Origin of the sequence: Dokdonella immobilis (assembly GCF_900115085.1) — a bacterium.
In the GTDB taxonomy this organism is placed as follows: Bacteria; Pseudomonadota; Gammaproteobacteria; order Xanthomonadales; family Rhodanobacteraceae; genus Dokdonella; species Dokdonella immobilis.
The window spans coordinates 1-56636 of the sequence record NZ_FOVF01000024.1; the positions used below are offsets into that span (position 1 = coordinate 1).

At 65.5% G+C, this 56636-nt stretch carries 52 protein-coding genes (1 of these 52 running past the window's edge); 22 read left to right on the forward strand and 30 right to left on the reverse strand.

Annotated elements, in window-relative coordinates:
* From BM125_RS14375 to BM125_RS19900, 4 genes are all read left to right on the forward strand, one after another.
* Positions 1–876: RHS repeat domain-containing protein (locus BM125_RS14375; RefSeq protein WP_139225017.1), on the forward strand; the 876-nt coding region annotated here is incomplete at its 5' end.
* A 140-nt stretch (positions 877–1016) separates the two neighbouring features.
* A complete protein-coding gene (locus tag BM125_RS19895) occupies positions 1017–1592 on the forward strand; it encodes a hypothetical protein (protein ID WP_139225018.1) in 576 nt (191 codons plus the stop codon).
* A gap of 857 nt (positions 1593–2449) precedes the next feature.
* Positions 2450–3181 (forward strand): RHS repeat-associated core domain-containing protein, encoded by a 732-nt coding sequence (locus BM125_RS21000; protein WP_092409197.1) that lies wholly within the window; start codon positions 2450–2452, stop codon positions 3179–3181.
* Between the two features lie 2 nt (positions 3182–3183).
* Complete coding sequence (locus tag BM125_RS19900; RefSeq protein ID WP_139225019.1) at positions 3184–3909, forward strand: hypothetical protein; 726 nt, start codon at positions 3184–3186, stop codon at positions 3907–3909.
* A gap of 114 nt (positions 3910–4023) precedes the next feature.
* Here BM125_RS19900 and BM125_RS20700 read toward each other — a convergent pair whose 3' ends face one another.
* The 5 genes from BM125_RS20700 to BM125_RS14405 form a co-directional block, all read right to left on the reverse strand.
* Positions 4024–4437 carry a hypothetical protein gene (locus tag BM125_RS20700; protein ID WP_245778935.1) on the reverse strand — a complete coding sequence of 138 codons (414 nt, stop codon included), beginning with the start codon at positions 4435–4437 and terminating at the stop codon, positions 4024–4026.
* A 67-nt stretch (positions 4438–4504) separates the two neighbouring features.
* Complete coding sequence (locus BM125_RS14390) at positions 4505–4819, reverse strand: hypothetical protein (protein ID WP_092409199.1); 315 nt, start codon at positions 4817–4819, stop codon at positions 4505–4507.
* A gap of 81 nt (positions 4820–4900) precedes the next feature.
* The gene (locus tag BM125_RS14395) at positions 4901–6343 is read right to left on the reverse strand and encodes a hypothetical protein (protein ID WP_139225020.1); all 1443 of its coding nucleotides are present in this window, start codon (positions 6341–6343) and stop codon (positions 4901–4903) included.
* Between the two features lie 980 nt (positions 6344–7323).
* Entirely contained in the window at positions 7324–10062 is a 2739-nt protein-coding gene (locus tag BM125_RS14400; protein WP_092409203.1) for a cation-transporting P-type ATPase, read from the reverse strand.
* 10 nt (positions 10063–10072) lie between these two features.
* Positions 10073–11014: a universal stress protein gene (locus BM125_RS14405; RefSeq protein WP_092409205.1), complete on the reverse strand. Its 942-nt coding sequence runs from the start codon at positions 11012–11014 to the stop codon at positions 10073–10075.
* 319 nt (positions 11015–11333) lie between these two features.
* Between BM125_RS14405 and BM125_RS14410 the strand changes: the two genes are divergently transcribed.
* The 5 genes from BM125_RS14410 (at position 11334) to BM125_RS14435 (ending at position 18058) form a co-directional block, all read left to right on the forward strand.
* Positions 11334–12176 (forward strand): universal stress protein, encoded by an 843-nt coding sequence (locus BM125_RS14410; RefSeq protein WP_175498103.1) that lies wholly within the window; start codon positions 11334–11336, stop codon positions 12174–12176.
* A 71-nt stretch (positions 12177–12247) separates the two neighbouring features.
* Positions 12248–13324 carry an NAD(P)-dependent alcohol dehydrogenase gene (locus BM125_RS14415; protein ID WP_092409209.1) on the forward strand — a complete coding sequence of 359 codons (1077 nt, stop codon included), beginning with the start codon at positions 12248–12250 and terminating at the stop codon, positions 13322–13324.
* A 110-nt stretch (positions 13325–13434) separates the two neighbouring features.
* Complete coding sequence (locus BM125_RS14420) at positions 13435–15699, forward strand: hypothetical protein (RefSeq protein ID WP_139225021.1); 2265 nt, start codon at positions 13435–13437, stop codon at positions 15697–15699.
* 831 nt (positions 15700–16530) lie between these two features.
* A complete protein-coding gene (locus BM125_RS14430) occupies positions 16531–17061 on the forward strand; it encodes a TlpA family protein disulfide reductase (RefSeq protein WP_092409215.1) in 531 nt (176 codons plus the stop codon).
* A gap of 532 nt (positions 17062–17593) precedes the next feature.
* The gene (locus BM125_RS14435; RefSeq protein ID WP_092409216.1) at positions 17594–18058 is read left to right on the forward strand and encodes a PepSY domain-containing protein; all 465 of its coding nucleotides are present in this window, start codon (positions 17594–17596) and stop codon (positions 18056–18058) included.
* A gap of 144 nt (positions 18059–18202) precedes the next feature.
* Here BM125_RS14435 and BM125_RS14440 read toward each other — a convergent pair whose 3' ends face one another.
* From BM125_RS14440 to BM125_RS14455, 3 genes are all read right to left on the reverse strand, one after another.
* Positions 18203–18799, reverse strand: a complete 597-nt coding sequence (locus BM125_RS14440) for a DUF421 domain-containing protein (protein WP_092409218.1) — start codon at positions 18797–18799, stop codon at positions 18203–18205.
* 371 nt (positions 18800–19170) lie between these two features.
* Entirely contained in the window at positions 19171–19986 is an 816-nt protein-coding gene (locus BM125_RS14445; RefSeq protein ID WP_139225022.1) for a CHAD domain-containing protein, read from the reverse strand.
* 106 nt (positions 19987–20092) lie between these two features.
* A complete protein-coding gene (locus BM125_RS14455) occupies positions 20093–20743 on the reverse strand; it encodes a BON domain-containing protein (protein ID WP_092409224.1) in 651 nt (216 codons plus the stop codon).
* A 445-nt stretch (positions 20744–21188) separates the two neighbouring features.
* Here BM125_RS14455 and BM125_RS14460 point away from each other — a divergent pair, with 445 nt between their 5' ends.
* Positions 21189–21761: a hypothetical protein gene (locus tag BM125_RS14460; protein WP_139225023.1), complete on the forward strand. Its 573-nt coding sequence runs from the start codon at positions 21189–21191 to the stop codon at positions 21759–21761.
* Positions 21762–21824: 63 nt separating this feature from the next.
* On the opposite strand, the gene ftsH is transcribed toward BM125_RS14460, so the two are convergent.
* Genes ftsH through BM125_RS14480 form a run of 4 tightly spaced genes read right to left on the reverse strand, consistent with a single transcriptional unit; the run spans position 21825 to position 24867 of the window.
* Complete coding sequence (gene ftsH, locus BM125_RS14465) at positions 21825–23678, reverse strand: ATP-dependent zinc metalloprotease FtsH (RefSeq protein WP_092409317.1); 1854 nt, start codon at positions 23676–23678, stop codon at positions 21825–21827.
* Positions 23679–23721: 43 nt separating this feature from the next.
* Entirely contained in the window at positions 23722–23955 is a 234-nt protein-coding gene (locus BM125_RS14470; RefSeq protein WP_092409228.1) for a hypothetical protein, read from the reverse strand.
* Entirely contained in the window at positions 23942–24463 is a 522-nt protein-coding gene (locus tag BM125_RS14475) for a flavodoxin family protein (protein WP_092409230.1), read from the reverse strand. The genes BM125_RS14470 and BM125_RS14475 overlap by 14 nt, the downstream gene beginning before the upstream one ends.
* 41 nt (positions 24464–24504) lie before the next feature.
* The gene (locus tag BM125_RS14480; protein ID WP_175498105.1) at positions 24505–24867 is read right to left on the reverse strand and encodes an HPF/RaiA family ribosome-associated protein; all 363 of its coding nucleotides are present in this window, start codon (positions 24865–24867) and stop codon (positions 24505–24507) included.
* A gap of 386 nt (positions 24868–25253) precedes the next feature.
* On the opposite strand from BM125_RS14480, the gene BM125_RS14485 reads away from it, so the two are divergent.
* Positions 25254–25697: an Hsp20/alpha crystallin family protein gene (locus BM125_RS14485; protein ID WP_092409234.1), complete on the forward strand. Its 444-nt coding sequence runs from the start codon at positions 25254–25256 to the stop codon at positions 25695–25697.
* A gap of 259 nt (positions 25698–25956) precedes the next feature.
* On the opposite strand, the gene BM125_RS14490 is transcribed toward BM125_RS14485, so the two are convergent.
* Entirely contained in the window at positions 25957–26406 is a 450-nt protein-coding gene (locus BM125_RS14490) for a host attachment protein (RefSeq protein WP_175498106.1), read from the reverse strand.
* Positions 26407–26532: 126 nt separating this feature from the next.
* Here BM125_RS14490 and BM125_RS14495 point away from each other — a divergent pair, with 126 nt between their 5' ends.
* Entirely contained in the window at positions 26533–26823 is a 291-nt protein-coding gene (locus BM125_RS14495) for a hypothetical protein (RefSeq protein ID WP_092409238.1), read from the forward strand.
* Positions 26824–27041: 218 nt separating this feature from the next.
* Here BM125_RS14495 and BM125_RS14500 read toward each other — a convergent pair whose 3' ends face one another.
* From BM125_RS14500 to BM125_RS14510, 3 genes are read right to left on the reverse strand one after another with little or no spacing between them, the layout of a single operon-like run.
* Positions 27042–28232 carry an ABC transporter permease gene (locus BM125_RS14500; protein ID WP_245778936.1) on the reverse strand — a complete coding sequence of 397 codons (1191 nt, stop codon included), beginning with the start codon at positions 28230–28232 and terminating at the stop codon, positions 27042–27044.
* A gap of 17 nt (positions 28233–28249) precedes the next feature.
* Positions 28250–28978 (reverse strand): ABC transporter ATP-binding protein, encoded by a 729-nt coding sequence (locus BM125_RS14505; protein WP_092409242.1) that lies wholly within the window; start codon positions 28976–28978, stop codon positions 28250–28252.
* The gene (locus tag BM125_RS14510) at positions 28975–30300 is read right to left on the reverse strand and encodes an efflux RND transporter periplasmic adaptor subunit (protein WP_092409244.1); all 1326 of its coding nucleotides are present in this window, start codon (positions 30298–30300) and stop codon (positions 28975–28977) included. The genes BM125_RS14505 and BM125_RS14510 overlap by 4 nt, the downstream gene beginning before the upstream one ends.
* 417 nt (positions 30301–30717) lie before the next feature.
* On the opposite strand from BM125_RS14510, the gene BM125_RS14520 reads away from it, so the two are divergent.
* A complete protein-coding gene (locus BM125_RS14520; RefSeq protein WP_092409248.1) occupies positions 30718–31035 on the forward strand; it encodes an ElaB/YgaM/YqjD family protein in 318 nt (105 codons plus the stop codon).
* A gap of 135 nt (positions 31036–31170) precedes the next feature.
* On the opposite strand, the gene BM125_RS14525 is transcribed toward BM125_RS14520, so the two are convergent.
* Entirely contained in the window at positions 31171–31719 is a 549-nt protein-coding gene (locus tag BM125_RS14525) for a GNAT family N-acetyltransferase (RefSeq protein ID WP_245778937.1), read from the reverse strand.
* A 336-nt stretch (positions 31720–32055) separates the two neighbouring features.
* On the opposite strand from BM125_RS14525, the gene BM125_RS14530 reads away from it, so the two are divergent.
* Entirely contained in the window at positions 32056–32895 is an 840-nt protein-coding gene (locus BM125_RS14530) for a universal stress protein (RefSeq protein ID WP_175498107.1), read from the forward strand.
* Positions 32896–32945: 50 nt separating this feature from the next.
* Here BM125_RS14530 and BM125_RS14535 read toward each other — a convergent pair whose 3' ends face one another.
* Positions 32946–33512 carry a GNAT family N-acetyltransferase gene (locus BM125_RS14535; RefSeq protein ID WP_092409252.1) on the reverse strand — a complete coding sequence of 189 codons (567 nt, stop codon included), beginning with the start codon at positions 33510–33512 and terminating at the stop codon, positions 32946–32948.
* A gap of 347 nt (positions 33513–33859) precedes the next feature.
* Between BM125_RS14535 and BM125_RS14540 the strand changes: the two genes are divergently transcribed.
* On the forward strand, positions 33860–34579 hold the full coding sequence (locus tag BM125_RS14540) for a helix-turn-helix domain-containing protein (RefSeq protein ID WP_092409254.1): 720 nt from the start codon (positions 33860–33862) through the stop codon (positions 34577–34579).
* Here the strand turns inward: BM125_RS14540 and BM125_RS14545 are convergent.
* The 5 genes from BM125_RS14545 to BM125_RS14565 all read right to left on the reverse strand — a co-directional run bounded on the left by BM125_RS14545 (position 34554) and on the right by BM125_RS14565 (position 40820).
* Entirely contained in the window at positions 34554–36530 is a 1977-nt protein-coding gene (locus BM125_RS14545; RefSeq protein ID WP_092409256.1) for an ATP-binding protein, read from the reverse strand. The genes BM125_RS14540 and BM125_RS14545 overlap by 26 nt on opposite strands.
* On the reverse strand, positions 36527–37276 hold the full coding sequence (locus tag BM125_RS14550; protein ID WP_092409258.1) for a winged helix-turn-helix domain-containing protein: 750 nt from the start codon (positions 37274–37276) through the stop codon (positions 36527–36529). Before BM125_RS14550 ends, BM125_RS14545 begins: the two co-directional genes overlap by 4 nt.
* A 202-nt stretch (positions 37277–37478) precedes the next feature.
* A complete protein-coding gene (locus BM125_RS14555; protein WP_092409260.1) occupies positions 37479–38462 on the reverse strand; it encodes a zinc-dependent alcohol dehydrogenase family protein in 984 nt (327 codons plus the stop codon).
* A gap of 108 nt (positions 38463–38570) precedes the next feature.
* Positions 38571–39344, reverse strand: coding sequence for an SDR family NAD(P)-dependent oxidoreductase (locus BM125_RS14560; protein WP_092409262.1), 774 nt, complete (start codon positions 39342–39344; stop codon positions 38571–38573).
* Between the two features lie 144 nt (positions 39345–39488).
* Positions 39489–40820, reverse strand: a complete 1332-nt coding sequence (locus BM125_RS14565) for an erythromycin esterase family protein (RefSeq protein ID WP_092409264.1) — start codon at positions 40818–40820, stop codon at positions 39489–39491.
* A gap of 138 nt (positions 40821–40958) precedes the next feature.
* On the opposite strand from BM125_RS14565, the gene BM125_RS14570 reads away from it, so the two are divergent.
* The gene (locus tag BM125_RS14570; protein WP_092409266.1) at positions 40959–42287 is read left to right on the forward strand and encodes an alpha/beta fold hydrolase; all 1329 of its coding nucleotides are present in this window, start codon (positions 40959–40961) and stop codon (positions 42285–42287) included.
* A gap of 83 nt (positions 42288–42370) precedes the next feature.
* Here the strand turns inward: BM125_RS14570 and BM125_RS14575 are convergent, their stop codons facing one another.
* Positions 42371–44203, reverse strand: a complete 1833-nt coding sequence (locus BM125_RS14575) for an adenosylcobalamin-dependent ribonucleoside-diphosphate reductase (RefSeq protein WP_217647883.1) — start codon at positions 44201–44203, stop codon at positions 42371–42373.
* Between the two features lie 198 nt (positions 44204–44401).
* On the opposite strand from BM125_RS14575, the gene BM125_RS14580 reads away from it, so the two are divergent.
* Positions 44402–44749: a hypothetical protein gene (locus BM125_RS14580; RefSeq protein WP_139225024.1), complete on the forward strand. Its 348-nt coding sequence runs from the start codon at positions 44402–44404 to the stop codon at positions 44747–44749.
* 29 nt (positions 44750–44778) lie between these two features.
* On the opposite strand, the gene glgA is transcribed toward BM125_RS14580, so the two are convergent.
* Both glgA and glgB read right to left on the reverse strand, forming a co-directional pair.
* Complete coding sequence (gene glgA / locus BM125_RS14585) at positions 44779–46338, reverse strand: glycogen synthase GlgA (protein WP_092409270.1); 1560 nt, start codon at positions 46336–46338, stop codon at positions 44779–44781.
* Complete coding sequence (gene glgB, locus BM125_RS14590; protein WP_217647884.1) at positions 46335–48251, reverse strand: 1,4-alpha-glucan branching protein GlgB; 1917 nt, start codon at positions 48249–48251, stop codon at positions 46335–46337. The genes glgA and glgB overlap by 4 nt, the downstream gene beginning before the upstream one ends.
* A gap of 12 nt (positions 48252–48263) precedes the next feature.
* Here glgB and BM125_RS20275 point away from each other — a divergent pair, with 12 nt between their 5' ends.
* Genes BM125_RS20275 through malQ form a run of 4 tightly spaced genes read left to right on the forward strand, consistent with a single transcriptional unit; the run spans position 48264 to position 52838 of the window.
* On the forward strand, positions 48264–48428 hold the full coding sequence (locus BM125_RS20275; protein ID WP_175498102.1) for a hypothetical protein: 165 nt from the start codon (positions 48264–48266) through the stop codon (positions 48426–48428).
* Positions 48429–48440: 12 nt separating this feature from the next.
* Complete coding sequence (glgC, locus tag BM125_RS14595; protein WP_092409274.1) at positions 48441–49709, forward strand: glucose-1-phosphate adenylyltransferase; 1269 nt, start codon at positions 48441–48443, stop codon at positions 49707–49709.
* A complete protein-coding gene (locus BM125_RS14600; protein ID WP_092409276.1) occupies positions 49699–51369 on the forward strand; it encodes a glycoside hydrolase family 57 protein in 1671 nt (556 codons plus the stop codon). The genes glgC and BM125_RS14600 overlap by 11 nt, the downstream gene beginning before the upstream one ends.
* Positions 51366–52838, forward strand: coding sequence for a 4-alpha-glucanotransferase (gene malQ / locus BM125_RS14605; RefSeq protein WP_092409278.1), 1473 nt, complete (start codon positions 51366–51368; stop codon positions 52836–52838). Before BM125_RS14600 ends, malQ begins: the two co-directional genes overlap by 4 nt.
* Here malQ and glgP read toward each other — a convergent pair.
* From glgP to BM125_RS14625, 4 genes are all read right to left on the reverse strand, one after another.
* On the reverse strand, positions 52806–54596 hold the full coding sequence (gene glgP, locus BM125_RS14610) for an alpha-glucan family phosphorylase (protein WP_217647885.1): 1791 nt from the start codon (positions 54594–54596) through the stop codon (positions 52806–52808). The two genes, malQ and glgP, sit on opposite strands and share 33 nt — an antisense overlap.
* Before the next feature lie 139 nt (positions 54597–54735).
* Positions 54736–55185 (reverse strand): CBS domain-containing protein, encoded by a 450-nt coding sequence (locus BM125_RS14615; RefSeq protein WP_092409282.1) that lies wholly within the window; start codon positions 55183–55185, stop codon positions 54736–54738.
* Between the two features lie 306 nt (positions 55186–55491).
* Positions 55492–55767, reverse strand: coding sequence for a DUF2934 domain-containing protein (locus tag BM125_RS14620; RefSeq protein ID WP_092409284.1), 276 nt, complete (start codon positions 55765–55767; stop codon positions 55492–55494).
* 188 nt (positions 55768–55955) lie between these two features.
* Positions 55956–56480 (reverse strand): CDP-archaeol synthase, encoded by a 525-nt coding sequence (locus tag BM125_RS14625; RefSeq protein WP_092409285.1) that lies wholly within the window; start codon positions 56478–56480, stop codon positions 55956–55958.
* A 1-nt stretch (position 56481) separates the two neighbouring features.
* Here BM125_RS14625 and BM125_RS14630 point away from each other — a divergent pair, with 1 nt between their 5' ends.
* Positions 56482–56636, forward strand: the start of a protein-coding gene (locus BM125_RS14630; protein WP_217647886.1) for a fructose 1,6-bisphosphatase. 466 nt of this gene lie beyond the right edge of the window; 155 of the gene's 621 nt are visible here — the first part of the coding sequence; its start codon is at positions 56482–56484; its stop codon lies off the right edge, out of view.

Here is a 56636-nt window from a genome sequence, read left to right on the forward strand (position 1 = left end):
AATACCGACCCGCCCGATGCCGGCAGCGGCCCGTTCAGTCAATACCTCTACGACGACGCCGGCCACCTGCTCGGCGAATACACCGACAGCGGCGAACTGATCTCCGAGCACGTCTGGCTCGACGACACCCCGGTCGCCCTGATCAAGCCCAGCGAATGGGCCGCCAGCCACGGCGGCCAGAGCACCGGCAACGTCGCCGTCTTCGCCGTCGAGCCCGACCACCTCGACACCCCGCGGCTCATCGCCAACGCCAGCCACCAGACCGTCTGGCGCTGGGATTCGAGCCCGTTCGGCGACACGCCAGCCAACGAAGCACCGAGCAGCCTGGCCAGCTTCAGCTACAGCCTGCGGTTTCCGGGGCAGCAGTACGACCCGGAGACGCAGAGTCACTACAACTACTTCAGGGACTATGAGCCGGGGACGGGGCGGTATCTGGAGTCGGATCCGATTGGGCAATGGAGTGACTTCCAAACCTATCAATTCGTTCGCGCAGCGCCACTTCGCTACTCGGACTGGACCGGGTTAGCGCTTGAAGTTCAGTCACTAGGCTCAGGCATTTCTCGCAATCTATCGATTCCCTCGCCCTGCAAAAAGGGCATGTCATCTAATGCCAAAGGAAGAGCGGGAGAAGCGGCTATGGAGCTATTAGTTGGAGCGCTGGGATACATCTTTCAGCCATCGAGTACAGTAAGTCCGCCGGGCAAACCCACGGTCAGGCCAGACGGATTTGCGTTTGACCCAAACACGGGGAAAACGTATCTCCTCGACTCAAAATGCGGGCCGTGTGCAAAGATGCCAAAAAATCAAAGAACTACATATCCGTCTATCGCCAAGCAAGGCCCGTCATCAGGTTATGATGACGTAATTCTTTTTTGATGGAAATAAGTATGAAGGGAGTCACGAAAGACGCTACTAAAGAGTTTATGCAACGACTGGTCTTCAGGGGTCTAAGTGAGGAAACCGGGTGTTGTCGACTAGATCTCAAGAATGGATTGGCTGCAGTGGTCGAGCCCCGGATGTCCTATCGAAACGGCGGTGTAACCTTCAATTGCGCTTTAGGAATTAGAAATTGGCGACACCAAAATGTAATAGATAGAAGTCTTCGCGGATTGACGCGCGGTGTGATCGCAGTGAGAGAGGGTTTCCACGGAGTCTGGTATCCATACTTCTCTTTTGGCGCTGACTGGTATGGCTACATTGATGCCGGCTACAAGACTTTGTACCTCGAGGAGATCGATAAAAACCTTCGAGTCGCTTGCGAGAAACAAGCTGACTATATGGTTGACTCGATAATGCCAATTGCTTTGACTTTTGCCACTGTTGATGGCCTGACGAAACTACCTCAAACAGCCATCTTCGCAGGAGGTCCAATAGACATAGCACTTCCACTTCTCGCCGCGTTCGAGAATCGGCGAGATGACCTCGAAAGTCTACTCGACCGGATGAAAGGGCGAGGATCATGGCTCTCGCCAGAAAGCTCAAGAATATTTTCTGCGCGAATGAATGGCTATTTCAAGGAGAACATATTTCAGAAAGTACTTAGCCTGGAATCGAAACGCGAAATTGATGAATTTTCGTGGCCAGGACTCTAGATGCTTGTTCCTTAGTGCCATAAGTTATGCAGACCGCGATGCAAACCGATTCCGCTACGCGGGAAGTATCGCTGCAGGTGGGCGTATCGAACACCACGCGCTCGGTGACGTGTATCGCTAGCTGGACTACGACGCCAGCAGCCGCATAACGGGCCCGGTAGACTCCGCGAACGGAGACAGCACCAATCCCGCTACTGTAAGACGACAACCTAAGTTGCCGCCAAGGCGACACCCAGAATTGCGCACATTGGCGTGGTGAGGCGGTAGGCAGTATGGACCGAATACGAGCTTTGACCCGCGGTCACCGAATGGCTGATTGACTACGGCTACGACGGCCAGGACCGCCTCAGCGACGCCAGCAATGCCGCCTCTCAAGGCCCGCTGGCCCAGCTCGGCCTCGGCTGGCAGTACGACGCCACCGGCAACCGCAGCGAGGAAACCCGCAACGGCAGCACCAGCGCCTATACCACTACGCCGACCAGCAACCGTCTCGAGGCCGTTGGCGCCGTCCCACGCAGCTACGACGCCGCCGGCAACACCACCAGCGACGGCACCCATGCCTACACCTACAGCGCGCGCAACCGCATGGTCAGCGCGCGTCTGCAGAGCACCAATACGGTCATTGCGCGCTACGCCACCAATGCCTTCGGTGGGCGCGTGTGCAAGGCCGGCAGCAAAGGCCAGTGTCCCCGGGGCCCGGGCAATACCGACCCGGCCGATACCGGCAGTGGCCCGTTCAGCCAATACGTCAACGACGACGCCGGTCATCTGCTCGGCGAATACACCGAAGCCGGCGCACTGATCGCCGAGCACGTCTGGCTCGACGACACCCCCGTCGCCCTGATCAAGCCGATCGAATGGGCCGCCAGCCACGGCGGCCAGAACGCCGGCAACGTCGCCGTCTTCGCCGTCGAGCCCGACCATCTCGATACCCCGCGGGTCATCGTCAACGCCAGCCACCAGACCGTCTGGCGCTGGGACTCGAGTCCATTCGGAGACGCCGCGGCGACACGCCAGCCAACGAAGCACCGACCGGCCTGGCCGCATTCCGCTACAGCCTGCGCTTCCCCGGCCAGCAGTACGACCCGGAGACGCAGAGCCACTACAACTACTTCAGGGACTATGAGCCGGGGACCGGGCGGTATCTGGAGTCGGATCCGATTGGGCAATGGAGTGATTTACAAACCTACCAATTCGTTCGTGCGACGCCTCTGCGTAGCGCGGACTGGAGCGGTCTTGCCCTGGAAATCGAATCCCTAGGGACTGGAATCTCCCAGCTACTACCATTGATATCACCATGCAAGCCTGGAATGAACTCAAATAGCAAGGGGCGAGCTGGAGAGGCAGCAATGGCCGCCTTTGTTGCTGCAATGGGTTACTTGTTCGAACCTCCAAGTACCGTCAAATCGCCAGGACTTCCTACCGTCAGGCCGGACGGATATGCCCACGACCCGAAGTCTGGGAAGCGGTTCGTTCTAGATTCAAAATGTGGACCATGCGCTAGGATGACCAAAAATCAGCGGGTAACATATCCTGCATTAGCGAAGTCTGGTGGCTTTGACGGGGTGCTTCTGTTTTGGTGGAGGTGAGTATGAAGATGACGCTTGCAGTTGCCAGATCAGAATTCGTAAACAATTTGGTTCTGAAAGGACTTGCCAAGGCAAGAGGCTTTTGCTGGATTCAAATGGGCGATGGATTCAAAGCGGTCGTAGAGCCACTATTCTCACAGAGACATGGAATTCTATTCGGCTGTGCACTGGGACTGCACAGCTGGCGGCATCAAGCACTGGTCGACAGGCTGTTGACTGGCTTGACGGCCGGGATTCTTTCGGTAAGAGATGGCTATAAAGGAATTTGGTATCCGTACTTTACATTTGGATCTAACTGGTATGGGTTTGTCGATGGTGTATTTGAGTATATATATATTCCGGATGATTTAGATGGGGGCCGAAAGGCGTGCGCCGAGAGAGCAGACTTCGTTGTCGACGCACTTTTGCCTCAGCTGGAGGAGTTTGCCTCGGTAAAAGACTTGCACAGGATATCTGGACTGGCCGTTTACGCAGGTGGTCCTGTGGACCTTGCGTTGCCTATGCTTGCTGCATTCGACGATCGACTGAAAGACATGGATCGCCTTCTTGATCTGACTCGCCTGCGCGGAACTTCACTCTCGAACGATAGTTATTCCATATTTCGCCAGAGACTGAAGGCATTTTATGAATCAGGGGTAATTCAGCGAGTTCTAACTTGCGAATCTGAGGAGTCGTTGTCCAGCATTGATTGGCCATCATCTGCCACTGAGGCGAAGCACATATATTAGGGCGACTTTGATGCCAAGATATCTACATATCTACGATGCGCACTGTCGTTCTGGCTCACGCGAGCTGACTACGCACTAGGTCTACACTTGCTTTGACGAACTCGAGATGCTGACCTACTCTAAGCCTTTCGCTACGACGACGTCCTGATCGGCGGGGAAGGCGCGCGCGGTCGCCTGGTCCGCTTCAGCGACGGGGCCGGAACCCTGAGTCTCACCTATAACCGCCACGGTCGCCTGCTCGAACGCCGCCAGCCCCTGGGCGACGGTTCTGAAGCGCTGGTGAAAACCACGAATCACCACTAAGACAGCGCAGGCCGCGTTGATGCAGCTACGCTGCCGAGTGGCGCCGTCATCGGCTATGCCTACGGCACCGATGGCCGAATCCTCACGATCACGGTCAACGGCGTCACGATGGTTTGCGAGATCGAGACCTTTCCGTTCGGCGAGCCCAAGGCCTGGACCGAAGGGCCGAACGCGAACGGGTTTCGCTACGAGCGAAGTTTCGACGCCAATGGGCGCGGTGCCCACCGGAATCCCCTATCCGAAATGGGCAGGCATTTGCCTGCCGTCCACGTCACCGACCTCAACCAACCATCTACTGCTTGGCGCCCGCCGTAATCCAGGCGGAGATTGCGTTGATGGTGTCGTCATCGAGGTACACCGGGCCGCCGGCTGGCATGCGCGGGAACTGACTGCCGTCGAACGGGGCATTGCCGCGCAGGGCGAGGATGATGTTCGAGCCCTCGCCGTTGCCCGGAATCAGGATCTTGAACCCCGGGATGGCATCGCCGGTGACGAAGCTCTTGTACTGATCGTCTGCCGTCGAGCCGCGTTCCCACATGTTTCCATGCGGGGCCTGATTGACAGGGATGCCGTTGGTTGTCACGAAGTTCTGCAGGGCCGATTGCACTTGAGCGAATGTCGTAAAGCTTGTCGTGGTCATGATTGCCTCGGATTGTCCGGTGGGAACAGGAGTCGCACGCAGTCAGCATCAGTTCTTCGGGGTGTCCTGCGAACGCAGATGGAATGACGTGATGGCAGCGGACGCGCCGTTGTTGAACGGCTCGGGGGGCTGCGTTGAGTTCGATGGGGCGGCGCCGACCAGCCGGCTCATGTCGCCGCCGATCGATTGGCCCTGGGTGCCGTGACAACCCTGGCAGCCGCCCATCTGGAACGGACTTCCGGCAGCGCCGTTGAAGTAGAGATTCTTGAACGGCATGACCACGCCGGTGGGCGCCTTGCCGAAGAAGTTCTGAAGGGTCTGATTGGTCTCGACGACGATGTTGGCGAGGTAGTAGTAGCTCAGCGTATCGGCCGGCGCCGTGGCTGGTGGCGGTCCATCCATCGGCATCCCCTGGACGCCGATCAGCTTGTAGTACTGCCACACGGTGTTCGGGTCCTTGGCCGTGAACGCGGCATGCACGGCATCGTTGACCGGCGGAATCACCGAATTGATCGCATGTGCCCGGGTCACCGGAATGTTCGGCAGCGCCGTGCCGGTGTTGACGAACTTCAGGTCCTGCGTGTTCTGGTTGTTGACATCGTCGTAGTTGTCGACCTGTTCCCACGTCGCAAAGACGAAGGTCGGAAACGACTTCGTCTTGTGGATGATGTGCAGCGCGACGAGACCGTAGACCGCATTGTTGTATTGCTGGGCCAGGAACTGGTCGCCCGTGTAGTAGATGATCTTGCGCATGTAGAAGCGATTGCTGGCGACTTCCGTCGCGGTCAGTGGTCGCCAGGCGGCCTTGATCTCGATGGTGCCTTCACCGGCGTCGCCGGGCGTCTTGCTATCGCCACAGGGCAGGGACACGATCGAGGTATCGTCGCTGCAGATGCCGCCGTACTGCGCGAGATTGCCCAGGGTCTTGTTTCGCGCCGCTGTCAGGGCCGGGCAATTGCCCTTGTCGTCGCAGGCCGTGAGCTTGTTCGCGTTGGCATAGTCGAACAGCGCGCGGTTGACCTTTGCCTCGAAGAGAATGCGCGTCGTGTCGTGCGCGAACATGTTGCACAGGCCGATTTCGCTCGATTCATCGAGGTTGTTGAACAGTTGCCACGAGGCGCCATTGGCCGCCGTGAACGGCCCGCCCTTGTACTTGTAGGTGGGCACTTTCGAGTCGAAGCTGGCGTCGGTCTTTCCATCGGCCGGGAACAGCTCGTTCTTGTGCCGATAGGTCTGCCACACCAGCAGCGGATAACTGCCGCTCTTGTCCGGGGCGATGCTGAGGAAGTCGGCGCTGGTGTCGGCGCGCCCGCGCATTCCGGTAGTGGCAGGATCCATGGCCGGCCAGTTCAGCGCGGTGAATTCCTGCCATGCGAAGATCGCCAGGTCCTGGGTGGTTGCGCCCGAGCCGGTCGCCACATCGTGTGGCACGACCGGGCTGATCAGATCGGCCGGCAATGTGACCTGGGCGTGGGCTGGAACGAGCCCCATCGGGAGCGCTGCAAGAAGCAGCAACGAAATAAGCCTTGATCCGCGCGCAGCCATCGAATTCTCCCGTCAACGTGAATGCCATCGCGAGTGCTCGCAGGAGGCAAAGCCTCGCCGCCCCGGCGCGAGTCACTCGCCAGTGAAGGACATGTCGCCTATATGAGCCGCCCCGCGCCAAAGCAGCCCGGCCATCGATGCTGCAAAAGCCCCAACTGAACATGGCGCGTTTAGTGGATACATTTGTATCACCAAAATGGTATATAACGCAATTACCGGCTTTCGACGCATATAGGCCCAAGGGCCGGGGCTGCCGGGCCAGGGTCAAACCGGCCTTGCGGGCGGTCTGGTGGCCCGCAGGGGAACCTGTAGGCCAGAGGCGTGGGTCAGTTGGAAGGGTGTGTTTACCCAGCGCTCGAATCGCCGACACGGACGCGTCGGTCAGGTGTTCCAGGGCCGCTCCAAGGCGATCCTCGTGTAGAGGGACACCTAACCTATGAGGCTGGCGCGGCATGTCGTGTTGAATCCGGTCGATGTGATCTTCGCGGGCGGGTTCGAGTAGCTGACGTGCCGATAGGAGCGGGGGCAGGACTGGCAATCTCTTGCCGAGAAGAGATGGGTTGTCCTGCGGTGAGCTCAATCCCTGCGATGGAATGTTTATTCCGGCCAATCTTCCGAAAGCATCGCGGCTGCTTTGGTTCGGGCTGGGGGTTTCTCGGAGTTCCGCTGGCTTGCCACGACGCGCATGTCCGCAAGCGGCATCGTTCATGCCGACGGGAGGGCGCATTCCCTGAGTCGCTCCGAGTAGGGAGTCATACGGGCCGTATCGCCGTCACGGCCATCGACTGGAAGACGGCGGATGGCCTGTTTGACGGAACAACGGACGTCGTGTTGACACTCGTTGCCGACGCTGCGGAGTACGCGCTCGGCGCATCCAGGAAAATGATCAGTGTTGCCTCAACAGAGTGGCTGCCCGTCGAACCTACCTAGATAAACCGACTGCGATGCTGCTGGGGGCTGGTTTCCGGCGCTTTGCGAAACACAAGGCGCAGTTGCTTTTCCGCTTCGATAATCGCGAAGAAGACCATGCCGACGGCAACGATGAGAATGCCGTCTAGGAACGAAACCGCTCGCGTGCCAAACAGCTGTTGCAGTGCCGGCCAGTAGGTCACCAGCAACTGCGCCAGGGTGATCGTGACCACGCAGATCCAGACCACACGCGTACCACGCAAGCCTTTCCAGGTCAGTGACGTGCCGTAGATGTTCCTGATGAAGAAGAGGTGGAAAATCTCCAGAACGACGAGGGTGTTGAGCGCCATCGTACGCGCGAGCTCGGGCGCGTAGCCCTTGTCGACGGCATAGGCGAAAATTCCGAATACCGCCGCCAGGAACAGCGTGGATACGAGGATAACGTGCCAGATCAATTCTCCGGTCAGCAGCGGCTCATCTCGGCGACGGGGAGGGCGCTTCATCGTGCTCTTCTCGGTCGGTTCGAATGCCAAGGCGATTCCGAGCGTGACGGCCGTGAGGAGGTTGATCCACAGGATCTGGATCGCGGTTATCGGCAGCGCCAATCCAAGGAAGAGCGCCACGATGAGGGTCATGGCTTCGCCGGCGTTGGTGGGCAACGTCCAGCTGATCACCTTCTTGATGTTGTCGTAGACCGTGCGGCCTTCGCGCACGGCGGCGACGATGGATGCGAAATTGTCATCCGCGAGAACCAGATCCGAGGCCTCCTTGGCCGCTTCGCTGCCCTTCCGGCCCATGGCTATCCCGGCATCGGCGCGCTTGAGCGCGGGCGCGTCGTTCACGCCGTCGCCGGTCATCGCGATGGTCAGCCCGTGCGACTGAAGGGCGGTCACGAGTCTCAGCTTGTGCTCGGGGCTCGTCCTGGCGAAAACGTCGATGTCGATCACGGCGCTGGCCAGTTCGGCGTCGTCCATCAGCTCGAGCGCGGCGCCCGTGAGCACATGATCCGGGTTTTGCAGGCCGATCTGACGGGCGATCGCTGCAGCCGTGCCCGCGTGATCGCCGGTGATCATCTTCACGCGGATACCTGCCTCGCGACATTCGGTGACAGCGGCGATCGATTCCGGCCGTGGTGGGTCGATGAGGCCGACCAACCCAACAAAAACCAGTTGACCGACGAGGTCGGTGACGTGCAGGGTCGAGAGGCCATCGGGCGCTTCGCGGCGAGCCAGGGCGAGCACCCGCTGGCCCTGCGCCGCGATGGCGTCGATCCGGCTGTGCCATAGGGACGGGTCCAGGGCTTCGGCTTGTCCGTCAGCACCGAGTTGCATGGAACACATCGCGAGAATCGGCTCCGGGGCACCCTTGGCGGAAATCCACCCAATCCCGTCAGGATCCTGGTACAGGACCGCCATGTAGCGATGTGCTGCGTCGAAGGGGATGGTGTCGAGGCGTAGCCAGGTCACGAAGGCACCCGCGCCTGCTCCCATGATTTTTCGGGCGAACGCCTTGAGTGCGCCCTCCATGGGGTCGCCCTCGACCTTCCAACTGCCATCCTGACTGCGCAGGGCGGCGTCGTTGCATAGATCAGCCGCGCGGGCGAACTCGACCAGGAGAGGATCTTCCGCGGGGTCGATATCGGCCTGGTTGGAGCTGATACTGCCTTCTGGAATATAGCCAACCCCCGATATGGAATAGGACTGGCTCGCGGTGACCGCCGTCGCGACCATCATTTCGTTGCGCGTGAGTGTGCCCGTCTTGTCGGTGCAGATCACCGAAACCGATCCAAGGGTCTCGATCGCGGGTAGCCGTCGAATGATCGCGTTGCGCCGTGCCATCGCCTGAACCCCGATGGCCAGGGTTATGGTCAGGACCGCAGGCAATCCCTCGGGAATGGCCGCGACGGCCAGACCGACCACGATCATGAACAGTTCCTCGAAGGGCATATGCCCGACGAAGTAGCCGTAGACGAGCAGAACACCCGAGATCAGCAGGATGAGAATCGTCAGCCAGCGCGCGAAGCCGTCCATCTGGCGTATCAGCGGGGTCGTGAGGGTCTCGACCGTGGACAGCAGGCCGCTGATTCGTCCGATTTCGGTGGCGCTCCCCGTGGCGACGACGACCCCGCGGCCCGTCCCTGCCGCAACGAGCGTGCCGCTGAAGGCCATGCCGGAGCGGTCGCCGATCGGCGCGGTCGAAGCAACCGCGATTGTCCGCTTGTCGACGGGCACGGACTCACCCGTGAGGATGGCTTCCTCGACGCGCAGTCCGGCCGCCTCCAATAGCCGGACGTCGGCGGGCACCCTCTCGCCTGCCTCCAGCAGAACAATGTCTCCTGGTGTCAGAAAGGCGCTGTCGATGCTGCAACGCTCGCCATCGCGCAGGACGGTAGACCTGGGTGCCAGCATCTGGCGGATGGCGTTCATCGCCTGCTCAGCACGGCCTTCCTGGATAAAGCCGATGATCGCGTTGGCGACCACGACGGCCAGGATCACGCCCGTATCCACGTAATAGCCCAAGGCCGCGGTAAGCGCGCCGGCGCCCAGCAGCACATAGATCAGCACATTGTTGATGTGGCCGAGAAATCGCAGCAGGGGCGATCGGGCTTCAGCCCTGGCGAGCACGTTCAAGCCCGCGCGCTCGAGGCGCTCGGCAGCTTCGGATGTGCTCAGGCCTCTGCGCGATACGCCCAGCCTCTCGAGAACGGCATCCGGGCTGACTGCATGCCAGACCATTGGCGGCGATGGGGCGGACATTGCGGATCCTTCAGTCGACAGCGGCCGACTCTTTCGATGTGGAGTTGGCGCCAGGGGCGCGAACGGAACGAGGTTCGCGGATCAGCAGGACATCGCCTGGAGCAGCTTCGAGGATCCGCTTTGCGGTACCGCCAAGGCGCACATCGAAAAGGCCGCTACGCCCGTGGGTGCCCACCACAATGAGCTCGACCCCCTTGTCGCGCATGTATGTGCAAATGATGGATTCGGTGCTGCCGTGCTCCAGGAGGACCTGCAGGCTGCGATGCTGGTCCGGAGACAGTCGAGACTGGGCCACAAACTTGTCGCAGCCCACCTTCTCCATCGCCGTCCACTCCCGGCGGAAGTTGGGACTGTCCAGCAATCCTTTGAACGGGACTTCCCACGCATGAAGCAGTGTTAGCGGCGCCTGCGGGAAGAATTGGGCCGCTGCCGTCAGCGCGTGCTGTGACGGGGGTGAGAAGTCGGTCGCGACGAGGATTTCGCCATAGGGTCGAACCCGGTTCTTGACGACCAGCAGGGGAATCGGCGTCTGGCGGGACAATCGTTCCACCGTTGAGCCCAGGAAGTATCGACCGAGACTTTCATCGCGCGCGAGACCGACAATGATCAAGTCTGCATCGATGTCCCGGGCGACGGCGTCGATGGTGGCGGCCGGCGCGCCCTGCACGATCCTGATTTCCACGCCCTTGAGGTCTTCACGCAGATCGCGACGCAACTGAGCCAGAACAACACCCTCCCTGTCCGGCGGTTGCCGCCAACTCGGCAGATCAGCCGTCCGGCGGGACTCGAGGAATTCCTGATCGAATTCGAGGACATTGAGCACCACGAGCCGTGCCCCCCACAATTTCGCCAGATGCGCGGCGCGGTCCGTGGCACGATCGCAGCGATTGCTGAGGTCGGTCGCCAGGAGGATCGTCTTCGGTGGACCTTGAGTCCAGGATGGGTCACTCATCGCCCGTGCTCCTGTTGGAAATCCGATGGACAGTATCTGCCGGGCTCCCGACGCGGGCCTTGACCCTTATCAAACTAATGCCAACGGACGCAGCTGGGCAGTCACTGCGAATGCAGCGATTCGGGCGGCACGCAGAACGTTGACGCCGCACCGTAGTTGATGATCGGTGATCGCGGCATCGCGCTGTCGCCGTGTCTGGTCGATCGACATCCGCTGTCTTTCAACTGCGCTTGAATGAAGATCGCCGGAATTGACCAGGGTCAAGGCGCTTGCGACCGGGTGGGGCGAGGATCGAATGAGAACGAGGAGTCCCCCCGGCATGAGAGACATCATTCTTTACATCGACAGCTATCCCGAACCGGCCTCCGTCGAGGCGATCGATCAGGCGGTGCGGTTCGCCGCTGCGATTGATGCGGAAATGACGGCTTTCGCCGTGCAGGTGGAAATCAATGCACCCAGGAATTGGCTCGCAGAACGGCTGATCAGCCTCGGCGGTCTCTGTGCTGAGGAGGAGGCGAAAAGCAAGGCCCATTGCCAATCCGCCATTGCCACATACTCCGAGAAACTTGCCGCTTATGGCGTCAGGGGAGATGTTTCCGTCACCAGGGAAAACCTCGCTGATGTTGGCACGCATGTCGCTCTTCAGGCGCGAACACGAGATCTTTGCCTTGTCCCTTCGACCAACCACCCCGAGGGGCAAAGGTGGGTCGCGGAAGCCGTCGTGTTCCAATCCGGTCGCCCCGTCATCCTGTACCGTCCAGGTGTTGCCGATCTGTTCGGCGAACGAGCAAAAACCGCCGTTGTCGCGTGGGATGGAAGCCGCCCTTGCGCGCGGGCGATGGCCGACGCGCTCCCATTGCTGAAGAGGGCGCTGCAAGTCCGCGTGCTCACGGTCGTGAACGAGAAGCCGGAGGCTTCGAGCGGGCTCGGAGCCGAGGTGCTGCGTCATTTGAAGCTGCACGGCATTGCCGCGATCAGCGACGAGGTCGACGCAGCTGGCCGAAAGATCGGACAGGTGCTGACCGACTATGTGACGGCCCACGACGCAGACCTTCTCGTCATGGGGGCCTACGGTCGCTCGAAGATGCGGGAGTTCATTCTGGGCGGGGCGACTGACCACATGCTGGGCCATCTGCCCGCCGCCCTGTTCCTCTCGCATTGATGCTCGGCCGTGCTGCATGACCGTTCGACGATGATGAACAGGATATTTCCGGGAATGGAGGGAAACCAGCCATGCCAAAGATGATGAAAGCCGCGGTCTTCGTAGAGGCCAACCGCATCGTCCTTCAGGACAAGCCGGTACCGGATGTCGGGCCACTCGACGCCCTTGTCCGCCTGACTACGACCACCATCTGCGGTACCGATGTACACATCCTTAAAGGCGAGTACCCCGTGGCCCGGGGTCTCACCGTAGGGCACGAGCCCGTCGGGATCATCGAAAAACTCGGATCGGCGGTCGAAGGTTATAAGGAGGGGCAACGGGTGATCGCCGGAGCCATTACCCCGAGCGGGCACAGTGCCGCGTGCCTGTGCGGCTACCATTCTCAGGATGGCGCAGGAACCAGGCATGGCTTCCGGGCCATGGGCGGATGGCGCTTCGGCAATACGATTGATGGCGCCCAAGCCGAATATCTTCTGGTGCCAGACGCCATGACCAACCTGGCTCTGATTCCTGACGGCTTGAGCGACGAGCAGGTGCTGATGTGCCCTGACATCATGTCGACGGGCTTTTCCGGCGCGGAGAGCGGTGGCGTGAAGCTTGGCGACACCGTGGCCATTTTCGCGCAAGGTCCCATCGGGTTGTGTGCTACCGCGGGTGCGCGCCTTCTTGGCGCAACCACCATCATCGGCGTCGAGGCCATCCCTGCCCGAATGGAGATCTCGCGGCGGATGGGCGCGGATCATGTTATCGACTTCAGCCGCAAGGATGCCGTGGACGAGATCATGGCCTTGACGGACGGTCGCGGCGTCGACGTGGCGATCGAGGCGCTCGGCCGGCAGAGCACTTTTGAAGCCGCTCTTCGGGTTCTGCGACCAGGTGGTACGCTTTCCTCGCTCGGCGTGTACTCTGAGGATCTGACCATTCCTCTCGGCGCCTTTGCGGCGGGCCTGGGAGACCACAGGATCGTCACCACGCTCTGCCCTGGTGGCAAGGAGCGGATGCGTCGATTGATGTCGATCATCGCTTCAGGTCGGCTGGATACCCAGCCGCTGGTGACCCACCGCTTCAAGCTTGAAGAAATCGAGGCCGCCTATGACCTGTTCGCCAACCAACGCGACGGTGTTCTCAAGGTAGCGATCACGCCTTAGACGGCCGTTCAGCTTCAGCCGACAGATGAATTTGGGAGATTCCCTGAAATTGTAGGTCTGTCGCGCTCGCAAGGTATACTGCGCTCCTTTGCAACCTCAGGGACAGAACCATGCGTGCTGAACGACTTTGGAGCCTTGCTGTTTCAGCGGGTGTGGTGGCCGCGGGTCTGTTCGCGCCGGTGGCCATGGCGGCCTATCACGCCGAGGCGCCGCCGGTAGCGGAGGATTCGGGTGACGCTTCCGCGGCGCCGATGACGATCGTCTGGAACCAGCGCCGGTTGCACGGCAGCGTGTTGTATTTCCTCGACAACCCCTCGACCCGGCTGCGCCGGTACGATTTCGCGACGTCTTCGTGGCTTTCCGACATCACGATCAACGGCGCTGCGGATGCCTTCGATGTCGATGCCACGGGCATCTACGTGAAATTCTCCAACCGCGTCGAGCGGGTGGCGCTCGATGGCAGTGGCAGCGTGGTCGTGCCCTCGGTCACGGCGCCCCTGCCGTATATCGAGGTGGCCGGCAACGTGCTGTTGATGGGCGACGAGGACAACGTCTATGCCTACAACAAGATGACCGGCGCCCTGGCCGGCAGCCATTTCGCGTTCTATACCATGGGTGGCACCTCGACCATCGAGCTGGAAGGCCGTCTGTACGGCGCCACCCAGGGCATATCTCCGCCCGATGTGGTCGAGGTCGAGTTCAATCCGGCCACCGGCGCCATCACCAACTACTTCGACAGTCCGTACCACGGCGACTATCCGATTGGCGACAAGAACTTCGCCCGCGAGGCCGGTGGCCTCGTGGTCAACAGCTCGGGCGTCGTCTATGCGAGCAACACGCTGGGCTATCTGGGCAGTCTCGGTGGCACCGTGCAGGGCGTGGCGTTCCTCGACGATCGCTTCGTGGTCATGCGCGGCCCCCAGCTCGCCGTGTTCACCAACAGCGTTCACGAGTTGGGCGAGATCGCGGCGCCGCTTGGACTGCAGGACATCGTCGGCTATGCCGGCTCGGCCTATGCCATCTCCGGTTCGATCAATGCGTTGACGATTGCACCGCTCAGCCTCGATTCGATCGCCCAGCCCGCGCCGCCGCCAGCTCGATCGTGGGAGGTGGCGGCACCAAAGGCCGATTTCATCCTCGGCGATGGCAACGAGGTGGTTCTGTTCAGCCAGAGCGAGCACGCCGCCTATTCCTTCAATTCGCAGGCCTGGTCGCACGCCAATCCGACCTCTGTCTATCCTGGCCCGTTGCAAGCGGCCTTTTCGCCGATCAACAACACGGTGTACGCGGCCTACGCGGGCGGCGCGATCTATGCCTTCCCGCGCACCAGCACCGACACCGTGAGCTGGTTCGCGGCCACGGCCTCGTCGTCCCTCGGTCTGGCTACGGCCGGCGAGTACGTCTTTGCCGTCGACCCATCCGGGGCCTGGGCGTCGCACTACACGTTCGGTCCGGGCGGATCGCTGCTCAGCACCGTCGACTGGAACTACTACTCGCGCCAGTATGAATGGGATCCGGTGTTGCGCCGCATGTACTTCTTCCGCGACGACACCTCGCCCAACGATCTGCACTGGGAGCAGATCGGTCTGGATGGAAGCATCGTCGCCGAAGGCGAATCGCCCTATCACGGCGAAGTGATCGCGGCGACGCCGATCCGTGTCTCGCCCGATGGCAGCCGCATCGTCCTCGGCTCGGGCCAGGTGTTCGAGAGCGGTGGAGTGACCTTCGCCGGTAACCTCAATGCGACCGTGGCCGATATTGGTTGGCTGAATGGCGATGTATATGCGGTCACCCCGGAGCCTACGCCGCAATTGCGTCGCTACAATGCCACCTACCAGGTGATCCAGTCGGGCCGTGTGCGCGGAACGCCGCGCCGCCTGCTGTCATCCTCCAATGGCTTCGTCTACGTCGCCGATGTTGGCGCCTCGACCATCATCGGTCGCCTCGATGGATTCCTCAGCAAGGCCGACCTTGCCGTCGATCCGGTTGCGACCGGTTCGCTGTTCTCCGGCGGCTCCCCGATCAACATCAGCGTGACCGTCGGCAACAACGGTACCGTGCCGTCGAGCAATGCGATGGTCACTGGCGACCTCGCCGGCCTCGAGAACCCGAGCTGGCGCTGCGTGCCCGGAACCCTGGTCAGCGGCTGTGCCAACGTCATCGTCAATGGCTCGATTGCCAACGCCCTCGATCTGCAGGACAGCGGCCAGGCGACCTATCAGATCAGCGGAACCATTCCGCTCTCGGCGCGCAACGAAGTGCGCATTCCGGTATCCATCACACCGGCCGTGAGCAACAGCGACCCCGAATTGCGCAACAACGGCGTGGAGGTGGTGCTGCGCCTCGACCGCATCTTCGATCACGGCTTCGAATAGGCGGAATGTCGGCGCTCGATCGAGTGGTCGACGAGCGCACAGTCCAAGCTGGGGCCGACGACGGACTTTGCTGCAGCGAGTGATAGAAATGTGAGGCTGCAGCCAATCCGGAAAGTCCGACCATCGTTGGCGCTCCCCGTGATGCTCAGGCGCAATGCGCCCTTTGCGGGACTCGGTCATGGAAGCCGGAAGCGCGGGGGTCGACAAGAAGGCTGCGAGCATAAGACATGCCTGGAGCGGGACGCGATCGGGTCAGTTCGTCACGTAGGATCATGGCGTGATTGTGGATGTTCGGGGGCGTCGCCCTGGACTGTCCCCGCCCGAGGAGCCTGACGATGCCCAGGTCAAAGCTTTTTTGGATCAACCAACTTTCGTTCCTGGGAACCTTGGGAATACTGAGTGCGCTCACCTCGAGCGTCTCGGGTGACTTTTTCGCGAGCATCCTTTCCTCCAAGACCCCAGCCGATGAGCTATTTTTCTTGAGGTTTGCGGGACTCATATTTGGATTTAGCGTCCAAATGGTGCTGCTTGTATGCGGAGTGTTGATCCCAGGGGAACTATTCGGTTTCATGAGGCCCTATCGAGCTGGATCGCCAGAGATGCAGAAGGAGAGGGAAATGTATCGGACAGTCTTGCTCAGCGTCGGTATGGTCATGGCTTGGGGGGCGCTGGGCTCGTTTGCTGTCGTCCTGAGGACAATTGCATCCAGCCAGTAGTGTCGGAAAGGCTCGAGTAGTTCAGGACATGCGCGCCTCAAAAGGACGAGTGATCGGCTCAATGAGAACCCGAGGCGAGGCTGCCCGCGACGGCTGGAACATGGAGGAATGAGGAATGCGTTTTGCGTCAATTCTTATTGCACTATTGCTGATCTTGTTCGCGAATCGACTGCATGCGGAGTCCCTGGTGGGATCGCCTGCGCCGGATTCCCTCGGCATGGACAACGCCAAACGTCCGGTGCACGTCAGCGACTACCGTGGCAAGGTCGTCGTGCTGACGTTCTGGGCGAGCTGGTGCGGCTACTGCCTGAAAGAGCTGCCGATTTTCGAGAACCTGCAGCGCAAGGTCGGCAGCGAGCAGATCGCGGTGATCGCGATCAACACCGACAGGGACCGCGACAAGTACCGGACCATGCGCCGCCGCATGAAGGACTTCCAGCTGACCCTGACCGTCGACGCGAACAAGGAGGGCATTGCCGAGGCCTACGGCGTCAGCGGCCTGCCGCACATGGTCCTGGTCGACAAGCAGGGCCGGGTCGCCTATATCCACGTCGGCTATTCCGAGGAATCTCTGCCGCGCTTCGTCTATGAGATCAACAGTCTGCTCGAGCGTGAGGTCGAGGCTTCGGCGGACGTGCGCAATTGACCTGCGCTGTAGGTTGGCGATTCGGCAGGTTCGATCGATTGGCAGCGCCGTCGAAGCGCAAGGCTGCCGGGGTGTGGTCCATGCCTACGGAGGGCGAATCGAAACCCCCGTCCATTGAAGGATTCGGGTCTTGCACTCGTCTCGCGGTGGGAAGGTTTCCGCTCTGAATCCTGTGGGATTGCAGTGAGCACCCGGAAACCGGGCCGTTCGTCGGGCCGCGTGCATTGAGCGTACCGATGGAGAGCATTGCGACTGAAGCCGCTCCTATGAGGTAACTCGCCTGGTTCGGTTGTCGGGCTGCCGCGGGGCAATCCTGCGTAGTGTCGGGAGGCATCCAGCGGCGGGCTTTCAGGGGTATCCGGGCTGAGGCCGATGCCGTGATCCATGGAACTTGGCTCGCTGGCAGGGCGAAAGTTTTCTGAATGGATGGGCCTTAATCGCAGCTGTCGCTGCTTGGCACAGTTCAGCGCCGATTGGGTCCACAAGAACCAGTGTGTGGCCTTCACTTTGTCAGTACGAAAGGAGGCTCCCCATGCGCAAGTCACTTGTGACACTCGCTCTTGGCACGCTGCTGTCGGGTGCGGCGGTTGCCGACACGATGCCGACCACGCCGCCCAGCAATACGACCTCGGTTCCCGAGACCGCACTCACCCAGGCGCAGGTCGAAACCCAGATTGCCAATGCCGGTTTCAAGGAAGTGCGTGGTCTCGCCTTCAGGGGCGGCATCTGGCATGCGGATGCGCGCGGCGGCGAGAAGGATTGGGTCGACGTCTACGTGCATCCCTTGACCGGCAAGGTCTTTCAGGAGGGCGCGCCCTCGCCGCTGAACAAGCAGGAGATCGAGGCCAAGATCACCGCGGCTGGCTATCAGGGCGTCGAAGATGTCGAATTCGAAGACGGGCTCTGGACCGCGGAAGCCGAGAACGGCAAGGGCGTGAAGGTTGATCTTCTCGTCGATCCGGACGATGGCTCGGTGATCGGCGAATCCGACGACTGATACGTCCCCGCTCCAGGCTTCATGGCCTGTTCTGGCCGGGAAGGCGGTCCGCGCGGCCGCCTTCCCGGGGCCGGGCTCAACGCGCGAGCAGGCGTTGCCCGTTCGGCGTTCCAATCTCGCCATGCTCGAAAAGCATCCGTACTCTCAGGCCGGTGCCGATTTGGAAGGACGATGACCATCCTGCGGCTTGACTTCGAGCAGGTAATCGATCAGATCCCGCTTTTCCGGTTTGCGCTCGTTCAAGACGACGCTGATGGCGCCGGTCACCTCCAGAATCGCCAGTTCCACCTGGCACAACGCAACCGCCCCTTGCTCGCGCAGGTTTGCGTAGAGTTCTCGTTGCGTGGTTCTCTCCAGTCGTAGCGCCTGATGGTCGACCTGGCCGTCCCTGACCAGGATGCGCGGCTCGGATTCGATGTAGTTGCGTACCGCCCTGAATCGGTTGGCGACCTTCTCCAGAACCACAGTCAGCAGCGTCACACCCATCAGCACCGCGACTGCATAGGCGATGGGAACCTGCGGGTAGAGCATCACGTCGCCCGCCGCCGAACCGAGCGCGACCAAGAGCATCTGCTGCATCGGACTCAGGTTCTGCTGCCCGCGCTTGCCGAGAATGCGCACGACGATCAACAGTGCGGCAAACAACAGGATCACGCGGAGCGCGATTTCGAGCAGATACAAGGGGGGTGCGAGCCCAATGAACAAGCGCACCCAGTTGAACGGGGTAATGTCGGTATCCATGGCGTGCTCCAAATTCTTCTGGCGCGATCCGGATGGCTCGCGGGGTTCCGCGCACCCGACATGGTTGTCGGTGTCTCATGAACGATTGTGGAAGCGGAGAGGATCCGCAGGCGGTGTTTCCACGGCCGGAACCACGCAGCCACGCTCCATTCAGGGCCTATCGATCACACGCTATCGTGGTTGCCGGCCTGGGCCATGGGGCGCAGTGGAGAACACGAATGCGGCGCAGGGCTTCCTGTCGAAGCGCTCGCGGCTCGCACGGCGAGTCTGCTTGCGTCGACGTGTCGCGATCTGAACACAGGCAGGTATCGTGACGGCTGCGCCATTTGTCCAGACCTGGCCTGAGCGGGCGCTCCAGCAAGGGGAACGGGTCATGCGTGGTGATTCCGCGCCGAAGCGATGCGCCGGCGTGAGAGCGTGCGCAGCAGCGAACGCTGCTGCGCGGTGAATGGCGAAGGGGATCGACATCGGCGCAGGACGATCCGGTCGTCCTGGGCCAATCCCAGCGCGTGTGCGCTGCGCTCGATGCGCTTCCTGACGCGGGGCGCTCCCAGCCCGATTCGATCGGAAATCGAGGTCTGCTGCATGAGGCGCCGGATGCGTCTCCGGTAAACGTGCCAGGCCTCGTCGTCCACCCGGTTGTCCTGCAGATGCCTGCGCGCACGTCGCGCGCGGCGACGGACCTTGTCCAGCCCGCGTACGAGTCGGGCTTCGGTAACAGCGTTCCACTCGAGGTCCGCGAGCCGCACCTTCAGATCCAGCAGGCGCCGACGTCGCTTGCCGAGGCCGGGGTCCTTCGCGAGTGCCGACTCGAGAACCCGCTGGCGCCTGTCCCGGGCTTTCGACTTCGCCGCTGCGAGCAGTCGCCGTTGCGCCGGCTCCGCCGTGGCTTCGAGTCGTTCAATGGCCTCGACGAGCGCGTGCGAATCCCGCAATGCGGAGAGGCCGCGGATGACGCAGTGGAGCCGGGTGTCCAAGGTCCGCGCTGCAGGGCCCAGCGCATCGGCACCGAAAGCGAGGCCGGCGCGGGCAAGCCGCATGTGCTTGCGTGCCTCATGGACACCGGAATGTCTGGAGAGTCCGCGCCGGGCGAGGCAGGCCTGCGCCCGCTCCAGTTGTTCGGCGACAAATGCGCCGAGCCGAATGCCTGCCGGCTGCGCGGTTTCGGGCGCTGCGGCCATGCTCATGCGGCGGCTGCGCGCGCTCGCCTGGACACCCCGGCCTTCCCGAACGAACCTCATCACGTGACGAGCAAGCGTCCGGGAAAGTCGAAGTGTCCGATCGGCGAACCGATCATCGGATGACCAGGTTGTCCACGAGGTTGCGAACGCCCGGAGCCGACCATACGGCGCGCTCGACCGCGCTGCGCTCGCCCCAGTTGTCGACGCGGCCTTCGAGGTGGACCGTACTGCCATCCTTGATGTCGACGCGGATGTCGCTGGCCTCGATCTCGGCGTAGCGCCGCAAGGCATCTTCGATGCGGCGCTTGACGTCGCCTTGCTGCGCGGCAACAGTCAACTGGATCTCGTTCGTCACGCCCTTCACGCCCGACAGCTTGCGCACCTCGGACTCCGCAGCGCCGCGCTGGTAGTGCCAATCGACGTGACCGGACAACGTCACCCAGCCATCCGATACCTTGGCGCGGATCTTGTTCTCGGGAATGAGGGTATTCCAGGCGAAGATGCTGAGTATCCGCTGGGCTATCTCGTCATCGTGCTGCCGTTTGTCGCCCGCCAGACGAACCTCGATCTTCTGCGCGATCGCTCTCACCCCTCTGACCCGCCATGCGGCGCGTTCGGCCGCGACCTTCTGCGAGTAGTCGGTGACGTAGCCACTCAGCGTGACCACGCCGTTTTCCGCCGTGACCCCGATGTCGGCCGCATCGAGGCTCGGTTCGTATTCCAGTTCGTCCAGAACGAGCTGACGAAGTTCTTTGTCGTTCATTGCAGGATCTCCAGGGTAGGGGGGTACCCATGACGCCACTCATCGAGGGTCCCGGCATTGACCTGCATCAAACCTGATGCTGGCAGGCGCGTCGCCCGAAGCCGTTCCGCCGGCGGCGCCACGCGCTGCTCATTGATTCCGATCAAGCTGGCGCCATCCGCAAGGATCATGCTTTCGGCATCGATCTTCTTCCACGAGTCTCGATGAGCACAGTGAAGTACGAGGGCAGGATGTCGCGCGCTGGTGCGGGTAACCCATCGGCGTGGCGCGGCAACGGACTCTTGCGGACGAATCAGCCGTGCGCCGGATCCGCGACACAGCGCTGCGCTCGCCGCGACCGGGCCGGCAGCCCGCTCCGACGACGTACCGGCTCGGCCACCGCGACTTGCCCGGTCGAACTCGCCGCAGCAACCGTCGGCTGCGGCGGATGGACAGGGCGCGCGCCGTGAAGCCCAACATCCTCAATCGCTATGAACGTGACGAAGCCGGCAACCGGATCATCGATATCGCCGCCGATCGCGTCGAGGACCTCTACGATGATTTCGATCGCTGTTCGCCGTACGCACGCCGGGACCTCGACGAGGGCCTGGTCGACTATCTGATCGCTTCGGCGAGGGAGCTGGCCGGCGTGCCGATCGCCATCCGCTTCACCTGGGCCGCGCCGGCCGAGGAAGCCAAGCTGACCCGGATCCGACACAGCCTCGACGCCTATTTCCGCTATCTGGCCGAGAAGGAGCGCTTGCAGATCGCCGTCATGCTGCGGCGGTCGGCGATCTTCTTCGCCACTGGCCTCGCCATTCTGTTCGCCTCCGTATGGGTCAACCGCGCGCTCGGGCCCGAACCTTCGATCGTCGGCAACGTGCTCGGCGAAGGTCTGACCCTGGTCGCCTGGATCTCGCTCTGGGAGGCGCTCGCCACGTGTCTGGTCGAGTGGCCGCCCTACCGTCGAAACGTGCACTTGTACCGGCGCCTCGCCGGGGTTCCGCTGATCTTCCGCTCGGAGCCCGCCCAGGCCTGAACGGACAGGCCGTCGACACGACGGGCTGAGCATCCGAAGGGAACCCGGGTGACTCGCGGGGCCTCAGGCCGGCGCGCGTTCAAGCGGGGCCCGGACGGGTCCAGCAATCGGAACGCCGGCGACCAGGGCGGCGAGCTCTTCGCCGGACAGTGTCTCGCGCTGGAGCAGGGCCGCCGCCGCGCGGTCGAGTGCATCGCGCCGGCCGACGAGCACGCCACGCGCGCGCAGGAATGCGTCGTCGATCAGCTCGCGCACGGCCTTGTCGACCGTGGTGGCGGTCGACTCGCTGTAGCGGCGTGGATGCCAGGCGTCGACCGTGGGGCCGAGCAGGGGTGCGGAATCGGACTCATAGCTGACCTGGCCGAGCTCGGGCACCATGCCGTAGCGCACGACCATGCTGCGCGCGATCTCGGTGGCTTTGGCGAGATCGTCGGCCGCGCCGGTGGAAATGTCTTCGAACACCAACGATTCGGCCGCGCGTCCGCCGAGGAGCACGGTCATCCTGTCGACCAGATCGCCGCGCGACATCAGGAACCGGTCCTCGGTCGGCCGCTGGATCGTGTAGCCGAGTGCGGAGATGCCGCGCGGAATGATCGAAACCTTCTGTACCTTGTCCGCACCCGGCGTCGCCAGCGCGACGAGCGCATGGCCGATTTCATGGTAGGCGACCGCGCGCCGCTCGCTCGGGCTGAGTACGCGGGTTCTCTTTTCGAGCCCGGCGACGATGCGTTCGATCGCCTCGTTCAGATCGCGCTGCTCGATCGCGGAGGCGTTGCGGCGCGTCGCCAGCAGGGCGGCCTCGTTGACCAGGTTGGCGAGATCCGCGCCGGTGAAGCCGGTTGTCATCGCGGCGATCTCCTCGAGTGAGATTTCGTCGGACAGCTTCACCTTGCGCACGTGCACGGCCAGTATCGCAATGCGCCCGGTCTTGTCCGGGCGGTCGACCAGGATCTGCCGGTCGAAGCGGCCGGACCGCAACAGGGCCGGATCGAGGATCTCGGGCCGGTTCGTGGCGGCCAACAGCACCACGCCGCTTTTCGTGTCGAAGCCGTCGAGCTCGGAGAGCAGCTGGTTCAACGTCTGCTCCTTCTCGTCCTGCCCACCACTGACCGGCGAAATGCCGCGCGCCCGACCGAGCGCATCGAGTTCGTCGATGAAGATGATGCAGGGCGCATGCCTTCGTGCCTGCTCGAACAGATCGCGGACGCGCGCCGCGCCGACGCCGACGAACAGCTCGACGAACTCCGAGCCGTTGATCGAGAGGAAAGGCACGCCGGCCTCGCCCGCGACCGCGCGCGCGAGCAGCGTCTTGCCGGTCCCGGGCGGCCCGACCAGCAGGATGCCCTTCGGCACGTGCGCGCCGAGCCGGCCGTAGCCCTTCGGGTCCTTGAGGAAGGCGATGATCTCCGCCAGCTCGTCCTTGGCCTCGTCGACGCCGGCGACATCGGCGAATGTCGTCGGTATCGACTTCTCCATGAACACCTTGGCGTTGCTCTTGCCTATCCTCATCACGCCCGCGCCCCGGTCGCCCAGGATTCGCTGCGACAGGAACAACCAGAGCACGACCAGGAGCACCATCGGCAGGATCCAGCCAAGCGCGCGCTCGAGCAGTCCCGGGCCCGGTTCGCCGCGGTAGACGACCTTCGCGTCCGCCAGCGCCTTCGAGAGCTCGGCTGGCACGCGCACGGTCCTGAAGCGGCGCTGCTTGCCGTCGGCACCGGGAATCCGGTAGGTGCCTTCGATGGCCGCGTCCGACACGGTGACCTCGGCGACGTCCCCCGCAGCGAGCGCCTGCTCGAACTGGCTGTACGGAATCGTTTCGATCGACGCCCGTGCGCCGAGGTACTCCTGCAACGCGACCACCAGCGCCATCGCGACGACCATGTACCAGAACGTGAACGGCCATTGCCGCTTCATGGCGAGCCGGCGCCCGGCGCGACCAGCGCTGTCGCCTGCGCGATCACACGCGATCCACCGCGCCATCGACACCGGCGCGGCGCGCGCAATGGGCGGAGCAGTAGATGCGCTTCTCGTGCTGCACGCCGTGGCCGATCACGCGACAGCCGCAGCTCGCGCAGTGCGGCGCCAGGGCGTGGATCGCGCACTCGAACGAATCGAAGACGTGGCGGCGACCGCGCACCACGACCACGAATGCGTCGTGGTAGGCATTGCCGCAGACTTCACACTCCTGCATGGATACCACCCGCGGCGGCCATCAATCCGGCGGAGCCGCCCGTGATCCGTGCGACGAACTCGTCGAGCACCGGTGCGAACTCGTTTCTCGAGATCGCGCCGTCATTCAGCGCACAGGTCGCTTCTGGATCGCGCCCACTCAATGCCGACAACTCGCGGAAGACCTGTTCGGCGCCGCGACCACCCTGGGTGCAGAAGAATGCCACGCGATGCAGGGAACCCGCATGGTCGTGCAGGAAGCGTCGCATTGGACTCGAGACGTGTCCGGCCCAGACCGGCGTTCCGAGCACCACCAGGTGATAGCGCTCGGGATGGGCGGTCGGTGGCACGATTTCGGCAAGGGTTCCGCGCAGCGCCTCGCGGGCAGACCTGAAGTAACCGGCAAGGCCTCGGCGCGGACGCACATCCTCGATCGGTAGCACGTCCGCCATCAGTCGACCGGCGAGGTCGTTGGCGATACGCCGGGTAAAGCCTGTGCGGCTGTAGTAGGCAATGAGGATTCTGGACATCGTATTTCTCCATTTTGGGCGGCAGCGATGAAGCAGCCCGTTCAGGTCCGGTCCGGGCGCAGCGCATGCTTCTTGACGTCACCGCGACGCCGGCGCACGTGGTCCTCGACCTGGCGGCGCAAGACATCGAACGCGTCCGCAACCGCGACGTAGACATCTTCGCGCCGTCCGTCCGCCGCGGGCCCGTGGCCGGCATCGATCTGGCAGCCATGCATCACCAGGTGGATGCGCACGTTGAAGCGATTGCCCTGGTGATGGCTGCGCTCGTTCGCTTCGATGACGACATTGCAGGCCAGGATGTCGGCTGCGAAGCGCTCGAGGCGCGCGACGTGTTCGAGTACGTTGGCGCGAAGCGCGTCGGACGCATCGACGCCGTGGAAGGCGATCCGGGTCTCGACGCTCATGCGCGCAGCTCCGGCCTGCTGTGGGACGCCCCGGCAGGGGCGAGGCAAGGATCGATCGACAGATGCACGGCGGTCTCCTGCAAGGATGCCGAACATCGTCCCCGAAGGCGGAAGGCGCGCGTTTGATGCAGGTCAAGGAAGCCGGAGATGGTCCATCGCTGGCGCTGTCCGAACCGCACCGGCGTGCACCGCCCGACCTTTCGATGCCCGCACGGGCGAGCCGGGCCCACTGCGCGACATCGCGGCGGGGAACAAGGCAAGGAATTGACGTACATCAATGCCGACGCGGTATCACTGCGTAGGATCACCCGGGACGCCCGCCCCGGGGCCGGAGCGGAAACGCGACCGCGCAAGCGGCATCCCATTTCGAACCGGAGGATACGACCATGACCCAACTCACACGCTGGAACCCGTTCAGGGCGGCGCGCCTCGAACCCATGACAACTTTCGACGACTTCTTCCGCGGTCTCGGCAATCGCCCGATGTGGCGCGATCTCGATATCGCCGCCGACATGCGCATCGACGTGACCGAGGATGAGGGATCGTTCTCGGTGAAGGCGGACATTCCCGGCGTCGACAAGAAGGACATCGATGTCTCGGTCGAAGGCAACCAGGTTTCGATCAGCGCCGAAGTCAAGCGCGAGACGAGCAAGAAGGACGAGGACAAGGAAATCTGCACCGAGCGCTATTACGGAAAGGTGTATCGGGCATTCACGTTGCCGAGCGACATCGACAGCGCCAAGGCCGACGCGCGCTACGACAACGGCGTGCTGACCCTGACATTGCCGAAAAAGAAGAACGGCAGCTCGCGCAAGGTATCGATCAGCTGAAGCACCGTTCCGCCGGCCCGCCGAGAACTTTCAGCGCGGGCCGGCGACCTTGGTGTGGCGCCGGCATGCGGTCCGGGATAATGGAGGAACGCCTGCCGTCGTGGCCGGAATCGGCGCGATCTCCGCGCGTGTCACTGCGCCTGTCGCCCACGCGCCGCTGCGCAAGCCGCTACCCAGGCGGCCGCGTCCCTGCGAAGGGAGTCGCATGAGGGGTGGGCCGGGACGATGTCGCTACGCGCGTTCGCTTCGCGCGCCGCGCTCACGCGAAGGCCTCGTCCGGCAAGTGTCCACGGAGGTCATGGGTGGCCAGCCCGGTCAGGTCGTGTCCGACTTCGCCGATGACGCAATCAAGCAGCGCCTTGTCGAGCGCGTCGCGCAAGAAGCCGAGGAAGCGCGGCGGCGCCACGAGCACGAGCCGATCGAAGCTGTGCTTGTCATGTCCGCGAACGAGCGCGTCGCGGAGAAGGCGCGCGAAGCGCGTCGCGGTCTTGTCGTGCAGCGAAGTATGCGGTTCGATCGCGTGGCGTGTGCCGCCGACGCTCTCGTGGACCCGGGGCGGTCGATCGGATTCGAGATCCCGTCCGGCGGCGCGGCCCTCGGGGTCCGCGAAACATGCCACTTCGCGCAGCCCGCCGTCCGGGCCCACGTCGAGAATCCGCGCCTGGGCGCGATCGGCTACGAGAATCCAGGTGGTCGGGTGTGCCGGCATGTCGTTCTCCATTCGGTGGGTTCGCGGTGGTTGCCAGACTACGCAGCGCGCCATGCCATGCATTGATCCGCGTCAATGCCGTGCAACCCCCATGCAGGCACCCTGTGAAACAAGCGAGGAGATGACATGACCCTGTTGCGATTCCGCCTTACCGGCAGCATCGACGATGCGGCCGAACTGATCACCGCGCTGCACGCGGTCGATGCGGTCGAGCATGTCGAGGAAGTCGCCGACCTGATGCCGCACATGGACGATGAGGATTCGAGCTCGGCCGGGCTCCCGGACGATATCGGGCCTGGCGTGCATGACATCGAGGTCGATGTGCCGAACGCCCGCGCAGCCCGGCAGGTGCGCCTGATCGCCGAGCAGCTCGCGCTGGATCGCGGGATGTCGATCGAATTGCTAGGGAGGGCCTGATCAAGTAGCAAAGTCGTCATGGCGTTCAGAAAGTTTTCCACATGCGCCGCGTGGCGACGTCAAGGCTGGTTGCCCTGACGAGGCGCGCGGTGCATGTGGGGAGCCTTCTGGACGCCACCTCTTCAGCATCCAATCAATCAGTTGGGCGACGTGACGACTTGCTACTTGATCAGACCCTCCCTGGACGAATTCTGATCCGACGCGGGGCATTCGCCGGGTCACTCGTGCCGTAGCGCCTCGATCGGGTCCAGGCGCGCGGCACGTCGGGCCGGGAAGTAGCCGAAGATCACGCCGATGGCCGCGGAGAACGCGAAGGCGAGCACGTTGATCGGCGGGTTGAAAAGGAACGGAACCTGCATGGCGTGGGCGCCGGCCGCCGCACCCACCGCGGCGAGGGCGATGCCGATCAGGCCGCCGAGCGAGGACAATACGACCGCTTCGATCAGGAACTGGGCCAGCACTTCGCGCTCGAGCGCACCGATGGCGAGGCGGATGCCGATCTCGCGCGTGCGTTCGGTGACCGACACCAGCATGATGTTCATGATGCCGATGCCGCCGACGAGAAGACTGACGGCGGCCACCGCGCCGAGCAGGTAGGTCATCACCCGCGTCGTGCTCGACAGCGTCTCGGCGATCTGGCGCGTGTCGAGAACGTTGAAGTCGTCGTTCTCGTTCGCCGCGATGTGGCGCCGCTCACGCATGAGCTCTTCGATCTGCATCTTCGCCCGCTCGACGGATGACGAGGCCGCCACCGAAACGAAGATCGCAGCGACATCCTGGCTGCCGATCAGCCGGCGCTGCACGGTCCGCAACGGCATCACGACGAGGTCGTCCTGGTCCATGCCCATCGCGGCCTGTCCCTTCGCGGCCAGAAGCCCGATGACCTCGCACGCGAACTGCTTCACGCGGATGCTGCCCCCGATCGGGTTCTCGCTGCCGAACAGTTCGCGGCGCACCGTTTCGCCGATCACGCAGACGGCACTGCCGGAGCGTTCCTCGGTTTCGCTGAACGATCGGCCGCTGATCGGCTGCCAACTGCGTGCCGCGAGATACGCGTTGCCCGACCCGGTGACGACGGTCGACCAGTTGTTGGAGAGGTGAACGATGGTGACGTTGGTCGAGACGGAAGGGGCGACGGCCTCGAGCCCGCCGATCTGCTCGCGGATCGCCTCCGCGTCAGCCACCCTGAAAGATGGAGATCCCGCGGCGTCGCGCCCGCCCATCAGGCGTTGGCCGGGACGCACGATCAGCATGTTGCTGCCGAGGCTGGCGATCTGGTCCGACACGGCCTGGGTGGCGCCGTTTCCGAGCGTCACCATCGTCACCACCGCACCGACCCCGATGACGATGCCGAGGACGGTGAGGAACGAGCGCAGCAGGTTCCTGCGGATCTCCTTCAGGGAGAGCATCAGGGCGTTCCAGCCCATCATGGCACGGTCCGTTCGCGTCGCGTGTCGCTCTCGATCCGGCCATCGACGAAGCGGATGACGCGATCGGCATAGGCGGCCATGTCCGGCTCGTGCGTGACCATCAATACCGTGATGCCCCGATCCCGATTCAATGCGGCGATGACGTCCATGATCTCGCGGCTTCGCTGCGTGTCGAGGTTGCCAGTCGGCTCGTCGGCGAGCAGCATCGCGGGATGGGTCACGATCGCCCTGGCGATCGCGGCCCGTTGCTGCTGTCCGCCCGAAAGCTGCGAGGGCGTATGCGATGCGCGGTCGGCGATGCCGACCGCATCGAGCGCGGCCAGTGCGGCCGTGCGTCGTGCGCTCGCCGGCTCTCCTCGATACAACAAGGGTAACTCGACGTTCTCGAGCGCCGATGTTCTTGCCAGCAGGTTGTAGCCCTGGAACACGAAGCCAAGATAGTTGCGGCGCAACAGCGCGCGCTGGTTTCGCGACAGCCGTTCGACCGCGACGCCGCGAAAGAGGTACGAGCCGCCCGATGCGACGTCGAGGCAGCCGATGATGTTCATGGCGGTCGACTTGCCCGACCCGCTCGGGCCCATGATCGCGACGAACTCGCCACTTTCGACCGCGAGATCGATGCCGCGAAGCGCCTGCAGCGCGGCATCGCCGGTGCCGTAGGTCTTGGTCACGCCGACCAGGCGGATCAGCGGCGGCGTGCTGGCCGGCCTCGCCGCGTCATTCACGACGAGCTTCCGGAAAGACCCGTGATGACGAGGGCGCCTTCGGCGAGCGCCGAATCGGCCACCTCGGTGGAGCGCCCATCGGTTGCCCCGATCGTCACCGCGACCGGGCTCGGCACGCCGTCGCGCAGGATCCAGACTTCGCGCTGCGGACCCATCGTCCGCTTCGTCGCGGGCTTGCTCGTCGGGTGTGGTGGGCGTGGCAGCAAGCGACTGATGAAGCTTCTGCCCGTCGTCGGTGCAAGCTCGGAGGATGGCGGCGCGAAGCGAAGCGCGCCGCTCGGCACGAGGAGGACGCCGCGGCGCTCGGCCGTGACGATCTCGGCGGTCGCGGTCATGCCCGGTCGAAGGCTGAGATCGTCGTTGTCGACGCTCAGCACGGTCAGGTAGGAAACCACGCCATCCTTGATGCGGGAACCGAGGCCGACGCGCTGGATGGTCGCAGGATACCTGCGGCCCGGATACGCATCGACCGTGAACATCGCCGCTTGCCCTTCGTGCACCTGGCCGACATCGGCTTCGTCGACATCGACCTGGAGTTCCATCTGCGAGAGGTTCTCGGCCAGGGTGAACAGCACCGGCGCCTGCAACGAAGCGGCGACCGTCTGGCCCGGCTCGATGGCTCGCGTCAACACGACGCCGTCGATCGGAGCCCTGATCGAAGCCTTGGAGAGGTTGGTTTCCTCGGTGCCGAGTGCCGCGCGGGCCTGTGAAATCGCCGCCTTCGCTCCGGCCACGTCGGCGACGGCGCGATCGAGCGCGGCGCGGGCGGCGTCGATGTCCGTCCTGGCGGGAATCGAGCCGTGGCTGATCTTCGCCATCGCTTCGAGGCGATCGAAATAGAGGCGCTTCTCGGTCGCTGTCGCGGCAGCCTGTGCCGCCGAGGCTTGCGCGGCCGCCAACGCGCCCTTGGCCCTTGCGATCTGGTCGCGCAGGCGCGAAACGTCGAGTTGCGCGAGCACCTGCCCGCGGGTCACGCGATCGTTTTCGTCGACCAGCACCGCTTCGATCGTCCCCGAGAGTTCGCTGCCGACTTCGATGGCGTGGGTGGGCTGCACGTTGCCGGTTGCCGAGACGAGGACGGTCAGGTCGCCGCGTCGGACGGCTTCGGTCAGATAGACGGGCGCCGCCGCATCGTTGCCGCGTCGCACCAGCAGGGCGCCCAGCACGATGACCAGGAGCAGCGCGAGGATGAACAGCCAGCGTCGAAGCGGACGCTTCGCGCGCGCTGCGCCGATGCCGAGCAGGGATTCGAGCTGACGCGATGCCTCGCCTTTCGTCGGGGGCAGGGGCACCTCGTCGCGGCGCGGATCATTGGGACTCATGGGTTCGGTCCGCGTGGCCGAAAATGTTTCGGAGCGGTGCCTCGGTCAGCTCGGAAGCGGGCATTCGATGGCGTCAGCCATCGCGGCCCGTTCCGGCTTTCGGCGCCCATCCCAATGAGCGTCGCGAATTCGGCTGGCGCGACCTTGCGCGGCTGCGTGCTTGCACTTGTCTTGGCACCGAGGGGTTCGGTGTACATCGGGAAGTCTCCGGCGGACGAATGCCACTGTGCCGGGAATCGCCGACGGCCTCCTTGACCACGATCAAGCCATGCGCCTCGCTGCACGAACGCATGCACGAGCTGTCCTGGCCGGTGCGGATGCATGTTTGACCCTGGTCAATGTCCGGCCCGGGTGGAGCGCGCATCGTGCCCTCGACACTGGCTCGCGTTCCGCGGCCGATGAACGAAGGAGACTCACATGTACGGATCCAACCGATCGACACCGGAGCGTCGCCGGCTCCGCGAGAGCTTCGAGGATGTCATGGAAGCGGCGGAGGACCTGCTGGCGGCGACCACGAGCGAAACCAACGCCGAATATCGCAAGGTGCGCGACGCACTCGAAGCCAGGGTTGGCGCGGCAAAGGAGCGAATCCGCGAGCGCGCACGCGACGTCGCCGACGAGACGAGGGAGATCGGCAGGCGTGGCGACGAGTTCGTGCACGTCAATCCGTGGACCTCGATCGGCATCGGCGCCGGCGTCGGTCTCCTGCTCGGTCTCGTGCTGCGCCGGCACTGAGCGAGCAAGAGCTTCGATCGGGACGCGCCACGCGGCGACTGACCGGTTCGCTGCCGCAGTTCTCGGCGCTCCTGCTCGAATGGCTGCACGCGAATCCCGCGCCGGGCCGTCGCCCGCGAACGGCGCGCGACGACTTCACTCGATGATCAGCTCGAAGGTCAGCACGTTGGGATCTTCCGGGTCCGGCCGGCTGCGGAATCCAAGATGCTCGGCGAGCCGATGCGTGTCGGCGCAGCGCGCGGCATCGCTCGCATACATGCGCCGGATGCCGCGCGTGCGCGCAATGTCGATCAGGTGCCGCATCAGCAATCGCCCGATGCCACGACGTTTCCAGTCCGGATCGACGGCGACCGCGCAGTCGCAATGGGTGCCGTCATCGCTGGCACGATAGCGCGCCACGCCGATCTCGGGACCGTCGGCCTGACCGGCAAGGGCGATCAGGGCCACTTCGGTGTCGGGGTCGACGCGGGTCAGCTCGCGCACCACATCGGAATCGACATCCTTGATCAGGCCGAGAAACCGGTAGCCCTGGGCCTCGGGCGACAAGCGGGCGAGAAACGCGCGCTCCCGCACGAGATCGTCCGGCCCGATCGGGCGGATATGCACGCGATGCCCGTCGCCGAGACGCTCGGTCCAGCGCATCGCATCGATGTCGCGATCGGCATCCTGTTGTGGTTTGCTCATGGCGCTTCTCCCCGAGGGATGGCAGGCGGGCATGCTAGCCAGTATCGCGCCGCTTGCAGGCTGGGCCTTGATGCACGTCAACCCCGGGCGTGTCCCTGGCCATGGCGCGGTCTCCATGTCGTGCGAACCCGTCTTCGATGATCGCGAGCCGGTGGATCGGGTCCAACGCCCCCGGGTCGGGGGCCCGGGCAGACCCAATTCCGCCTCCCTCGGCAGGCGGCCTCTCGATCCAGCGAGGTCCATGCCCAGGATCGGTGATCGAAAGACTTGATCGGGATCAACTGCGCAGTCCGCGAAAAGCCGCCTACTGGTCACCGTTCAATGCGGAAGTCCTCCATGCCCAACGATCTGTTGCTACCGATGACCTCGACGGCCGGCGACGCTGACGCACTCGCGGCGGGCATCGCTCTCGCGGACGCCTTCGGCGCCCGCCTCACCGTGCTCGAGATGGTGAGCCTGCCGAAGCTGGTCGGAAATCCGTGGGATCTCTCGCCGGACCTGGCTCTTGTCGACACCTACAAGCGCCTGCGCGCGCAAGCCGAGATCAATGTCGATCGCCTCAAGGCGCGCCTGGACGGGGGTGCGGTGGCGAACGAGGTCAGACTGGTCGAAGCTGCGTTCGCAGCGCCGGAAAGGGTCGCCGCCCACCATGCCCACTACGCCGACCTGTGCCTCGTCGCCGGGCCGGATGCCGGCGTCGACGGCGAACTGGCCAGGGCCTACTTCTCCGCCTTGCTGCTCGGTTCCGGCAGGCCGGTGCTGATGGTGCCGCCCGGTTCGCGGGCGCAATTGCCGGCGCACCGCGTCGTCGTTGCCTGGCGACCGTCGCGCGAATCCGCCCGAGCGATCCACGATGCCCTGCCGCTGCTCAAGCTCGCCGACCACGTCGACGTCCTCGTCGTCGATGCCGCCGGTGGCGAGCTCTCGCACGGCGAGGAACCGGGTTCGGACGTCGCTGCGCACCTGGCCAGGGAAGGCGTCAAGGTGAACGTCGTGCGGCGCGATTCGGGTTCGCGCCCGGTGGGCTCGATACTGCTGGAACATGCGCGTGAAACCCTCGCCCAGATGATCGTGGCGGGCGGCTACGGCCATTCCAGGTTGCGCGAATGGGCGCTGGGCGGCGTGACGCGCGAATTGCTGATGTCCGCGCCGATTCCGGTGCTGTTTTCGCATTGAGGCGCAAGGCTCGGCCGCGCCGATGGATCCGCCGCGCGCACCCGCCCGCTTCAACACTGACGGGTCAGATGCAGCTGGTGCAGGATTTGCGCCGGGTTCGCCTCGTCGTGCCATGCGCGGAACTCCAGCGAATGCAGCAGATCGGTCACCGCGTGCTCCTCGGGCGCGCACGAGGCCCGCAGGTCCTGCATGCCCAGCAATGAGGAAATCCAGACGAGATGGCGCATCAGCACGGTGCCGAGTCCCTTGCCGAGCCATTCCCGTTCGGCGACGACATCGCAGCGGCAGCGCAGGCCGCGATCGAACGATCGCAACTCGGCGATGCCGATGGTGCGCTCTCCCGAGATGTCATGCGCGACGGCCACGAACGTCCTGCGTTCGATCGGCGCGGTCGCATCGTCCGGATATTCGGCTGGCAGCCCGGCAACCTGCCCGAACACGCTCACCGACACGATGTCGCCGGAGGGGAAAGCGGCCGTTCCGTGCGGCTCGCCCGACGTTGCCGCATCGGCCCGATCGAGGCTGCGAATCTCGATCGGATTGTGATCGCCCAGCACTTCGGTCCAGCGCGATTCCTGGGTCGACGGTTTCGGGTGATCGAGCGCGTATCGGTTCATTGAGCGGCATTCATGCACTGGGTCTTCCGGCAGGCGGATCATTGCTCACGTTGCGGTGTCGTCGTATTGACTGGCGTCAATAAGGCGCTGCATACGGCCCGGGCAGACTCATGGTGGCAGGACGGCCCTGCCGCGGTGCAATCCATCGATCCGCGCCTCGCACCGACTGCCGCGTTACGAAATGTTACCGATCGTTACCCGGCCGTCGTCGGGGCGATATGCATCGGCTGCAGGATGAAAACCCTCATCCCGGCAAGGATCTTCCTCCGATGTTGAACGTATCGAGCGACGTCCAGCGTCAATTCGCGGTCCATCCGACCTTCACGGCGCGGTGTGGAATAGACGGAATGGAAGGACTCGTAGGGCGCACGTCCTTCGTGCGCAGGAAGGTGAAATGCCGGGAACACCTGTTCCATGCCGGACAGCCGAGGCGCTCGTTGTTCCTCGTGCATGCCGGCACCTTCAAGATCTCGATGGTCACTGCCGATGGCCGCGAAAAGGTCGCCGGATTCCGTTATGCGGGCGAACTCCTCGGGCTCGATGCGCTGGACATTCCGAGCTACGCCTGCGACGTGGTCGCCCTCGAAGACGCCGAAGTGTGGGAACTGCCGTGTTCGGAGCTGACCGAGGAGCGGTTCGAATTCGTGCGCTGGATCACCTCGACCCTCGCCAGCGAGGTTCGCCGCGACTGGAACTGGATGCTGACCCTCGGAACGCTGAACGCCGAACAGCGGGTCACCGCGTTCCTGCTCGACCTGGCGGCACGCATGGCGTCGATGGGATTCAGCGAGCGCCGCTTCCTGCTGCGCATGACCCGCGCCGATATCGGCAGTTTCCTGGCGATCAAGCTCGAGACCGTCACGCGCGCCCTCTCGAGGCTGCAGACACGCGGAATGATCTCGGTCAGAGGGCGTTCCATCGACCTGCTCGACGCGGCCCGGATGCGCGCGAGCCTGGAGAGCGAGGACCGGGCCGGGCAGGTGCGCATGCCGAGGCGCCGCGCCGCTGGCGGGCTACCGTTCACTTCGACGGGGCGAAGCGTCACGGCTCTCCAAGCAGCCGCCTGATCGCCGAAAGCAACTGTTCGCGCCGATACGGCTTGCGCAACAACTCGAACTCCGCCGCTTCCGTCGTGTCGTCCTGTTCATAGCCCGACGTCAGCAGGATCGGCATGCCCGGCTTCATTCGACGGATTTGCGCGGCGAGTTGCTTGCCGTTCTGACCGGGTCCGAGCATCACGTCGGTGAATACCAGCGCGATTTCCGGCGCCTCGAGCAACACCTGCTGCGCATCCTCGGCGCTGGCTGCGGTCAGGACCCGGTAGTTCGACGCGCCCAGGAAGGCGACGCAGATACTGCGCACCGCGGCATCGTCCTCGACCACCAGGATCGTCTCGCCGCCGCCCAACCGCGGCTGCAGGTCCGGCAGCGCGCGTTGCACGGCGCTGCGTGTCGCCGGCAGGAACAACGCAACCCGGGTGCCTTGACCGACCGAACTCTCGATCCGCAGGTTCCCGCCGCTCTGCTTGGCGAATCCGTAGACCATGCTCAGGCCGAGCCCGCTGCCGCGGCCCGAGGCCTTGGTCGTGAAAAACGGTTCCATCGCCCGCGACAGGACCTCGGGAGACATCCCGTGGCCGGTGTCGATGACGCTGATGAGAAGGTAGTGGCCGACCTGGAGTTCATGATGGCCATGGCTGGCGTCGACAAGGATGGTTTTCGCACGGACCGTGACCGTACCGCCGCCCGGCATCGCATCTCGGGCGTTGAGGACGAGATTGACGAGGGCGGTCTCGAGCTGGCTCGAGTCCACGAATGCCGCGGGAAGATCGTCTTCGACTTCGATTTCCAGATGGATCGATTCGCCGAGCGTGCGCCTGAGCATCACACCCACGTCATCGAGCAGGGCAGGCAGGTCGGTCGCCTGCGGTAGCAGTTGCTTCCTGCGCGCGAACACGAGCAGCTTGGAGGTCAGCTCCGCGCCGCGCGACGTCGAGCGCAGTGCGGTGCTGATGAACTCGCGGGCGCCCTGTCCATTCGGTTCCATTTCCAGCATCTGCAGGCTGCCGGAAATGACCGTGAGCAGATTGTTGAAATCGTGGGCGATGCCGCCGGTGAGCTGACCGAGCGCGTCGATTCGTTGCGCGTGGGCCAGTTGGTCTTCGGTCTGCCGGCGTTGCACGAATACGGCGAGCAGGTTGGCGACCGAGCGAAGCAGGTGCAGGGCGTCGTGGTCAAACCGCCGCAGTTGCCGTGAACAGGCGATGATCGCGCCGATGCTGCGGTCCCGATCGAGCAGCGGCATCAGTGCGCCACTGCCTTCGCGCGCATGGAGCAGGGAACAGGCCAACGGGTGATCGTCGGCGCCGAGGTCGTCGACGACGACCGGGACACCTGCAGCCAGCGCGGCCGCCAGGGCATCGCCATCGATCGGTCCGAGCGCAGGATCCAGGCCGATCGCCGCGCGAATCTCGGCCGGACCGCCCGGCCGTATCAGGGCAATCACCACCGTTTCGAGCTGCAGGGCGTCGGCGAGCACCCGCGGCACGTATCCGAACACATCGGCCACGTCGTCCGCCTCCAGCGCCAGTTGCCCGATGCTGGCGACGATCGCATCGTAGCCGTTGCGAACCAGCGCCTGCCGGGCGCGCTGGGTCTCCGAGACATCGCGGATCGAAGCGAGATAACGCATCTCGGTACCGCTGCCGAGCGGGCTCAGCGCGATCTCGACCGGGAACTCCGTGCCATCCCTGCGCAGGCCGACGAGGACCTGCCCGCTCGCGCCCATCGGACGGACCCGGGGCGCGGACATGTAGCCGGCGCGGTGGGCGCGATGGCGTTCGCGAATCCCTGTCGGCAGCAGATCCTCGATCAGGGCCCCGCTCAGGCGCTCCGGCGGATAGCCGAACATTCGTCCGGTCTGTCGGTTGGCCAACGTGATCCGGCCCTCCCCATCGACGACGATCAAGGCATCGGGAACGGCATCGAACAGCCCATGGAACAGGGCTTCCGCGCTCATGCCTTGCGCACCTCGGCCGCCAGCATGTAGCCCGCCCCGCGCACCGACTTGATCAGGGATGGCTGTTCCGTGTCGTCGCCGAGCCTGCGCCGCAGCCGTCCGATCTGCACGTCGATGGAACGATCATAGGGCCCGGCATCGTGGCCATGGACGTGGTTCATCAGCTGGTCGCGGCTCAGCACCTGTCCCGGGTGGGCGAGCAGCGCCTGCAGCAAGGCGAATTCGCCGGCCGTGACAGGCAACTCCTGCCCGCTCGGTGCGATCAGGCGGCGCGACTTCGGATCGAGCACGAATCCGGCGAAGCGGATGGTTCCGCCAGCCGGGGCGTCAGCCGCGCGGGGTCCGGCCCCGAACCGGCGAAGGACGGAGCGGATGCGGGCGACGAGTTCGCGAAAGTCGAACGGCTTGGTGATGTAGTCGTCCGCGCCGAGTTCGAGGCCGACGACGCGCTCGACCGCATCGCCGCGGCCGGTGACGACGATGACCGGGCCGCGCCAGTCCGATTGCAGGAACTTGAGGTGGACCAATCCATCCTCGTCGGGCAGGCCCAAGTCGAGCAGGACCACGTCGATCGACGCATCGGCGATCGCGATCCGCGACTGAGCAGCCGTGCCTGCGGTGACGACATCGAACCCGTGCGTTTCCAGGTAACGGCTCAATAACCCGCGGATTTCCTCGTCGTCATCCACCACGAGGACCGTGACGCGTCCTTGCGCGGGCTTTGACCCGGATTGATTGGCGGGCATCGACGTTCACCCCTTTAGCCAACGACGGAGGACTGGCTCGGGTCTACGGTTTTCCCGAGGATCATGAGCGCATCGCAGGGTCCGCGCAACTGTCGTCGATCGGGCCATCCCTGGAGCCGCGACGCCGCAGAGCCGGGCGAACAGAAATTCAGAAGTCCACGTATTGCCGACTGGCTTGTCCAGCGTGCCGCAAGCAGGCGCATCAGGGAACGAGCACCGCCGCGCCTTGAACACGGCCGTTTCGCAATGCGTCCAGAGCATCGTTGGCCTGTCCCAGCGGGAAACGCATCGTCTCGCAGCGGACGCCCGCCTGCGGCGCAACACGCAGGAAGTCGAACGCATCCCGGCGAGTCAGGTTGGCCACCGACACGAGCTGGCGTTCCTCCCAGATCAAGCGATAGGGAAAAGTTGGAATGTCGCTCATGTGGATGCCCGCACAGACGACCCGACCGCCCTTGCGCACGGCACCCAGGGCCGGCGGGACCAGGCTCCCAACCGGCGCGTAGAGGATCGCTGCATCGAGTGGCTCGGGGCATGATTCGTCCGATCCGCCCGCCCACTCCGCGCCGAGGCTGCGCGCAAACGCCTGCGCGGCGTGATCGCCGGGTCGCGTGAATGCGAACACGCGGCGCCCCTGCCAACGGGCGACCTGGATCACGATATGCGCGGCCGCGCCAAAGCCGTACAGGCCGAGGCGCCCGCCCTTGCCGGCCGCCACCAGCGAGCGCCAGCCAATCATGCCGGCACAAAGCAGCGGGGCGAGCGCGACGTCCTCGCCCTCGACCTCGAGCGGAAACGTGTAGCGCGCATCGGCAATGGCATGGCTGGCAAAACCGCCGTCGCGCGTGCAGCCGGTAAACTGTGGCCAATCGCAGAGGTTTTCGCGTTCGTCGCGACAATAGGCGCACTCGCCGCAGGTGTGTCCGAGCCACGGAATGCCGACCCGCATACCGATGGCGAGTCCATGCACGCCCGCTCCGACGGCATCGACGTAGCCGACGATCTCGTGACCGGGAACGACCGGCAATCGCGCCTGCGGAAGTTCGCCATCGACCAGGTGCAGATCGGTACGGCAGACGCCGCAGGCGCCGACCCGCACCCGGATCTCGCCTGGAGCGGGGACCGGGTCAGGGCGTTCCTCGGCTACCAGGGGTGTTCCGGTGGCGCGCAATACCATCGCATGCATCGCATTTCTCCCGGCGTAAGGTGGGCGCGGTCTCGCCCGGGAACGGGCAATCAGGTCCCGGCCTGCCGGGGCCATCGCGGAAAGCGGGCCAGTTCGTTCTCGGCGGCGTCAATGCGCGGTGTATCCGCCATCGATCACGAGTTCGCTGCCGGTGACGAACTTCGACTCGTCCGACGCCAGGTAGACCACGCCCCAGGCGATGTCGTCGGGCTCACCCATGTGCCCGAGCGGATGCAGGGCATCGACCTCGCGATAGGCAGCCTCCAGATCGGTGGCGCCACCGTCGCGCACGTGGTGTTCGACCATCGGCGTGCGGATGAAGCCGGGGTGCACCGAATTGACGCGGATGCGATCGCCCGCATAGAACATGGCGTCGGTCTTGGTCATGAGCCGCACGGCGCCCTTGGCCGCATGGTAGGGCGGCACGTCGGCGGCGCCGACGAGGCCGTAGATCGACGAAAGATTGATGATGCTGCCGCCACCCGCGCGGCGCAGGTGCGCAATCGCATGCTTGGTGCAGAAGAAGACACCCTTGACGTTGATCGCCTGCACGCGATCCCACTCGGCTTCGCTCAGTTCATGGGTCGGCTTGCTCGGGCCGGCGATACCGGCATTGTTGACGAGGACGTGGATGCCGCCGAAGCGTTCGGCGACGGCCTCGGTCGCTGCCTTGACCTGCGCTTCGGCGGCGACATCCACATGCCAGTAGCCGGCGTCGCTGCCGGCGGCGCGAAGTGAGGCCGCCAGCGCCTCGCCTTCCTGGTCGAGCACGTCGAACAACGCGATGCGGGCGCCTTCCTGGGCCAGTCGCAGCGCGCACGCGTGGCCGATACCGAGCGCCGCGCCGGTGATGATGCAGACCTTGTCCTTGACGCGATCCATGAACCGATCTCCTGGGCGACCGGACGTTTGGCGCCGATCAGAAATGGATGGCCAGTCTGGCGGCAATCCGCGCGCGCGGCGTTGACCCTGGTCAAGCCGCCGCCGCCGCGGCCCGGGTCGAGCCCGCCGGATGCCGTGCCGGCCTCAGAGACCCGTCGGCCAGGTCTCCGCCACCTCGTGGTGCTGCCAGTGCCGGGTCACGTCGAACGGTTCGACCACGCTGGTTTCGTCGAGATGGAACACCGCATCGAATTGCGCGCCGACCGAAGCATCGAAGTAATGGCTCATGCGCTCGGTCTCGGGGCGGTAGACGACGCCGATCGCGCGTTCGAGCAGCGGCCCGGACAGGGCGCCGGCCACGGCACCCCGGAGCGGCAGGAAGAACCGGTCGCGGCCGCTGCGATGAAAGGTGTATTCGATGCTGTCGGGATGCGCCGGTCGCACCCAGCGCCGCTCGGCCGGCGCGTCCCAGTCTCGGGCCGCGGTGACGTGTCCGGTATAGGTGGTGAATCCGACCAGCAGGGCCTGGTCCTCGCCGACGCGCTCGCGCACGAGCTGGCCGACGTTCCATTCGCCGTTGCGCCCCATTTCGGTGGCGCGCGCATCGCCGAGGTGCGAGTTGTGCGCCCAGACCACGATGCGGCCTTTCCGGCCTTCGTCGCGCAGGTGCGTGCGCAGGGCCAGCAAGGTGTCGAGCATGTGGGCGTCGCGCAGGTTCCAGGTGTGCACGCGACCGCCGAAGGTCTCGCGATAGTAGCGTTCCGCGTTGCGCACGACATGCGCGTTGCGCTCGGCAAAGAATTGCGCGTCGCGCGCGGCACGTCCGTCTCCCGCCAGATAGGCGGGACCGTTGCGCAGCAGTTCCTGCAGCAGGCGGGTCGCGCCCTCGCGGCAGCTCGGACGCAATCCGTGCGCCGCCTCATAGGCGTAGTCCTGGGGCTCTCGCACGTGGTCGAGACAGGCATAGACGCGACGGGCGATCGCGGCCTGGTCCGGGTCGATGCCCTCGAGGTAGGCGACCACGGCCTCGGCGGAGCGGTAGAGGCTGTAGAGGTCGAGGCCGAAGAAGCCCACGCGGGCATCCGCGGACCGTGCATCATTGTGCGAACGCAGCCAGTCGATGAAGCGCCGAACGTCGCCGTTGCGCCACATCCAGGTCGGAAAGCGCTGGAAATCGCCGAACGCCTCGTCCAGCGTATCGACGTCGCCGCCGCGGGCGTAGCGGTCCAGGCGCAACGCGTCGGGCCAGTCCGCTTCGACCGCAACGGCATCGAAGCCGAGTTCGACGATCAGTCGGCGCGTGATTGCGGCCCGCATCGCATAGAACTCATGGGTCCCGTGGCTGGCCTCGCCGAGCAGCACGAACGGGCGCTCGCCGACCATCTCCAGCAAGGCGTCGTAATCGCGGTCGCCGTCATCGAGCACGCGCGCGTGCTCGCGGATCAGGTTGTGCAGGGTCGGGTGCCGTGTGGTCATGCGGAGCGTTCCTCCCATGCAGGAGCAACAAGCATCCGCCCGTGCGCGAAGCGCGAAGTTGACGAAGATCAAGGCCGCTGGCCGCCGGAGTGGAATGATTCCCGTGCATGGCCGTGATCGAGGCTGGAGGAGACATCGATGGACGCACTGCTGCCGTTTCGCGACCGCGCCGAGGCCGGTCGCCATCTCGCCGCGGCCCTGGCCCGCTTTCGTGGCTCCAGGCCGCTGGTGCTGGCGATCCCGCGTGGCGCCGTGCCGATGGCGCGCCTCATCGCCGACGCCCTGGACGGCGATCTCGACGTGATCCTCGTGCGCAAGCTCGGCGCCCCGGACAACCCCGAATTCGCGATCGGCGCAATCGACGAGAGCGGTGAGACCATGCTGGACGACAATGCGGTGCGATGGTCGGGCGCCGACCGCGACTATCTCCGGCGCGAGGCCGGGCGTCAGCTCGCCCTGATCCGCGAGCGCCGCAGTCTGTATTGCGGCAATCGCCCCGGCATCGATCCGACCGACCGGACCGTGATCGTGGTCGACGACGGCCTGGCGACCGGCGCGACCATGCTCTCGGCCCTGCATGCGCTGCGCGGGCGCCATCCGCGCCATCTGGTGTGCGCCGTGCCGGTGGCGGCGCGCGACAGCCTGGTGCAGGTCGGCCGGGTAGCCGATGAAGTGGTCGTGCTGGCGAGTCCCCCCCATTTCGGTGCGGTCGGTCGCTACTACCGGGACTTCGGCAGCGTGAGCGACGAGGCGGTGATCGCGGCGCTGTCGCCGGGGGCACAGGGCACGAACCATCCGGAACCCGCCTCCGACCAGGCCGTCCATCTGCATGTCGATGGGCAGATCCTCGAAGGCGACCTCGCATCGCCGCCCGACCCGAAAGGACTGGTCATCTTTGCCCATGGCAGCGGCAGCAGTCGCCGCAGCATCCGCAACCGCTTCGTCGCCCAGGCCTTGCGCCGGCGCGGGTTCGCGACGTTGCTGTTCGACCTGCTGACGCCCCACGAAGATCGTGACACCGCGATGCGCTTCGACATCACCTTGCTCGCCGACCGCCTGCGCGCGGCGCTCGATTGGGCGCGGCAGGATCCGGCCTGGCGCGAGCAGCCGATCGCGCTGTTCGGGGCCAGCACCGGAGCAGCGGCCGCGTTGCGGCTGGCTGCGCAACGACCGAGCGAGGTCGTCGCCGTGATATCGCGGGGCGGCCGGCCTGATCTCGCCGGCCCGCAGGCGCTGGCCCGCGTGCGCTCGCCGGTCCTGCTCCTGGTCGGTAGCGCGGATACCGAGGTGCTGGCGCTCAACCGCGACGCGCAGGCGCGTCTCGGCGGACGCGCCGAAGTGGTCGTGGTGCCCGGGGCGACACACCTGTTCGAGGAGCCCGGCACGCTCGAGCAGGTGGCCAGTCTGTCCGCCAATTGGCTGGCGCAGCGGGTGCCCGAGGCAGAGCCCAGCGCGCCGGGGGTCTGATCTCCCGCGCGCTCGCATCCGGTCGTCGCGGCTGGCTATCCAGTGGCACCGATGACCGCTGCGTCGCCCTGCGGCGCGTCGCTTCAGTCGCGGCGACACGCCTGCGGCAGCCGGCAGTCGTCGGCCGCGTACACGTGCCCGGCGGCCGCAACCGCACGATAGGTCGTACAGCCCTTCAGGCCGAGCGAGTGGGCCAGACGGAACAGGGCCTCATGCCGCTGCGGCGGGAAATCGACCGGAATCGTCACCGTCTTGGCAATGGCGTTGTCGACGTGCTGCTGCAGGACCGCCTGCATCCGGATCTGATCTTCCGGCGCGATCTGCCGCACGTCGACGAACGCAGCGGGTAGTGGCGCGTTGGCGCCGAAAAGCGCGCGAAAGCAGGTCAACGCATGGCTCTCGACCGCAACCGTTTCGACAGTTTGCGGCGCGAGCCGGACATTGCGCTGAAGACGCAGGGCAGGTAGCGGCTCGAGGCCGCTCGAGACCCCATTGGCGAGCAGGCTGATGCTGCCGGCTGGCGCGATCGCGAGCAGATGGCTATTGCGCAAGCCGTGACGCGCGATGTCGGCACGCAGATCGTCCGGGAGCCGCGCGACGAATTCACCGCGCACGTGGGCGTTGCCATCAAAAGCCGGAAATGCGCCTTTTTCGCGCGCCAGGGCTACCGAGGCGCGATAGGCCGCAATGCACAGCTCGCGCATCAGGTCGCCGGCGAATCGTCGCGCCGGTTCGCTGTCGTAGCGCAACCCGAGCAGGACCAGGGTGTCGGCCAGGCCCGTGATGCCGAGCCCGATCCGGCGCGAAGCGCGCGCGACCTCGGCATGCCGGGGAGTCGGAAATGCCGACAGTTCGTAGACGTTGTCGAGCAGGCGCACCGCGTCTGCGACCCCGGCGAGCAGGGCCTCGCGATCGAAACGGGCCTGCGCAGTGAATGGATCGTGCACGAAGCGGGTCAGGTTGAACGAACCCAGGTCGCACGCGCCGTGGGCGGGCAGGGGGACCTCGCTGCACGGATTGACCGCGGCGATTTCCTCGGCATAGGCGAGTGGATTCAGGCGCCGGATGGTGTCGATGAAAAGCAGGCCCGGCTCGGAACGCTCGAAACTGCATTGCGCGATCCGTTGCCACAGTCCGGCGGCGGAAACCTGGCCCCACCGACGACACGCTCGCCGGGGACCGTCGAATGCCGGCCAGCTGCGCGCGAGATGACTGTCGCCGACATCGCCCTCCGACGTCGGGAAGACCAGCGGCCAATCGGATGCATGCCGAACGGCGTGCATGAAGGCATCGTCAACGAGCACCGACAGGGTGAATTGGGCCAGGTCGACACCGCCTTTCCTGGCATCGAGGAATGCGGGCAGATCCGGATGATCGCAGCGCAGCGTGCCCATCATTGCGCCATGGCGGAATCTCCCGGCGCTCAAGGCCGCGCACAGGGCATCCCAGAGCGGCAGCAGTGGCAGCGGGCCGCCACGCAGATCGGCTCCGGTCTCCAGCGCGGCGGCATGCGGTGGCACGCCGGAGAAGTCGATGCCCACGCCACCGCCGGCAAGGGTGATCCGGGCCGCCTCGTCGATGCTGTCGAGCATTCCCTGCAAGGAGCCGTCCGGCCTCGCTCCGACGAAGCAGTTGAACAGCACGGCGGTCGACGCCGCGCTGGCGCCTGCCAGCACGCGGCCGCCGGGAAGGAAGCGGAAGTCGCTCATCAGATCGTTGAAGCGGAGCGCCGTCGCATCCTGATCGCGCTTCTCGACCGAAGCCAGTGCGTGCGCGACACGCCGCCAGCTGGCGCGGACATCGGCTTCGGGACGTCCGTCCGCGTCGTGGCGTCGGTAACGGCTGGTCCAGATCCGGTGCGCCAGCGCGGTCCGGATCGGGTCGTCGGCGTTCGGCGGGCCCGGGAACTCGGTCACGACAGCTCTCTCCTCATCGGCGCCATACGGACAGCCTGAGGCTCGCGAGGCGCGGCATCTTGACCTGGATCAGCATGCGGCCGGTCCCGGGCAAGCCCGTCGGTGCTCGCAACGGCGCGCGAAAATGCTGATCTGGGTCAACACGATGCCGTCCGGGCCAGAGCATGCTCGCGCCAATACCCGTGCTCGCGAGATCCAATGAATACCCGAATGGATCAATCCGGCGATACGCCGGCAAGCGCCCCGGCGATCGTCCCCCTCGACGCCACAAGGGCCAGCCTCGACCACGTCCATCGGCACCTCTTGCCACGGCCGGCCGATCGGCCGGCGTATCGACGAAGGCCGCCGCACTCGCGCGAGCCCGAGATGGCACTCGCGCCGAAAGGCGACACCGCCACCCAGCGCGAGCGCTGGACTATCTGGCGGGCCCAGCTCGCCAGCGGTTCGGAGCCGTGCTTCGCCACCGAAAAGCGGTTCCTGTGCGGCGACGACGGCTGCGTCTGGCGCAGCCATTGCCTGCGCCTGCGTGCGGAGTGGCTGCGCTGAGTGGATCGGTGCTTTCTCGGGCGCCGGTGCTAGTGCCCGCGTGCAGGCGAGGACACCGCGACCCGCGGCGACGACGGCTGCGCGTGACTGCCGCCAGCGCATGCAGGGCGCGCATCTGACGGGCGTTGCCCGGCATCCAGCGCGAGCGGCGCTGCGCGCGCTAGCATGGCCGCCCGATAGATCTGCAGATGGAGCCTGGCGCTCTCGCCCCAGTCGAAGCGACGACTCATCGCGCGCTGCATCAGGCCCGCCCATAGGCGGCGATCCGCGTGCGCAGCCACGGCACGGCGGCAGGCTTCGACGAGGGCGGCCGCATCGGCGCGCACCATGTGGAAGCCATCTGCATCCTCGTTCGGTTGCGCGGTCGGTCCGGCATCGATGACGGTGTCGCCGAGCCCGCCGACCGGATTGACGACGGGGATCGCGCCGTAGCGCATCGCGCTCATTTGCGCCAGACCGCACGGTTCGAATCGCGACGGCATCAGGAACAGGTCGCTGGCGGCGAAGATGCGGTGGGCCAAGGCCTCGTCGAAGCCCAGGCGCACGGTCACCTGCGCCGGATAGCGCTCTGCGGCCTCGCGCCAACTCCGCTCCAGCGCGGCGTCGCCGCTGCCCAGCACGACGATGCGCAGCCCCATGGCCAGCAGTTCCGGCAACGCATCGACGACCAGGTCGGCGCCCTTCTGCGGCACCAAGCGCCCGACCATGGCCGCCAGGACTCCCGTGGCCGGACTGTCGGGCTCGGCCCACGCCAGCTCGCGCAGCAAGGCGGATCGGGCGCGGCGCTTTTCCGCCGGCTCCGTGGCCGAGTACGGCGCCTCGATCAACGGATCGTCCTGCGGATTCCAGTTGGCCTCGTCGAGGCCGTTGAGGATGCCGTCGAGGACCTCCGCCCGCTCACGCAGGACGCCGTCGAGGCCCGCACCGAAGGCCGGCGTGAGGATCTCGCGTGCGTAGCCGGGGCTGACCGTGGTCAGCCGGTCGGCGAACACCAGGCCCGCCTTGAGAAACGAAAGTTGCCCCCAGTACTCCGCCGCGCCGTCGTGCAGGGCCCAGCGCGGCAGGCCCAGGCGCGCGCCCGTCGCGAGCGGAAACAGACCCTGGTGGGCGAGATTGTGGATGGTCAGGACCGAGGCGGCCGGGACACGGCACTGCATCAGCAACATCGGTATCAACGCGGTCTGCCATTCGTTGCAATGGACGACGTCGGGACGCCAGCCCAGGCCGAGGGCGTCGTCCGCGATGGCCGTCGCCATGCGGCAAAGTTCAAGGGCGCATTCGGCATCGTCCTCGTAGGGACGGCCGTTGCGATCGGCGTAGATTCCGCTGCGCCGGCGCAGTCGAGGCGTGTCCAGCAGCCACACCGGCGTTCCACATGCTGCGTCGATCGGATGCAGGGCGCAGCCCGCGTCGGACCAGATCGGCGCCGGACCGTCCGTCATTCCGCCGGGTAGCGGGATCAGGAGGCGGACCTCCGCGCCGAGCATGGCCAGGGCCCGCGGCAGCGCGGCGGCGACATCGGCGAGCCCGCCGACCTTCAGCAGCGGCGCGTACTCGGTGGCGACATAGAGGACCTTCAGCGCTCTCATCCGTCCGCCTCCGGTTGCAGCAGCAACGCCGCGAGCGGCGGCAGCGTTGCCAGCACCGAATGCGGCTGGCCTTGCCAGGGCATCGGTTCGGTGTGGACCGCGCCACCATTGCCGAGGCCGCTGCCGCCGTAATGCCGCGAATCGCTGTTGATGCGCTCGCGCCAGCGACCGGGCAACGGCAGGCCGACGCGATAGCCAAAGCGCGGTACCGGCGTGCAGTTGAGGATGATCGCGACCTGTCGACCCTGGTCGCGACGCAAGAATGAAACGACGGAGTGTGGCGCGTCGTGGCAGTCGATCCATTCGAACCCGCTCGCCTCGAAGTCGCCTCGATGCATCGCCGGCTGGTCACGGTAGAGCCGGCTCAGATCGGCGACCAGGGCGCGGATGCCGGCATGATCCGGTTCCGCGGCCTGCCTCCAGTCGAGCGCACGCTGCTCGCTCCACTCGTCCCAGGCGCCGAATTCCTGGCCCATGAACAGCAGCTTGCGACCTGGCCAGGTGAACTGCAGGGCCAGCAGCAGGCGCAGGTTGGCGAACCGTTGCCAGCGATCGCCGGGCATGCGACGCAGCAGGGTGCCCTTGCCGTGCACGACTTCGTCGTGCGAGAGCGGCAGCACGAAGTTCTCGTCGTAGGCGTACAGCCGTCCGAACGTCAGTTCATCCTGATGGTAGCTGCGGTGCACGGGGTCGCGTCCGAAATAGCCAAGCACGTCGTGCATCCAGCCCATGTTCCATTTCATCGAAAAGCCCAGACCGCCGAGCCAGGTCGGCCGCGAGACCGCCGGCCAGGCGCTCGACTCCTCGGCGATCGTGAAAGTCCCGGGGCATTGGCCATGCGTGATGACGTTGAGTTCGCGCAAGAAATCGGTCGCGGCCAGATCCTCGCGACCGCCGAATGGGTTCGGTGTCCATTCGCCGGGACGCCGGCCGTAATCGAGATAGAGCATCGCCGCGACCGCATCGACGCGCAGGCCGTCCAGGTGGAATTCCTCGAGCCAGTAGAGCGCGCTCGACAGCAGGAAACTGCGCACTTCGTGGCGCGCGAAGTTGAAGTGCAGGGTGCCCCAGTCCGGCGTTCCGGCCCGGCGTGGATCGGCGTGTTCGTACAGCGCCGTTCCGTCGAACCGCGCCAAGGCGCCCTCGTCGCGCGGGAAGTGGCCGGGCACCCAGTCCAGGATCACGCCGTAGTGGTGCTGGTGCAGCAGATCGACGAACGCGCGGAAATCGTCGGGCTCGCCGTAGCGGCTGGTCGGGGCGAAGAACCCGGTGCTCTGGTAGCCCCAAGAAGGATCGTGCGGATGCTCGGTGATCGGCAGCACTTCGACGTGCGTGAAGCCGGTATCGGCCAGGTAGGCGACGAGTTGCCCGGCGATCTCGCGGTAGTTCAGGAAGCGGCCATCTTCGCCGCGACGCCAGCAGCCGAGGTGAAGTTCGTAGATGGCCATCGGCGCTTCGCGCCAGTCGGGACGATGGCGCACCCAGTCGTGATCGGCCCAGGCATGGCGTGACGGCGCCGTCACCCGCGCCGCCGTGCCCGGGCGCCGTTCGAAGCTGCGCCCGTAGGGATCGCTCCTGAGCATGAGCGCGCCATCGCGCGCCCGCAGCGCGAACTTGTACAGCGAGCCGGGCCCGACGCCGGGCAGGAACGCCCGCCAGACCCCGCTGTCGTCACATGCCGTCATCCAGTTCCTGGCCACGTCCCAGTCGTTGAAATCACCGGCCACGCTGACTGCCGCCGCATTCGGCGCCCAGACCGCGAAGCGCGTGCCGGGAACACCCTCGAGGATGGCCGAGTGCGCTCCGAGCAAGGTCCAGGCCCGGCAATGCTTGCCGCGGCCAAATTCGGCCAGCGCGTGGGCGTCGTCCATCCGGCGGATCGGATCGGCCTGCGCCGCGGGCATCGCGGACATCATGGATTCCTCTTGTGGCTTTGTTGCGCCGTCGTCGACGGCGGCAGCCGGGCCAGCATGCGCGACGTCCACGACCCGTTTCCTGATCTGCATCAATACCGCGCGACCGGCATCGGCATCGAATGGGGCCAGTCGCGGGTCGTTTCCTGGTGGGCGTCAGCGCGGACCCATGCATGAGGAGGGTCGTGGATGATCGAGCAGGCGTCGCAACGCTTCGTCAGCCTGATGACGCGCGATACGCTTGCGCTCGTGCTGGCCGGCGGCAAGGGCACGCGGCTCGGCGCGCTGACCCAGCGCAGGGTCAAGCCTGCGGTCCCCTTCGGTGGCCGCTTCCGCCTGATCGATTTTCCGCTCTCGAACTGCGTCAACTCCGGCATTCGCCGCATCGGCGTGCTGACCCAGTACAAGGCGCATTCCCTGATCACCCACATCCGGCAAGGCTGGAGCTCGTTCCGTGCCGACTTCGGGGAGTTCGTCGAATTGCTGCCGGCCCAGCAGCGCACCGGCGAAAGCTGGTATTCGGGCACCGCCGACGCGGTGCACCAGAACGCAGACATCATCCGCGCCCATGATTCCCGGTTCGTGCTCGTGCTCGGTGGCGATCATGTCTACAAGATGGATTATGGTGCGCTGCTCGGCATGCACGTCCAGCGCGGCGCCGACGTGACCGTGGCCTGCGTTCCGGTGCCGCGCGAGCAGGCGTGCGCCTTCGGCGTGATGCAGGTCGATGCCGATGGGCGTGTGACCGGCTTCGTCGAGAAACCGCGGGAGCCGCCACCGATGCCGGGCAATCCGGATCTGGCCCTGGCCTCGATGGGGATCTACGTCTTCGATTCGGATTACCTGCTGGCACGGCTCGATGAGGACGCCGCCCGCTCCGAATCGCACCATGACTTCGGCCGCGACCTGATTCCCCGTGCGGTGGCGCACGATACCGTGTACGCGTATGCGTTCCGCGATGCGGCGCGTGACGGTCCGGCCTACTGGCGCGATGTCGGCGATCTGGATGCCTACTGGAGCGCCAACCTGGAACTTCTCGACATCGAGCCGGAACTGAACCTGTACGATCGCCAGTGGCCGATCTGGACCTGGCAGGAGCAGACGCCGCCGGCCAAGTTCGTGCTCGACGACGGTGACCGCTGCGGTCGCGCCGTATCCTCGATGGTTGCCGGAGGCTGCATCATCTCCGGAGCGTTGGTCCGGCATTCACTGCTGTTCTCGTCGGTCATCGTCGACGAAGGCTCGACCGTCGAGGACTCGGTGGTGTTGCCCGAGGCACGCATCGGACGCGACTGCAAGGTCCGCCGGGCGATCCTCGACAGCGGCGTGCACCTGCCGGCGGGCACCACGATCGGCGTCGACGCGGACCAGGACAGCGCGCGCTTCGAGGTCAGCGCAGGCGGCGTCGTCCTCGTCACCGCCGACATGCTCGGCCAGCGTGTGCGCTATGACGGCTGACCGACTGCGCGTGGTCCTGTGCTGGCACATGCACCAGCCCGAGTACCGCGATCCGGGCGACGGCCGCTTCCTGGCGCCCTGGGTCTACCTGCACGCGCTGAAGGACTACACCGACATGGTGGCGCATCTGGAGGCGCACGCCGAAGCCCGCGCGACGATCGATTTCGTTCCGGTGCTGATCGATCAGATCGACGACTACGCGCGCCGCCTCGGCGATGCGCGACGCAGCGGCGTGCCGGTCGGCGACCCGCTGCTCGACGCGCTGGCGCGGCCTGTTGCGGTGGCCGAATCCGAGGCCCGGCAGGCCCTCGTGGAAGCGTGCCTGCATGCACATCGCCAGCGCATGATCGGGCGTCACCCAGCCTACGAACGCCTGGTGGCGCAAGCCGAGTCGATACTCGCGAATCGGGATGCCGCCGGGCCGTTCGACGATGCGCTCATGCTCGACCTGGTGGTCTGGTACCACCTGGCCTGGCTCGGCGAGTCGGTGCGCGGCGATCCGGTCTGCAGGCGGCTGCTGGAAAAGGGCGAGGATTTCGATCTTGCCGACCGCCATGCCCTGATCGATCTGATCCACATGCAGTTGTGCGGCCTGTTCGCGCGCTACGGGAAACTGGCGAGCCAGGGTCGGATCGAACTGGCGACCGCGCCGTATGCGCATCCGATCCTCCCCCTGCTGCTGGATTTCGCCAGCGCCCGCGAGGCGAGACCCGGATTGCCGCTGCCATCGAGCGCACGCTATCCGGGTGGCGACGCCAGCGTGCAGCGGCAACTCGCGCGCGCGCAGGCCGTGCATCGGCGCCACTTCGGCAACGACGCCGCGGGCTGCTGGTCGCCGGAGGCGGCGATCAGCGAGGCCTCGCTCGAACGTCTCGCGGCGGCCGGATTCCGCTGGACCGTTTCGAGCCAGACCGTGCTGCGGCACAGCCTCGACTCGCCGACGGCCGACAGTGACGTCCTGCATCGGCCCTATCGCCTGAATGGAGCTGGCGCCGCCGTCTTCTTTCGCGACGACGAACTTTCGGACCTCATCGGGTTTGCCTACAAGGACTGGGCGGGGCGAGACGCGGCGGCCGACCTGATTGGCCGCCTCGAGGCGATCGCTCGCACACCGGCGGCGCCGGGTCGAGTCGTGGTGCTCGCGCTCGATGGCGAGAACGCGTGGGAACACTACGAGGCCAACGGGGCGAATTTCCTTGCCGCCCTGTACGCCGGGCTCACTGCCCACCCGCTGCTGCAGATGTCCACGCTCGGTGGCTGCCTCGACGATCCCGGCGTGCCTCTGGCCCGACTGCAGCGCGTGATCGCCGGCAGCTGGGTGCATGGCAGCTTCGACACCTGGATCGGTGCGTGCGGCAGGAACCGCGCCTGGGACCTGCTGGGCGAGGCCGCGCGCTGCTTCGATCGGGCCGATCGCGCGCAGCAGGATGCCGCCGAGCGCCAACGCTGCGTGTGCGAAGGCTCGGATTGGTTTTGGTGGCTGAACGAGCACCATGCCGAAGTCGAGGTCGCCCGCTACGAGCGCATCTACCGCCTGCAGCTCGCCGGCCTGTATCGGTTGCTCGGTTGTGAACCTCCCGGCATCCTGCAGGATCGGTTCGCGCATGGCGAGACGGCGTTGGCGCCGGCGCCAACGATGCTGCCGCACCGGCCGCCATGATTCCGTGGCGGCCGACCGGACCGCGGCGGGCCGGGGTATTGCTGCATCCGACCTCGCTGCCCGGGTCGCGGCGCCTGGGCGCACTCGGTGAGGCCGCCTTCGGTTTCCTGGACTTCATGCGGCGCGCGGGCCTGCGCGTCTGGCAGATGCTGCCGCTCGGGCCCGTGCACGAAGACCGCTCTCCCTATCGTTCGCTCTCGCTCGATGCCGGCGGCGAGCACCTGATCTGCCTGCACCAGCTCGGCGATGCGGCGTGGTGGCCCGGTCGCCCGCCTGCGGGCATGAGCCACCATCGCATCCTGGCGAGTGCCGCGCATCGCTTCATCGGGCAGGCGGACGCAGACGAGCGCGAATCCTGCCGCTCCTTCATCGAACGCGAACGCGACTGGCTGGACCCGTACTGCGCCTTTCGCGTCCTGCGCCGCCGCTACCGTGGCCTGGCGTGGCAACAGTGGCCGCCAGTCTGGCGCGACGGCGCCGACGATGCGGTCGCGCGCCTGAACCGATGCGCCGCGGATGAGCTGCAGCGGGAGCGCGTCGTGCAATTCCTGTTCGACCGTCAATGGCGGGCGCTGCACCGCGCAGCATCTACTTGCGGCATCGCCCTCTTCGGGGACGTGCCGTTCTATCCCGCGCTGGACAGTGTCGACGTCTGGCGTCATCGACACCTGTTCCAGCTCGACGCGCGCGGCTGGCCGCTGGCGACGGCCGGCGTACCACCCGACGCGTTCGCGCCCGAAGGCCAGGCGTGGGGCGCGCCGGTGTATGACTGGGCGCGGATGGCCGAAGATGGATTCGCCTGGTGGCGAGCGCGTCTGCGCGTTCAGGGTGCGCGCTTCGACCTGCTCCGGCTTGATCACTTTCGCGGTTTCGAAGCCTACTGGTCGATCCCTTCGGGCGCTGCGGCGGCGCACGGAAGCTGGCAACAGGGTCCCGCCGCGGCGCTGTTTGATGCATTGGCCGCCGAGCCCGGGTTGCCGGCGCTCGTGGCCGAAGATCTCGGCACGATCACTCCGACCGTCGAGGCACTGCGTCGTGCTTTCGCATTGCCTGGCACGCGCGTCCTGCAGTTCGCCTTCGACGGCAACCCGGCCAATCCGCACCTGCCGCGCAATCATGAGGCGGATGCCGTGGCCTATACCGGCACGCATGACAACGACACCCTGGCTGGCTGGTGGAGCCATGCGCCGCCGGCCCAGCGCGATCGCGTTGCATCGATGCTCGGTCTGTCGCTGCGATCCTGCAATCCGCAGCGCCTGATCGAAGCGTTGCTGGCCTCTCCGGCCGCACTCGCGATCTTGCCGATGCAGGACGTGCTCGGCCTCGGCAGCGATGCGCGGATGAACGTGCCGGGGCGGGCGCTGGGCAACTGGCAGTGGCGCCTGCGGCGCGCGGCGCCAATTGCCGGGTGCGCCGATCCGTTGCGGGCGATGCTGTCAGCGAGCGGGCGCCTGCAGCATCGAAGCTGACGCGGCCGGCATTCGCACGCCGGCCCGAATCGCGCCCTCTCGCACGAGGTAGGCCTCGGAGACGTAGCGTCGCATCATGCGATGGGTGTTGAAGTAGTAACCGATCTTGCTGATCGACTGCTTCATCATCCATATCCAATGCGAACGGTCGTTGCGGTAGAGCGGCAGGACGACCTGCTCGAGCCTGTCGTAGAGACGCTCGGCGGTGCCACCCGGGTGGCCGGCGATGCCCCAGCCGGTCACTCCTTCGATGCAACCTTCCAGCCACCAGCCATCGAGGACGCTCAGGTTGAGAACGCCGTTGATGGCGGCCTTCATGCCACTCGTGCCGGACGCTTCCAGAGGTGGCTCCGGGGTATTGAGCCAGATATCGACGCCGGCCACGAGCGGGCGCGCCAGGGCATAGTCGTAGTTCGGCAGGAACACGATGCGGATGTCCGCTGCCAGCTCAGACATGACGGCATGAATGCGATGCACGAGATCGCGTCCGTGCACATCCGCCGGATGTGCCTTGCCGGCGAGCACGAGCTGGAACGGATGCCCTTCGTGGATGCGGCGCAGGCGATCGAGGTCGGCGAACAACAGGCTTGGGCGCTTGTAGGCCGTGATGCGCCTCGCGAAGCCGAGGACCGGCAAGGCCGGGTCGAGCCGGATGCCGGTCCGTTCGGCGATCACCGCGAACAGGTCCTCGCGGGCCTGCTGGTGCGCGTCCCAGACCCGATCGTCGGGCAACAGCTGATCGAAACGCGCCATCAGCTCCGGCTCGTAGGACCAGGCGGGTGCGCACTCGGTGAACAGCGCGGCGAAGGCCGGATGCGCCCAGGTGGCCACGTGCACGCCGTTGGTGACCGCGCGGATGTGATAGTACGGAAACATCTGCGCGGCGACCTCTGCGTGGCGTTTGGCGACGCCATTGACGTAGCCGGACAGGTTCAGCGCCAACTCGGTCATGTTGAGATGATTGGCGCCTGCGACCAGGCGCAACTGCTCGACCGGGAAGTAATCGCCGAGGAGACCTTCGAAGAGGTCATAGGGATAGCGGTCATGGCCGGCCTCGACCGGCGTATGCGTGGTGAAGACGCATTGGCTGCGCACGCGGGCGGCATCGTAGGCGAGCAGGTCGGGGCGGCCCGGGTCCGGCGCGAGTGGATACCGTCGCAGCAGATCGAGCGCGAGCAGGGCCGCGTGTCCTTCGTTCAGATGATAGACCCGAATCGAAAAGCCCAGTGCCTGCAGCACGCGCAGCCCACCGATACCGAGCAGCACTTCCTGCTTGAACCGGTAGGTCTCGTCGCCGCCGTACAGCCGGTCGGTCAGGCCGCGATCGCGCTCGTCGTTCTCGACCAGGTGCGAATCGAGCAGCAGCACGGGGACGCGTTGGCCGTGCATGCCCTCGAGCGGGAAGAGCCACGGCCGCACCCATACTTCGCGCCCCTCCAGGACGACCGCGACCTTGGCCCGCAGCGGTGTCGCCAATTCCTCGAGCGGCCACGGATCGGCCCGTTCGACCTGGTTGCCGGCCGCATCGATCTCCTGGGCCAGGTAACCGAGACGGCTGGCCAGGGTCACGAACACCACCGGCAGGTCGAGGTCGAGGCAGGCACGCGCGGTGTCGCCGGCGAGGATGCCGAGGCCGCCGCTGTAGGTGTGCATCTTCGGGTCGAGCGCGATCTCCATCGAAAAGTAGGCGATCTGCATCTGGCCCAGATACGGGCCGATGGTCGCCAGGGAAGCAGACGCTGCCGGGAACGGGTCCACCGTCGTCACCTCATCGCTTAGTCGCGTCGTTGACGGCACTCGCCGACGATGGGCCAAGGCGCCGTGGCACCTGCCGGCGATGGGCGCGGCCCGGCCGGGCGCGATGGGGTGCCATGGGTACCGTCGCGGCTTCGCCGTTTCAAGTGCGCGTCTCCATTTCCCGGACCTGCTCGCGCGTCAGGGCCTGGCTGAGTTCCTGCAATTGCGTGCCGAGCACGGCGTAGACGTCGTCGACACTGACCAGGCCGGCCAGGCTGCCCTTGTCGTTGAGCACGGGCAGTCGACGGATGCCGCGCCGGCGCATGATGCCGATGACGTCGAACAGGTCGTCGTTCTCGTTGCAGCTGGCCAATGGGAGACTCATCACGTCACCGACGGTGAGTTTCCCGGCATCGACTCCGGGTGCAATCACGGCAAGCACGATGTCGCGGTCGGTGATCATGCCGATCGGCACGCGTCCGCCATCGGGCTCTTCGGTGACCACCAGCGAGCCGACGTGACGCTTGCGCATCAATTCGGCAGCGGCATGCACCGACGCGCCGGCGTCGACGTGAACCACGCAACGGGTACATATGTCTGCGATTCGCATAAGCGCTCCAGATAGGCAGTTCGGACTGCATCAGGATGTGCCTGCCCGGCTGCGCCGATCTTGATCACAATCAAGGTATCGTTGCGCGCTTGCCGTGCCGGGATCGTTCGCACCCGCAGCCGGATGCTCGGCGCAGATGCTGGGACGGACGCCATCGTGCGCAGCGAATGCGCATCCGTTGCGACTGCCTCGCGCCCGGCGAGTGGTCGGCAGGGCTCGCCAAGCCATGCTCCTTCGGTCGAAGGAGGTTCACGGCGTGAGGTCGTTCCCCGATTCGGTGCCGTGCTCCTCGAGCAACGGAAGAGCTCAGGATTCGCGTCGCTCGATCTCGAACTCGGCTTCCAGCCAGTCGTCCAGGGCGTGATCACCGTCGAAGCCGCGCTGTTGCGCCCGGAAATAGGCGGCCTCGGCGATCAGGTGGTGACGTGCCCCACCATTGGCAGGAACGCCGCCATCCGGTTTCGTGCTGCGCGTGGGACGGCGCCTCGCAGCGCCGGTCTTGGCGGGAGCGGCAACGGTAGGGAGGGACTCGGTACGACCACGACGCGTGGAGGTCGAGGATGGTCTGGATGATTTTCGCATGGCGCTTCACCTCGGGATGGCGATCGATCGCGCGTCCGAAGTTAGCGGCCCGGCTGGCCGCCGACATTGATCCACATCAACACCGGGTTCGGCGCAGTCGCCCGGATCGCGTCTGCGCTGGACGCAAGGACCCGGATATCCGGGGCCGGGGCCGTTCACACCGCAATCGACGCGTCGGCGCGGGCGGTTCACCACGGCGAACGCTTGATGCCGAGCCGGAATGCCATGCGGTTGACCGCCAGATCGCCGACGAAGGTCACGGCGAGAATGAGGCCCATGTCGGTCACGGACAGCTTTGCCCAGGGGCCGACCAGGAGCAGCGAGCCGAGTGCGAAATCGAGTTGGTCGAAAGGCACCCAGGGCGCGCCGGGCGCGATCTTCAGGCGTCGCTTGAACAGGCTCTTGATGCTGTCGCCCGCCATCGACCCCACGCCGAATCCGAGGCCGAGCAACGGCCAGTAGCGATAGTCGACCCGTGCCAGGCCCGCGCAGACCGGCAGGCCGGATACCGCTGCCTGGACGGCCGTGGCCAGCAGCGCAACGGCGATGCCCAGGGCCGCGCCGACCACGGTCTTGTGCGTACCGAGAAGCCGCGCGTGGATCGGCCGGTTCCAGCCGCGCCAGTAGCGCACGAACGGCGGCGCCATGTTGGCGAGGTAGGCCGGCGCCATCAGGTAGGCCAGTGCCAGTGCATGTCGAAGCAGGTCGGTCACGATGCCGCAGTCTCTTCCCGGATGCCCGGTCGCGGGCTTGACATGGATCAACGCGCCGAACGATCGCGACGCCAATGAAGCGCCGCCGGGCGCGGCCCCCGAATCCATTGACCTCGATCAAGACGCCGTCGAGGCCCGCGACTACCGTGGCAGTGC

What these genes read in the sequence shown, in the direction of transcription:
- BM125_RS19895 (WP_139225018.1), top strand. Translation starts at nt 1,017, where the DNA reads ATGTCCTATCGAAACGGCGGTGTAACCTTCAATTGCGCTTTAGGAATT.
- BM125_RS21000 (WP_092409197.1), top strand. Translation starts at nt 2,450, where the DNA reads ATGGGCCGCCAGCCACGGCGGCCAGAACGCCGGCAACGTCGCCGTCTT.
- BM125_RS19900 (WP_139225019.1), top strand. Translation starts at nt 3,184, where the DNA reads ATGAAGATGACGCTTGCAGTTGCCAGATCAGAATTCGTAAACAATTTG.
- BM125_RS14395 (WP_139225020.1), bottom strand. Translation starts at nt 6,343, where the DNA reads ATGGGGCTCGTTCCAGCCCACGCCCAGGTCACATTGCCGGCCGATCTG.
- BM125_RS14400 (WP_092409203.1), bottom strand. Translation starts at nt 10,062, where the DNA reads ATGTCCGCCCCATCGCCGCCAATGGTCTGGCATGCAGTCAGCCCGGAT.
- BM125_RS14405 (WP_092409205.1), bottom strand. Translation starts at nt 11,014, where the DNA reads ATGAGTGACCCATCCTGGACTCAAGGTCCACCGAAGACGATCCTCCTG.
- BM125_RS14410 (WP_175498103.1), top strand. Translation starts at nt 11,334, where the DNA reads ATGAGAGACATCATTCTTTACATCGACAGCTATCCCGAACCGGCCTCC.
- BM125_RS14415 (WP_092409209.1), top strand. Translation starts at nt 12,248, where the DNA reads ATGCCAAAGATGATGAAAGCCGCGGTCTTCGTAGAGGCCAACCGCATC.
- BM125_RS14420 (WP_139225021.1), top strand. Translation starts at nt 13,435, where the DNA reads ATGCGTGCTGAACGACTTTGGAGCCTTGCTGTTTCAGCGGGTGTGGTG.
- BM125_RS14430 (WP_092409215.1), top strand. Translation starts at nt 16,531, where the DNA reads ATGCGTTTTGCGTCAATTCTTATTGCACTATTGCTGATCTTGTTCGCG.
- BM125_RS14435 (WP_092409216.1), top strand. Translation starts at nt 17,594, where the DNA reads ATGCGCAAGTCACTTGTGACACTCGCTCTTGGCACGCTGCTGTCGGGT.
- BM125_RS14440 (WP_092409218.1), bottom strand. Translation starts at nt 18,799, where the DNA reads ATGGATACCGACATTACCCCGTTCAACTGGGTGCGCTTGTTCATTGGG.
- BM125_RS14445 (WP_139225022.1), bottom strand. Translation starts at nt 19,986, where the DNA reads ATGAGCATGGCCGCAGCGCCCGAAACCGCGCAGCCGGCAGGCATTCGG.
- BM125_RS14455 (WP_092409224.1), bottom strand. Translation starts at nt 20,743, where the DNA reads ATGAACGACAAAGAACTTCGTCAGCTCGTTCTGGACGAACTGGAATAC.
- ftsH (WP_092409317.1), bottom strand. Translation starts at nt 23,678, where the DNA reads ATGAAGCGGCAATGGCCGTTCACGTTCTGGTACATGGTCGTCGCGATG.
- BM125_RS14470 (WP_092409228.1), bottom strand. Translation starts at nt 23,955, where the DNA reads ATGCAGGAGTGTGAAGTCTGCGGCAATGCCTACCACGACGCATTCGTG.
- BM125_RS14475 (WP_092409230.1), bottom strand. Translation starts at nt 24,463, where the DNA reads ATGTCCAGAATCCTCATTGCCTACTACAGCCGCACAGGCTTTACCCGG.
- BM125_RS14480 (WP_175498105.1), bottom strand. Translation starts at nt 24,867, where the DNA reads ATGAGCGTCGAGACCCGGATCGCCTTCCACGGCGTCGATGCGTCCGAC.
- BM125_RS14485 (WP_092409234.1), top strand. Translation starts at nt 25,254, where the DNA reads ATGACCCAACTCACACGCTGGAACCCGTTCAGGGCGGCGCGCCTCGAA.
- BM125_RS14490 (WP_175498106.1), bottom strand. Translation starts at nt 26,406, where the DNA reads ATGCCGGCACACCCGACCACCTGGATTCTCGTAGCCGATCGCGCCCAG.
- BM125_RS14495 (WP_092409238.1), top strand. Translation starts at nt 26,533, where the DNA reads ATGACCCTGTTGCGATTCCGCCTTACCGGCAGCATCGACGATGCGGCC.
- BM125_RS14500 (WP_245778936.1), bottom strand. Translation starts at nt 28,232, where the DNA reads ATGCTCTCCCTGAAGGAGATCCGCAGGAACCTGCTGCGCTCGTTCCTC.
- BM125_RS14510 (WP_092409244.1), bottom strand. Translation starts at nt 30,300, where the DNA reads ATGAGTCCCAATGATCCGCGCCGCGACGAGGTGCCCCTGCCCCCGACG.
- BM125_RS14520 (WP_092409248.1), top strand. Translation starts at nt 30,718, where the DNA reads ATGTACGGATCCAACCGATCGACACCGGAGCGTCGCCGGCTCCGCGAG.
- BM125_RS14525 (WP_245778937.1), bottom strand. Translation starts at nt 31,719, where the DNA reads ATGAGCAAACCACAACAGGATGCCGATCGCGACATCGATGCGATGCGC.
- BM125_RS14530 (WP_175498107.1), top strand. Translation starts at nt 32,056, where the DNA reads ATGCCCAACGATCTGTTGCTACCGATGACCTCGACGGCCGGCGACGCT.
- BM125_RS14535 (WP_092409252.1), bottom strand. Translation starts at nt 33,512, where the DNA reads ATGAACCGATACGCGCTCGATCACCCGAAACCGTCGACCCAGGAATCG.
- BM125_RS14540 (WP_092409254.1), top strand. Translation starts at nt 33,860, where the DNA reads ATGGAAGGACTCGTAGGGCGCACGTCCTTCGTGCGCAGGAAGGTGAAA.
- BM125_RS14545 (WP_092409256.1), bottom strand. Translation starts at nt 36,530, where the DNA reads ATGAGCGCGGAAGCCCTGTTCCATGGGCTGTTCGATGCCGTTCCCGAT.
- BM125_RS14550 (WP_092409258.1), bottom strand. Translation starts at nt 37,276, where the DNA reads ATGCCCGCCAATCAATCCGGGTCAAAGCCCGCGCAAGGACGCGTCACG.
- BM125_RS14555 (WP_092409260.1), bottom strand. Translation starts at nt 38,462, where the DNA reads ATGCATGCGATGGTATTGCGCGCCACCGGAACACCCCTGGTAGCCGAG.
- BM125_RS14560 (WP_092409262.1), bottom strand. Translation starts at nt 39,344, where the DNA reads ATGGATCGCGTCAAGGACAAGGTCTGCATCATCACCGGCGCGGCGCTC.
- BM125_RS14565 (WP_092409264.1), bottom strand. Translation starts at nt 40,820, where the DNA reads ATGACCACACGGCACCCGACCCTGCACAACCTGATCCGCGAGCACGCG.
- BM125_RS14570 (WP_092409266.1), top strand. Translation starts at nt 40,959, where the DNA reads ATGGACGCACTGCTGCCGTTTCGCGACCGCGCCGAGGCCGGTCGCCAT.
- BM125_RS14580 (WP_139225024.1), top strand. Translation starts at nt 44,402, where the DNA reads ATGAATACCCGAATGGATCAATCCGGCGATACGCCGGCAAGCGCCCCG.
- glgA (WP_092409270.1), bottom strand. Translation starts at nt 46,338, where the DNA reads ATGAGAGCGCTGAAGGTCCTCTATGTCGCCACCGAGTACGCGCCGCTG.
- glgB (WP_217647884.1), bottom strand. Translation starts at nt 48,251, where the DNA reads ATGTCCGCGATGCCCGCGGCGCAGGCCGATCCGATCCGCCGGATGGAC.
- glgC (WP_092409274.1), top strand. Translation starts at nt 48,441, where the DNA reads ATGATCGAGCAGGCGTCGCAACGCTTCGTCAGCCTGATGACGCGCGAT.
- BM125_RS14600 (WP_092409276.1), top strand. Translation starts at nt 49,699, where the DNA reads ATGACGGCTGACCGACTGCGCGTGGTCCTGTGCTGGCACATGCACCAG.
- malQ (WP_092409278.1), top strand. Translation starts at nt 51,366, where the DNA reads ATGATTCCGTGGCGGCCGACCGGACCGCGGCGGGCCGGGGTATTGCTG.
- BM125_RS14615 (WP_092409282.1), bottom strand. Translation starts at nt 55,185, where the DNA reads ATGCGAATCGCAGACATATGTACCCGTTGCGTGGTTCACGTCGACGCC.
- BM125_RS14620 (WP_092409284.1), bottom strand. Translation starts at nt 55,767, where the DNA reads ATGCGAAAATCATCCAGACCATCCTCGACCTCCACGCGTCGTGGTCGT.